At 36.6% G+C, this 57,671-nt stretch carries 63 protein-coding genes and 1 riboswitch (1 of these 64 running past the window's edge); of the genes, 60 read left to right on the forward strand and 3 right to left on the reverse strand.

Annotated features, from left to right (window positions below; all coding sequences use genetic code 11):
- The 5 genes from ACFOUV_RS03565 to ACFOUV_RS03585 all read left to right on the forward strand — a co-directional run.
- Positions 1-1,422, forward strand: partial view of a spore germination protein gene (locus ACFOUV_RS03565; protein WP_379495382.1) — the 3' portion only. It extends 54 nt beyond the left edge of the window; only the last 1,422 of its 1,476 coding nucleotides appear in the window; its start codon lies off the left edge, out of view; the stop codon is at positions 1,420-1,422.
- A gap of 89 nt (positions 1,423-1,511) precedes the next feature.
- Positions 1,512-2,819 (forward strand): diaminopimelate decarboxylase, encoded by a 1,308-nt coding sequence (gene lysA, locus ACFOUV_RS03570; protein ID WP_379495383.1) that lies wholly within the window; start codon positions 1,512-1,514, stop codon positions 2,817-2,819.
- Positions 2,820-2,902: 83 nt separating this feature from the next.
- Complete coding sequence (locus tag ACFOUV_RS03575) at positions 2,903-3,340, forward strand: peptidylprolyl isomerase (protein ID WP_379495384.1); 438 nt, start codon at positions 2,903-2,905, stop codon at positions 3,338-3,340.
- A 34-nt stretch (positions 3,341-3,374) separates the two neighbouring features.
- Positions 3,375-3,821, forward strand: coding sequence for a site-2 protease family protein (locus ACFOUV_RS03580; protein ID WP_379495385.1), 447 nt, complete (start codon positions 3,375-3,377; stop codon positions 3,819-3,821).
- A 196-nt stretch (positions 3,822-4,017) separates the two neighbouring features.
- Complete coding sequence (locus tag ACFOUV_RS03585; RefSeq protein WP_379495386.1) at positions 4,018-4,401, forward strand: GNAT family N-acetyltransferase; 384 nt, start codon at positions 4,018-4,020, stop codon at positions 4,399-4,401.
- 83 nt (positions 4,402-4,484) lie between these two features.
- Here the strand turns inward: ACFOUV_RS03585 and ACFOUV_RS03590 are convergent, their stop codons facing one another.
- Complete coding sequence (locus ACFOUV_RS03590) at positions 4,485-4,568, reverse strand: YjcZ family sporulation protein (protein ID WP_044476913.1); 84 nt, start codon at positions 4,566-4,568, stop codon at positions 4,485-4,487.
- Positions 4,569-4,714: 146 nt separating this feature from the next.
- Between ACFOUV_RS03590 and ACFOUV_RS03595 the strand changes: the two genes are divergently transcribed.
- From ACFOUV_RS03595 to ACFOUV_RS03665, 15 genes are all read left to right on the forward strand, one after another.
- Entirely contained in the window at positions 4,715-5,455 is a 741-nt protein-coding gene (locus ACFOUV_RS03595) for a segregation/condensation protein A (RefSeq protein ID WP_379495387.1), read from the forward strand.
- A gap of 2 nt (positions 5,456-5,457) precedes the next feature.
- Positions 5,458-6,051 carry an SMC-Scp complex subunit ScpB gene (scpB, locus tag ACFOUV_RS03600; protein WP_379495388.1) on the forward strand — a complete coding sequence of 198 codons (594 nt, stop codon included), beginning with the start codon at positions 5,458-5,460 and terminating at the stop codon, positions 6,049-6,051.
- A gap of 779 nt (positions 6,052-6,830) precedes the next feature.
- Positions 6,831-7,931, forward strand: coding sequence for a D-alanyl-D-alanine carboxypeptidase family protein (locus ACFOUV_RS03605; protein ID WP_379495389.1), 1,101 nt, complete (start codon positions 6,831-6,833; stop codon positions 7,929-7,931).
- Position 7,932: 1 nt separating this feature from the next.
- On the forward strand, positions 7,933-8,517 hold the full coding sequence (locus ACFOUV_RS03610; protein WP_379495390.1) for a nucleoside recognition domain-containing protein: 585 nt from the start codon (positions 7,933-7,935) through the stop codon (positions 8,515-8,517).
- Between the two features lie 2 nt (positions 8,518-8,519).
- Positions 8,520-9,050: a spore maturation protein gene (locus ACFOUV_RS03615; protein WP_379495391.1), complete on the forward strand. Its 531-nt coding sequence runs from the start codon at positions 8,520-8,522 to the stop codon at positions 9,048-9,050.
- 74 nt (positions 9,051-9,124) lie between these two features.
- A complete protein-coding gene (locus ACFOUV_RS03620; RefSeq protein ID WP_379495392.1) occupies positions 9,125-9,859 on the forward strand; it encodes a pseudouridine synthase in 735 nt (244 codons plus the stop codon).
- Between the two features lie 60 nt (positions 9,860-9,919).
- Complete coding sequence (gene resA, locus ACFOUV_RS03625) at positions 9,920-10,507, forward strand: thiol-disulfide oxidoreductase ResA (RefSeq protein WP_379495393.1); 588 nt, start codon at positions 9,920-9,922, stop codon at positions 10,505-10,507.
- 16 nt (positions 10,508-10,523) lie between these two features.
- Complete coding sequence (gene resB / locus ACFOUV_RS03630; protein ID WP_379495394.1) at positions 10,524-12,161, forward strand: cytochrome c biogenesis protein ResB; 1,638 nt, start codon at positions 10,524-10,526, stop codon at positions 12,159-12,161.
- Positions 12,162-12,212: 51 nt separating this feature from the next.
- Positions 12,213-13,403 carry a c-type cytochrome biogenesis protein CcsB gene (gene ccsB, locus ACFOUV_RS03635; protein ID WP_379495395.1) on the forward strand — a complete coding sequence of 397 codons (1,191 nt, stop codon included), beginning with the start codon at positions 12,213-12,215 and terminating at the stop codon, positions 13,401-13,403.
- Between the two features lie 105 nt (positions 13,404-13,508).
- The gene (locus ACFOUV_RS03640; RefSeq protein WP_379495396.1) at positions 13,509-14,225 is read left to right on the forward strand and encodes a response regulator transcription factor; all 717 of its coding nucleotides are present in this window, start codon (positions 13,509-13,511) and stop codon (positions 14,223-14,225) included.
- Positions 14,225-15,991 (forward strand): ATP-binding protein, encoded by a 1,767-nt coding sequence (locus ACFOUV_RS03645; protein WP_379495397.1) that lies wholly within the window; start codon positions 14,225-14,227, stop codon positions 15,989-15,991. Before ACFOUV_RS03640 ends, ACFOUV_RS03645 begins: the two co-directional genes overlap by 1 nt.
- 65 nt (positions 15,992-16,056) lie before the next feature.
- Positions 16,057-16,234, forward strand: a riboswitch (cobalamin riboswitch).
- Positions 16,235-16,407: 173 nt separating this feature from the next.
- Positions 16,408-16,836 carry a DUF4430 domain-containing protein gene (locus ACFOUV_RS03650; protein ID WP_379495398.1) on the forward strand — a complete coding sequence of 143 codons (429 nt, stop codon included), beginning with the start codon at positions 16,408-16,410 and terminating at the stop codon, positions 16,834-16,836.
- A 3-nt stretch (positions 16,837-16,839) separates the two neighbouring features.
- Positions 16,840-17,355 (forward strand): ECF transporter S component, encoded by a 516-nt coding sequence (locus ACFOUV_RS03655; RefSeq protein ID WP_379495399.1) that lies wholly within the window; start codon positions 16,840-16,842, stop codon positions 17,353-17,355.
- 901 nt (positions 17,356-18,256) lie between these two features.
- A complete protein-coding gene (gene sigX / locus ACFOUV_RS03660; RefSeq protein ID WP_379495400.1) occupies positions 18,257-18,793 on the forward strand; it encodes an RNA polymerase sigma factor SigX in 537 nt (178 codons plus the stop codon).
- Complete coding sequence (locus ACFOUV_RS03665; RefSeq protein WP_379495401.1) at positions 18,790-19,989, forward strand: hypothetical protein; 1,200 nt, start codon at positions 18,790-18,792, stop codon at positions 19,987-19,989. The genes sigX and ACFOUV_RS03665 overlap by 4 nt, the downstream gene beginning before the upstream one ends.
- Before the next feature lie 77 nt (positions 19,990-20,066).
- Here ACFOUV_RS03665 and ACFOUV_RS03670 read toward each other — a convergent pair whose 3' ends face one another.
- Complete coding sequence (locus ACFOUV_RS03670) at positions 20,067-20,318, reverse strand: ferredoxin (RefSeq protein ID WP_379495402.1); 252 nt, start codon at positions 20,316-20,318, stop codon at positions 20,067-20,069.
- A 114-nt stretch (positions 20,319-20,432) separates the two neighbouring features.
- Between ACFOUV_RS03670 and ACFOUV_RS03675 the strand changes: the two genes are divergently transcribed.
- The 9 genes from ACFOUV_RS03675 (at position 20,433) to ACFOUV_RS03715 (ending at position 28,910) form a co-directional block, all read left to right on the forward strand.
- Complete coding sequence (locus tag ACFOUV_RS03675; RefSeq protein ID WP_379495403.1) at positions 20,433-21,500, forward strand: helix-turn-helix domain-containing protein; 1,068 nt, start codon at positions 20,433-20,435, stop codon at positions 21,498-21,500.
- Positions 21,493-23,052, forward strand: coding sequence for a RecQ family ATP-dependent DNA helicase (locus ACFOUV_RS03680; RefSeq protein WP_379495404.1), 1,560 nt, complete (start codon positions 21,493-21,495; stop codon positions 23,050-23,052). The genes ACFOUV_RS03675 and ACFOUV_RS03680 overlap by 8 nt, the downstream gene beginning before the upstream one ends.
- Positions 23,039-23,605, forward strand: a complete 567-nt coding sequence (locus ACFOUV_RS03685; protein WP_379495405.1) for a CPBP family intramembrane glutamic endopeptidase — start codon at positions 23,039-23,041, stop codon at positions 23,603-23,605. The genes ACFOUV_RS03680 and ACFOUV_RS03685 overlap by 14 nt, the downstream gene beginning before the upstream one ends.
- An 11-nt stretch (positions 23,606-23,616) precedes the next feature.
- Positions 23,617-23,928, forward strand: a complete 312-nt coding sequence (locus ACFOUV_RS03690) for a hypothetical protein (protein ID WP_379495406.1) — start codon at positions 23,617-23,619, stop codon at positions 23,926-23,928.
- 39 nt (positions 23,929-23,967) lie between these two features.
- Positions 23,968-24,744 carry a metallophosphoesterase gene (locus tag ACFOUV_RS03695; protein WP_379495407.1) on the forward strand — a complete coding sequence of 259 codons (777 nt, stop codon included), beginning with the start codon at positions 23,968-23,970 and terminating at the stop codon, positions 24,742-24,744.
- A gap of 127 nt (positions 24,745-24,871) precedes the next feature.
- Positions 24,872-25,450 (forward strand): genetic competence negative regulator, encoded by a 579-nt coding sequence (locus ACFOUV_RS03700; protein ID WP_379495408.1) that lies wholly within the window; start codon positions 24,872-24,874, stop codon positions 25,448-25,450.
- Positions 25,451-25,489: 39 nt separating this feature from the next.
- Positions 25,490-26,425, forward strand: coding sequence for a D-alanine--D-alanine ligase (locus ACFOUV_RS03705; RefSeq protein WP_379495409.1), 936 nt, complete (start codon positions 25,490-25,492; stop codon positions 26,423-26,425).
- A 117-nt stretch (positions 26,426-26,542) separates the two neighbouring features.
- The gene (locus ACFOUV_RS03710; RefSeq protein WP_379495410.1) at positions 26,543-27,823 is read left to right on the forward strand and encodes a Glu/Leu/Phe/Val family dehydrogenase; all 1,281 of its coding nucleotides are present in this window, start codon (positions 26,543-26,545) and stop codon (positions 27,821-27,823) included.
- A 118-nt stretch (positions 27,824-27,941) separates the two neighbouring features.
- On the forward strand, positions 27,942-28,910 hold the full coding sequence (locus ACFOUV_RS03715; RefSeq protein WP_379495411.1) for a YpdA family putative bacillithiol disulfide reductase: 969 nt from the start codon (positions 27,942-27,944) through the stop codon (positions 28,908-28,910).
- A 404-nt stretch (positions 28,911-29,314) separates the two neighbouring features.
- Here the strand turns inward: ACFOUV_RS03715 and ACFOUV_RS03720 are convergent, their stop codons facing one another.
- Positions 29,315-30,289 (reverse strand): asparaginase, encoded by a 975-nt coding sequence (locus ACFOUV_RS03720; protein ID WP_379495412.1) that lies wholly within the window; start codon positions 30,287-30,289, stop codon positions 29,315-29,317.
- 88 nt (positions 30,290-30,377) lie between these two features.
- Between ACFOUV_RS03720 and prsW the strand changes: the two genes are divergently transcribed.
- From prsW to ACFOUV_RS03875, 31 genes are all read left to right on the forward strand, one after another.
- Positions 30,378-31,058, forward strand: a complete 681-nt coding sequence (gene prsW / locus ACFOUV_RS03725; protein ID WP_379495413.1) for a glutamic-type intramembrane protease PrsW — start codon at positions 30,378-30,380, stop codon at positions 31,056-31,058.
- 139 nt (positions 31,059-31,197) lie between these two features.
- On the forward strand, positions 31,198-31,989 hold the full coding sequence (sleB, locus tag ACFOUV_RS03730; RefSeq protein WP_379495751.1) for a spore cortex-lytic enzyme: 792 nt from the start codon (positions 31,198-31,200) through the stop codon (positions 31,987-31,989).
- A gap of 17 nt (positions 31,990-32,006) precedes the next feature.
- Positions 32,007-33,350: a germination protein YpeB gene (gene ypeB / locus ACFOUV_RS03735; RefSeq protein ID WP_379495414.1), complete on the forward strand. Its 1,344-nt coding sequence runs from the start codon at positions 32,007-32,009 to the stop codon at positions 33,348-33,350.
- An 89-nt stretch (positions 33,351-33,439) separates the two neighbouring features.
- The gene (locus tag ACFOUV_RS03740; protein ID WP_379495415.1) at positions 33,440-34,099 is read left to right on the forward strand and encodes a flagellar brake protein; all 660 of its coding nucleotides are present in this window, start codon (positions 33,440-33,442) and stop codon (positions 34,097-34,099) included.
- Between the two features lie 109 nt (positions 34,100-34,208).
- Positions 34,209-34,898, forward strand: a complete 690-nt coding sequence (cmk, locus tag ACFOUV_RS03745) for a (d)CMP kinase (protein WP_379495752.1) — start codon at positions 34,209-34,211, stop codon at positions 34,896-34,898.
- 28 nt (positions 34,899-34,926) lie between these two features.
- Entirely contained in the window at positions 34,927-35,511 is a 585-nt protein-coding gene (locus ACFOUV_RS03750; protein WP_379495416.1) for a lysophospholipid acyltransferase family protein, read from the forward strand.
- 118 nt (positions 35,512-35,629) lie between these two features.
- Complete coding sequence (gene rpsA, locus ACFOUV_RS03755) at positions 35,630-36,760, forward strand: 30S ribosomal protein S1 (RefSeq protein ID WP_379495417.1); 1,131 nt, start codon at positions 35,630-35,632, stop codon at positions 36,758-36,760.
- Positions 36,761-36,913: 153 nt separating this feature from the next.
- Entirely contained in the window at positions 36,914-37,807 is an 894-nt protein-coding gene (locus tag ACFOUV_RS03760; protein WP_379495418.1) for a YIEGIA family protein, read from the forward strand.
- The gene (locus tag ACFOUV_RS03765; RefSeq protein WP_379495419.1) at positions 37,808-37,993 is read left to right on the forward strand and encodes a capping complex subunit for YIEGIA; all 186 of its coding nucleotides are present in this window, start codon (positions 37,808-37,810) and stop codon (positions 37,991-37,993) included.
- A gap of 83 nt (positions 37,994-38,076) precedes the next feature.
- Positions 38,077-39,387, forward strand: coding sequence for a ribosome biogenesis GTPase Der (gene der, locus ACFOUV_RS03770; RefSeq protein ID WP_379495420.1), 1,311 nt, complete (start codon positions 38,077-38,079; stop codon positions 39,385-39,387).
- Between the two features lie 104 nt (positions 39,388-39,491).
- A complete protein-coding gene (locus ACFOUV_RS03775) occupies positions 39,492-40,526 on the forward strand; it encodes an NAD(P)H-dependent glycerol-3-phosphate dehydrogenase (protein WP_379495421.1) in 1,035 nt (344 codons plus the stop codon).
- A 62-nt stretch (positions 40,527-40,588) separates the two neighbouring features.
- The gene (locus ACFOUV_RS03780; RefSeq protein WP_379495422.1) at positions 40,589-40,849 is read left to right on the forward strand and encodes a stage VI sporulation protein F; all 261 of its coding nucleotides are present in this window, start codon (positions 40,589-40,591) and stop codon (positions 40,847-40,849) included.
- Between the two features lie 264 nt (positions 40,850-41,113).
- On the forward strand, positions 41,114-41,311 hold the full coding sequence (locus tag ACFOUV_RS03785; protein ID WP_379495423.1) for a DUF2768 domain-containing protein: 198 nt from the start codon (positions 41,114-41,116) through the stop codon (positions 41,309-41,311).
- A gap of 20 nt (positions 41,312-41,331) precedes the next feature.
- A complete protein-coding gene (locus tag ACFOUV_RS03790) occupies positions 41,332-42,060 on the forward strand; it encodes a hypothetical protein (RefSeq protein WP_379495424.1) in 729 nt (242 codons plus the stop codon).
- A 214-nt stretch (positions 42,061-42,274) separates the two neighbouring features.
- Positions 42,275-43,753, forward strand: coding sequence for a stage IV sporulation protein A (spoIVA, locus tag ACFOUV_RS03795; protein ID WP_379495425.1), 1,479 nt, complete (start codon positions 42,275-42,277; stop codon positions 43,751-43,753).
- 369 nt (positions 43,754-44,122) lie between these two features.
- Complete coding sequence (locus ACFOUV_RS03800) at positions 44,123-44,395, forward strand: HU family DNA-binding protein (protein ID WP_235794597.1); 273 nt, start codon at positions 44,123-44,125, stop codon at positions 44,393-44,395.
- 127 nt (positions 44,396-44,522) lie between these two features.
- Positions 44,523-44,747, forward strand: a complete 225-nt coding sequence (gene mtrB, locus ACFOUV_RS03805) for a trp RNA-binding attenuation protein MtrB (protein WP_379495426.1) — start codon at positions 44,523-44,525, stop codon at positions 44,745-44,747.
- 116 nt (positions 44,748-44,863) lie between these two features.
- Positions 44,864-45,664: a heptaprenyl diphosphate synthase component 1 gene (locus ACFOUV_RS03810; RefSeq protein WP_379495427.1), complete on the forward strand. Its 801-nt coding sequence runs from the start codon at positions 44,864-44,866 to the stop codon at positions 45,662-45,664.
- A gap of 3 nt (positions 45,665-45,667) precedes the next feature.
- A complete protein-coding gene (gene menG / locus ACFOUV_RS03815) occupies positions 45,668-46,375 on the forward strand; it encodes a demethylmenaquinone methyltransferase (protein ID WP_379495428.1) in 708 nt (235 codons plus the stop codon).
- 65 nt (positions 46,376-46,440) lie between these two features.
- Positions 46,441-47,418 carry a heptaprenyl diphosphate synthase component II gene (gene hepT / locus ACFOUV_RS03820; protein WP_379495429.1) on the forward strand — a complete coding sequence of 326 codons (978 nt, stop codon included), beginning with the start codon at positions 46,441-46,443 and terminating at the stop codon, positions 47,416-47,418.
- 77 nt (positions 47,419-47,495) lie between these two features.
- Positions 47,496-47,942: a nucleoside-diphosphate kinase gene (gene ndk, locus ACFOUV_RS03825; RefSeq protein ID WP_379495430.1), complete on the forward strand. Its 447-nt coding sequence runs from the start codon at positions 47,496-47,498 to the stop codon at positions 47,940-47,942.
- Between the two features lie 73 nt (positions 47,943-48,015).
- Positions 48,016-48,789 (forward strand): CheR family methyltransferase, encoded by a 774-nt coding sequence (locus ACFOUV_RS03830; protein ID WP_379495431.1) that lies wholly within the window; start codon positions 48,016-48,018, stop codon positions 48,787-48,789.
- A gap of 133 nt (positions 48,790-48,922) precedes the next feature.
- The gene (aroC, locus tag ACFOUV_RS03835; RefSeq protein ID WP_379495432.1) at positions 48,923-50,092 is read left to right on the forward strand and encodes a chorismate synthase; all 1,170 of its coding nucleotides are present in this window, start codon (positions 48,923-48,925) and stop codon (positions 50,090-50,092) included.
- Positions 50,092-51,159, forward strand: a complete 1,068-nt coding sequence (gene aroB / locus ACFOUV_RS03840; protein WP_379495433.1) for a 3-dehydroquinate synthase — start codon at positions 50,092-50,094, stop codon at positions 51,157-51,159. Before aroC ends, aroB begins: the two co-directional genes overlap by 1 nt.
- A 2-nt stretch (positions 51,160-51,161) precedes the next feature.
- Positions 51,162-51,536 carry a chorismate mutase gene (gene aroH, locus ACFOUV_RS03845; protein WP_379495434.1) on the forward strand — a complete coding sequence of 125 codons (375 nt, stop codon included), beginning with the start codon at positions 51,162-51,164 and terminating at the stop codon, positions 51,534-51,536.
- A gap of 6 nt (positions 51,537-51,542) precedes the next feature.
- Positions 51,543-52,646 (forward strand): histidinol-phosphate transaminase, encoded by a 1,104-nt coding sequence (hisC, locus tag ACFOUV_RS03850; protein WP_379495435.1) that lies wholly within the window; start codon positions 51,543-51,545, stop codon positions 52,644-52,646.
- The gene (locus ACFOUV_RS03855) at positions 52,646-53,749 is read left to right on the forward strand and encodes a prephenate dehydrogenase (RefSeq protein WP_379495436.1); all 1,104 of its coding nucleotides are present in this window, start codon (positions 52,646-52,648) and stop codon (positions 53,747-53,749) included. Before hisC ends, ACFOUV_RS03855 begins: the two co-directional genes overlap by 1 nt.
- 20 nt (positions 53,750-53,769) lie before the next feature.
- A complete protein-coding gene (gene aroA / locus ACFOUV_RS03860) occupies positions 53,770-55,056 on the forward strand; it encodes a 3-phosphoshikimate 1-carboxyvinyltransferase (RefSeq protein ID WP_379495437.1) in 1,287 nt (428 codons plus the stop codon).
- Positions 55,057-55,184: 128 nt separating this feature from the next.
- Entirely contained in the window at positions 55,185-56,450 is a 1,266-nt protein-coding gene (locus ACFOUV_RS03865; RefSeq protein ID WP_379495438.1) for a tetratricopeptide repeat protein, read from the forward strand.
- 31 nt (positions 56,451-56,481) lie between these two features.
- Positions 56,482-57,057 carry a ReoY family proteolytic degradation factor gene (locus tag ACFOUV_RS03870; RefSeq protein WP_379495753.1) on the forward strand — a complete coding sequence of 192 codons (576 nt, stop codon included), beginning with the start codon at positions 56,482-56,484 and terminating at the stop codon, positions 57,055-57,057.
- Between the two features lie 88 nt (positions 57,058-57,145).
- Positions 57,146-57,604, forward strand: a complete 459-nt coding sequence (locus ACFOUV_RS03875; protein ID WP_379495439.1) for a YpiF family protein — start codon at positions 57,146-57,148, stop codon at positions 57,602-57,604.
- Positions 57,605-57,671: the final 67 nt, after the last annotated feature.

Below are 57,671 nucleotides of genomic sequence, written 5' to 3' on the forward strand. Positions count from 1 at the left end.
GCATATATGGAAGAAAAACTTGGAATGGGAAGTTCTTTTGATATTGGCTTCCGGGAACTAATTATTCTGAAGCAAAAAGTTCAGATTTACTATGTTACCGGATTATGTGATTCTTCTGTAATACAAGAATTGCTAAAAAAGCTAGTTGAAATTAACGATGTGGAAACCAATACACGAAAACTCCCAGAAATAATCGAAAACCGTTTGGTACATCAGCAAGTAAAGGCCGTAAAAACAATGGATGAAGCAGCAGATGAAATTCTTTCTGGTTTAATCGGAGTTTTTATCGATGGCGAAAAGTATGCACAAATCGTGGATGTCAGAAGCTATCCAGGAAGAAGCCCAGAGGAACCTGATACAGAAAAAGTCATTCGAGGATCAAGAGATGGTTTCACTGAAAATATCATTGAAAACACTGCTTTAACGCGCAGAAGATTACGTGATGAAAGGCTGCGCAATGAAATGATGAAAGTAGGAGAACGTTCAAAGACTGACGTTTGCATCAGTTATTTACAGGATATAGCTGACGATGGTCTGATTGATTTAATTAAAGAACAAATAGAAGCTATCGAAGTCGATGGGATTACGATGGCAGAAAAAACAATCGAAGAATATATCATTAATCGTAAATGGAATGCCTATCCACTTGTTCGTTATACGGAAAGGCCAGATGTAGCTGCTAGTCATTTACTAGAAGGACATGTGCTGATTTTTGTGGATACTTCACCAAGTGCCATTATTCTTCCAACTACTTTCTTCCATCATTTGCAGCATGCTGAAGAATACAGACAGGCGCCATCCATTGGAACATTCATTCGTTTTATTAGATACTTGGCTGTTTTCGCTTCCATGTACTTACTGCCATTATGGCTTTTATTTGCACTTGATCCAACTTTGCTCCCATCAGAGCTCAGTTTTATCGGGCCGAATGAGGAAGGAAATGTACCGATATCCTTTCAGATTATACTTGCAATTTTTGGTATCGAATTCTTAAGAATGGCTGCCATTCACACACCTACCCCTTTATCCACAGCTATGGGATTAATTGCAGCAGTACTAATTGGCCAAATAGCTATTGATGTTGGATTGTTTTCACCTGAGGTCATTCTATATGTTTCAATAAGTGCAATAGGTTCTTATGTAACCCCAAGCTACGAACTGAGTGTTGCAAATAAATTAATGAATATCTTTTTTGTATTATTTGTCGGATTATTTGAATTGACTGGATTCGTTATAGGATTGGTAGTAAGCATCTTATTTTTGGTTAATATAAAATCACTTAAAACACCATACTTATGGCCTTTCTTACCTTTTAATGCGAAAGCAATGCTTCATATTATCTTAAGAATACCGGTTCCATATACAAATAGTAGACCTAGCATTGTTCATCCTCGGAATAATTATAGACAACCGACAAAATGAGCTAACGATAGTTAGCTCTTTCGTTTTTAACTTTAATATGGTAAAGTATTTTTATTATTTCAAACAACATAGTGGGGGAACAAAATATTATGATAATCGATCATCATCCATTTCAAGTTAATCGTAACGGCCATCTTGAAATAGGTGGAATGGATACATTAGAACTTGCTGAAAGATATGGAACACCGCTTTATGTCTATGACGTTTCCATTATCCGCCAGAATGCCAGGGCGTTTGTTAATACATTCAAAGAAATGAATGTGAAAGCAAAAGTGGCATATGCAAGCAAAGCCTTTTCCACCATTGCCATGCTTCAAGTTGCAAAACAGGAAAACCTCTGCCTAGATGTCATTTCCGAGGGCGAATTATATACAGCATTGAAAGCAGATTTTCCAAGAGAACGAATCCATATGCATGGAAATAACAAAAGTCATCAAGAAATAAAGATGGCAATTGAAAATAATATTGGATGTATCGTTATAGATAATCTCCTTGATATTAAATTAATCGAAGAAGAGTTAACAAGGCAAAATAAAACGATTGATGTACTTTTACGCGTTACTCCCGGTATTGAGCTAAAAACACATCAGTATATTATGACTGGAAATGAAGATTCCAAATTTGGCTTTAATCTGCAAAACGGACAAGCTAAAGAAGCATTTAACCTGCTTAACCAACACGATACCATTAACCTAAAAGGACTACACTGCCATATAGGTTCTCAGATTTTTGAAACAGAAGGCTTTCGGGTAGCAGTAGATATTTTGTTTGATGAACTCTCTAACTGGTATTCTGAATATGATTTTGTTCCCGAAGTACTTAATTTGGGTGGAGGTTTTGGGATTCGCTATACAAAAGATGATGACCCATTACCGCACAGTGATTATGTAAGAGTTAGTGTTGAAGCAGTTAAGAAACATTCAGAAGCATTACAAATCCCTATGCCAGAAATCTGGATCGAACCCGGAAGATCTATCGTAGGCAATGCTGGCATTACGCTCTATACAATTGGTGCAATCAAAAACATTCCGGGTGTTAGAGAATATGTATCTGTGGATGGGGGAATGACTGATAATATAAGACCTGCACTGTATCAGGCAAAGTTTGAAGCAGTAATTGCAAATAATCCCAATGCAAAAGTGACCAATGAAGTGTCGATTGCAGGAAAAGCATGTGAATCCGGTGATATGCTCATATGGGATCTACCAGTTCCAAAGCTTAATCACGGTGATATTCTTGCAGTTTTTTCCACTGGCGCATACAGCTATTCGATGGCAAGCCATTATAACCGATTGCCAAATGCTGCGGTGGTCTTTGTGGAAGACGGAGTGGATAAGTTAGTCGTTGAAAGGGAAAAATTTGAAGATGTTGTTAAAAATGACCTATCCTATGAATAGGATTACACTGACTTTCTTTCAAATCTAGACAATTAATGATAAAATGAATGATGCCTTAAATAAATGAACAAGGGGATGTACATATGTCTAAAACAGGATATATTTTAATGGAAAATGGAAATAAGATTGAATTTGAACTTTATCCAAATGAAGCTCCAAATACGGTTGCTAACTTTGAAAAACTGGCAAATGAAAACTTTTATGATGGCCTAACTTTTCACCGAGTTATTCCAGGTTTTGTTAGTCAGGGTGGATGTCCCACAGGTAACGGTACAGGAAATGCAGGCTATACGATTAAATGTGAAACAGAAGGGAACCCTCACAAACATCAAGAAGGGTCTTTATCTATGGCGCATGCAGGCAAAGATACAGGCAGTAGCCAATTTTTCGTTGTTCATGAACCTCAGCCGCATCTAAATGGCGTGCACACTGTTTTTGGGCAGGTTACTTCCGGAATTGAGCATGCCAAATCCATGAACAATGGCGATGTGATGAAAGAAGTTAAAGTAGTTTCAGAATAACCCATTCATCATGGCTGATTCTAAGGTAGCTTAGATGGATATGTATTTAATTGTCTACCTTATATTTGTCATTGCACCACTGACCACCCTGATACATGAACTTGGACATGTATCAGGGTCCTTAATTGTTAAGGCAGATTATATTCGACTTACTATGGGCTATGGAAAGAGACCGTTTACTTTTAACTTTAACCAAATTAAATTTATCTTTTATCCTTTTTATTTTATAGGTGGCTTTACCACGAGTGAGCGGGATAAGCCATACAAAAATTCGGAAATTGTTTGGGTTACCATTCTAGGCCCGGTATTCAATGCAATAACCGCTTGGTTAAGTTACTTTGCATTTGAATTTTACCCAAGTGAATTTCTACAGTTACTCTTTTGGTTTAACATTTGGATGGCTATTGTAAATATCATTCCTTTTAAAATCAATGAAAAACAAACCGATGGATTTACCATTCTTAAATTGATGATAAAATAAGCGGTATTTCAAAAGTAGTATGATTACTTAAAAAATTGTCAACAATTGTAAAATGTGGTGTAATTAAAGATGTATATTTGACAAAAGACCTCAATAGTGCAATAAATAGATATATACTTTTTTTACAGGTTAATGACATTTTTGAGTTATACAGATTATTTAACCAATCAAATGTGTTTAGTAATGAGGGGTAATTATGTTAATTCGTTATAAGAAAAATTTAGAAAAGATTGCAATGGGTTTATTGTCTTTTATGCCGGAAGAAAAAAAGGACGTTAAGAAATTGCAACAAACCATTAAAGAGTACGAAACCAATGAAAATTGGCATCTTCATCTATGGAAAGAAGAAGATGTACTCGGAGCTGTTGGCGTGCGGATAGAAGATGGTCTAAACGCTGTTATTCAGCACGTGTCCGTAAACCCTTCCCACCGGAATACTGGTATCGGCAAAAAAATGGTTAATGAAGTTAAACGTCATTATCAGAATAAATATGCAGTCAGTACTACAGATGAAATAGAGGATTTTTATAACAAGTGCACAGAAGTGGCAGATAAAACCACAACTAGTGAGAACCAATAAAAAACCAGCCCTTATCCTGTTAGGGCTGGTTTTCATGTTTATTGGTGCTCTACTTCAATCTATATAAGTTTACGGGTTCAACTTTAGAACCAAGCAGCACCGACGATGATCAAAAGAATGAACAAAACAACAATTAACGCAAAGCCTCCGCCATAACTATTACTCATTATAAACTTCCTCCTTTTTCTTCATTACATAAATGTTTTGTGGTAACATTTATCTTACGTTATAGCTTATGTCATCATCTACTTCCTTGTATGGGCGCTTAACTAAACTTTAATTACTTTAAAACATAAGAAAGGATGAAACATCAATGAATCAAGCATATCAGGTGAAATTGGATGCATTTGAAGGGCCGCTTGATTTATTGCTCCATTTAATCAATCATTATGAAATTGATATTTATGATATCCCAGTTGCTCAAATAACGAAACAATACATGGAATACATACACGCGATGCAAAGCCTGGAACTTAATATTGCCAGTGAGTACTTAGTCATGGCGTCGACGTTGGTAGCTATTAAAAGCCAAATGCTGCTGCCTAAACAGGAAATAGACATAGACCAGGACGAGGATTATATGGAGGACCCCAGAGAAGAATTGATGCAACGACTCATAGAGTACAGAAGATTTAAAGAAGCAGCGGAGAGACTAAAAGAAATGGAAAATGAGTCGAAAAGCATATTTACGAGGCCACCGGTTGTTTTCAAAGATTTAGCTCTGGAAAAATCCCCTGTCGTTCAAGGTGATATTTCCATTTATGATTTGATTGGAGCCCTCGGAAAAATGTATGAACGAAAAAAATGGAATAAACCACATGATACAACAGTCCAACGTATGGATATTCCCATAGGAGAAAGGATGCAGGATGTATTAAGTAAAGTACGGAAAGCAACAAATGGAATTGAGTTTGATCAATTATTTCCTTACCCTACACGCACACATATAGTAGTGACTTTTATTGCCATATTGGAGCTTATGAAATCCAAGGAAATATACTGTAAACAAGCGAAGCATTTTGATGCATTGTATATATATTGTATGGAGGAATAAATGTGGAAATTGATGATTTAAAAGCCATTGCTGAGGGTCTTCTTTTTGCCAGCGGTGATGAGGGCATTACCATGAAACAACTATGTAGAATAATGGATATTCCAGATTCTGCTGTTCAACATATTATTGAAGAATTGAAATATGATTATGAGCGAAAAGATCGCGGTTTAATGATTATGCAATCTCAGGAAGTCCTTCATTTAACCACGAAGCCAGAACACAGTGATTATTTTAAAAGATTACTGGAGCTTCCACAAGCAAGCAGAATGTCACAGGCCGCACTTGAATCTTTGGCTATTATAGCTTATCAGCAACCAATAACGAGAACAGAAATAGAAGAAATCAGGGGAGTAAAGAGTGATAGACCAGTCCAAACCCTTCTATCCAGATCACTGATCGAAGAGATTGGTCGAAAAGATAGTGTTGGAAGACCTATTCTTTTTGGGACAAGCAAAGATTTTCTTACATATTTCGGTCTAACTTCACTTGAAGAACTGCCACCATTGCCTGAATCTACGGAAGAAGATGATGAAGCAAATGAGGCAGATTTATTTTTTGAAAGAGTTAATGATGAAATGAGTAGCAACCATGAATAAAATCAATCCTTACATTTTTTGTAAGGATTTTTTAGTTGAGAAACTTAGAATGTTTCTACTAATCACCTTGCTAAACGTGGTAACAATAAGACTATTTACGTAATGTTTGTTGTTTTATAACCCTACGCAGTTGAGATAAAATGCGAACAGAATAAGTAACTTCGGCGACCGCTCTGGAGAAATATACTTCGCTTTCCGCGGGCGGCTGGTGAGCCCCCTCGTGCTAACGCACTCCGGGTCTCACCGATGCCTTTCCTCCCGCTGGAGTCTTCGTATATTTCCCCAGAGCTGATTTTAAGCTTACAAAATATTAACTGCATTAGTGATTTATAAAATTCATATCACCGAGCTTCACCAGTCCGGCATCGCTGTGGGCGGTGACTCCTGCGGGAATAGCACGTGTCCGAAGACCAGAAGAGCGGTTTTCTCTTCGGGGCTGAGGCCGTGCCTAAGGATGCGCATCCGCCTAGAGCGATCCCGGACGGCGGGAAAAGCAGTTACTTTAAGAAACTAAACAACCAGCAGTTACTTCGGAGTTTATAGAAACTACGATGATAAAAATTAAGTTAATGAAAAGAGTCTTGGAGTCCAGATGTAATCGGAATGCTAAGTACAAACAGTTCATCCAAAGTCAACTTGAGCAGTATATCAGAGTCCCTAATTCTACTAAGGCTAATTTCTCATTTCATTCTTCGTAAGTTTGTTCGTAAATAAATTTATTCATAACAACAAGTCCCGTGCATAATATATAAAGACATCTTTTCCGGGAGGCTTACAAAATGCGTTTTTTAATCTTATTCGTACTATTGTTGTTAATCAACCTCGGTTTTCCCTTGGTGGGACAAGCTATGCCTGGAGTCTCAGCAAACAATGCCATTTTAATTGAACAATCTACTGGTAGGGTACTATTTGAAAAAAATTCAAATGAGCAAGCGAATATAGCTAGCATTACAAAAATAATGACGGCAATTATTGCTATTGAATCCGGAAAAATGGATGACATGGCAAAAACTTCTAGAAAGGCGATTTATACGGAAGGTTCTTCCATTTACCTGGAACAAGGGGAAAAGATGAAATTAGAGGATCTTGTATACGGTTTAATGCTCAGGTCTGGAAACGATGCAGCTATTGCAATTGCTGAACATGTTGGAGGAAGTGAAGAAGGATTTGTTTTCTTAATGAATGAAAAAGCACAATGGCTTGGAATGACAAATTCCCATTTTGATAACCCACATGGCCTTGACTCGGATACACATTTTTCCAGCGCATATGATATGGCTATACTTATGCGTTACGCGATGGAAAACAATATGTTTAAAAAAATTACTGCTACCGAAAGCTTCAAATCTGATAATAGGTCTTACGCTTGGCAAAATAAGAATAAATTACTCACTCAATTCTATGAATATTGTACAGGAGGCAAAACCGGTTATACCAAGATGACTGGACGAACATTGGTAAGTTCAGCTGAGAAAGATGGTATGGAATTGATAGCCGTGACACTTGATGCACCTGATGATTGGAGGGATCATACTTCAATGTTTGAATGGGGATTTGACAATTACAACATGGAATCAATTTCTGAGGAAGGGTCCGTTAAATACCGAATAGATGAAAATAACCAAACGGTAAATGGTTATTTACGGAACCACATTCTATATCCTTTAACCACTAAAGAAAGTACATTGCTGTCTGTTAAAAATTATCTATTGACGGATCAAAACATAGAAGATCACGAGAAAATTGGAAAAACCGTTTTCTTCTTGGACAATAAGCAAATTTTAGAGACAACTATTTTCAAAGAACCGCCCATAAAAAAAGAAGGTCACTTTGGTAAGCAACTAAAATCTGTTTTCCTAAAAACACTAGGATTAAGATAGAATGATTAATATTATTTGGGCTTGTATGGCAATCGTAGGAATTGTATTCGCCATGTTCAACGGAAAAATGGAAGAAGTGAATCAGGCAGTATTTGATAGTGCTGGTGAAGCTGTTACACTTTCCATTGGTTTAATCAGTATTTTAGTATTCTGGCTCGGAATCATGAAAATTGCAGAGAGCGCAGGTATTTTACTGGCTCTCACAAAATTATTCAGACCACTTATCGTACGACTGTTTCCAGAAATCCCAAAAGACCATCCAGCAATTGGCTACATATTATCCAATATTACTGCTAATTTATTTGGATTAGGTAATGCAGCGACACCCATTGGAATTAAAGCAATGGAACAAATGAAGCAATTAAGTGGAACAGATACTGCTTCTAGGTCAATGATTACATTTTTGGCATTAAACACTTCTGGTCTCACATTAGTACCAACGACTGTAATCGCAATTCGAATGCAATATCATTCCGTTTCGCCAACAGAGATAGTAGGAACTACCATATTGACAACCTGTATTTCTACAGTAAGTGCTATTTTAATTGATCGTTTTTACTATTACAAAAGTACTTGGGGGAAATAATTATGGGAATGGTTACATCAATTAGTACGTGGATTATCCCTTGTTTTCTATTAATCGTATTATCTGTCGCTCTTGTTAAAAAGGTACCTGCATATGAATTATTCGTAGAAGGAGGAAAGGAAGGTGTCAAACTGGCATTTTCTTTGCTTCCTTTTTTAGTTGGCATGATTGTAGCAATATCGATCCTTCGCAGTTCTGGCGCAATGGAAGCGTTTATTAATTTAATATCACCATTTCTCCATTTCATTGGAATACCACCGGATATTATTCCACTTGCACTTATCAGACCAATATCAGGAACTGCAGCTTTGGGAATGACTACTGAATTAATAGCTACATTCGGACCGGATTCATTTATCGGTAGGCTGGCATCCACAATGCAGGGAAGTACTGACACCACCTTGTATGTTTTAACGGTCTATTTCGGAGCAGTTGGGATTAAAAAAATGAGATATGCATTGAAAGTCGGCCTTTTAGCAGACCTAATTGCTATACTTTCATCCATCATTATTGTTAAAATGGTATTCGGATAGGGAATAAAACTAGCGTTAATATAAAGTTAACGCTATTATTATGTAGAAAATAATAAGTAAAGTATGGTGATATAATGACAACAAGTGGAGAAAGACTTCAGAAGGTAATTGCTCAAAGTGGAATAACTTCCAGAAGAAAAGCAGAACAACTGATTATAGATGGAAACGTTAAAGTAAATGGTAAAGTTGTAACTGAGTTAGGAACAAAGGTTACAGGAGATGACAATGTTGAAGTTAACGGATTTCCATTGGAAAAAGAAGCATCTGTATATTATATGTTGTATAAGCCCAGGGGAGTAATCTCAAGCGTTAAGGATGACAAGGGTAGGAAAGTTGTTATTGACTTAATGGAGGGTGTAAGCGAAAGAGTATTTCCTGTAGGCAGGCTGGATTATGATACGTCGGGAATTATACTTTTGACAAATGACGGAGATTTCGCGAATCTGTTAATGCATCCCAAACACGGCGTAGAAAAAGTATATGTAGCTAAAATTAAAGGTATACCTGATAAGAGAGAACTTGGACGACTTAAGCGTGGCGTTAAAGATGAAAAAGATTTGCTTAAGGCTGCAAACTATAATGTTCTTTCAACAGACAAAAAGAAAAATACAATGATTATTGAATTGACTTTACAGGAAGGTAAGAACAGACATGTTAGAAGAATGATGGAACAATTAGGCTACCCTGTAATGAAATTGAAAAGGGAAAGATACGGCACACTAACATTAGATGGACTTAAGCCAGGTAAATATCGTCCTCTTTCGCCGAAAGAAATCAAACAAATTCGTAACTCTGCACTAAAATTGTAAAAAATTAGTCAAAATTTACCCTTTACTCAGATGGTATAATGGCGAGGGGAGTGATTAATTTTGAGTCTGGAACAGAAAAAAATGGCCAAGCAGAAGAAAAAAAGAAATCGGCTAATATTTAGAACCGCAATCCTAGCGGTCTTAGTGGCTGCAGTTGTTTTTGCGCTTGTTTCCAATTTGCAAAAGGATAACACGATATATCAAGTTGGTGATAAAGCACCTGATTTTCAACTTAAACAAATCAGTAATAATTACGATGCAGAAACCGTTCAACTGAGTGATCTAGAAGGAAAAGGTGTAATGTTGAATTTCTGGGCAACCTGGTGCAAACCATGCGAGGCAGAGATGCCTTACATGCAGGAATTATATCCAGAGTACAAAGAAAAAGGAGTCGAAATTGTTGCTGTAAGTCTCGACGGTACAGAGCTAGTCGTTGACCGCTTTATTGATAAATATAATCTGACGTTTGCTATCCCTCATGATAAATTGGGAGAAATCAGAGATTTATATAAAGTTGGTCCGATACCAAGCACTTTTTTTATTAATCCTGAAGGAGAAATAGAGGATGTTGTTAATGGTGCGCTAACATTGGAACGACTCGAGGGATATTTGCAAGCAATACAGCCAAGTGTGGAAGAAGCATCATAAATGGTGGGGGATTTAAATGAATAAAATAAAATGTGAATGTGGACATATTAATCCCGAAGGCACCGTTTTATGTGAAGCATGCGGAAAGCCTATAGAAGGGAATCAGCATATTGATGGAAACGAAGGTAACAAACTGCTCAACATGCGATATGATGGCACTGCACGCCGTTCACAAACCTACAATAAATCGATCATCGACAGAACTTGGAGTTTCTTCTCTTCGGTTAAAGTTGGTGTCTGGTTAATTGTTATTGCGTTAATTGCTTCCATGGTTGGAACCATTTTTCCGCAACAAATATACATACCTTCAGATGCAGTATCACGAGATCCTGCAATTTTTTATGAAGATCGTTACGGCATAACAGGGCTTATCTATTATCAACTGGGATTTCATAATTTATACAGTTCTTGGTGGTACATCCTCTTAATTGCTTTAATCGGTATTTCGCTTGTTATCTGTAGTTTAGATAGATTTGTTCCATTATATAAAGCGTTAAAAAGGCAAAAAGCACAACGTCATGAAACGTTTCTAAACAGACAGCGCTTATACAGCGAAACGGAAAACGTATCCAAACAGGATATCGAAACAGTTCAAGATAACCTAAAAAAGGCAGGATATAAAGTCAGAAATGAAAATGGCCATATTCTTGCTGAAAAAGGAAGATTTTCCAGATGGGGTCCATATGTGAACCATATTGGTTTAATCATTATCCTAATTGCGGCTATTTTACGCTCTACCCCTCTGATGTATACAGATGAGTACGTCTGGGTCAGGGAAGGAGAACAAATTGTTATTCCTGGTACCAATAGTAAATACTACATCGAGAATAAAGACTTTATTATGGAAACACATGATGAAGATGATGAACGGTTTACGCAGGCGATTCAAGAAGAAGGAGTAGTACCAAGTAACTTTCAGACTGATGTCATTATCTATCAAGCTGGTGAAACTGCAGTTGCAGGAGCTGAACCTGAACTCCAACCAATACTTGAAGATTCCATTCAAATGAATAAACCAGCAAAATTCGATAGATATACACTATACCAATCCGGATATCAAGTGAATGAATTTCATAATATGACCTTTAAAATTCATGAGACAGATGATACAGATGAAACATCATTGGGCTCATTTACGATTGATTTAACGAATCCAGAGTCTGTCTATGAACTCGATAATGGATTTCGTGTCATGATAGATCAATATTATCCGGATTATTTTATGGATGACAATGGAATTCCAGCATCAGAAACTAATTATCCAAGGAATCCAGCATTTGTATTAATGGTTTATCCTCCAGATAGTGATAATCCTGAAGTTAGCTTTCTTGGTATTGGAAAAAATATAGATGCAACTGGAGAGAATGAATTTAAACTCGCAATTGAAGATTTTGAAATGCGTGATGTCAGTGGTCTTACACTAAGAGTAGATAATACATTATGGTTCTTTAGTATTGGTGCAGCCATATTTATGATTGGTGTTATCCAAGGAATGTATTGGCAGCATCGCCGAATCTGGATCCATCCGAAAGATAATTGGCTCTTAATCGCAGCCCATGCCAATAAAAATTGGTTTGGCCTCAGTAAAGATATTGAAAAATCAATAGAGAATACATCAATTAACATGGTTGAAGATCAGCAGGAATTGGAATAAATCTGCAAATATCATCTACAGCAGATTTATTCCAGATAAGGAGGAGATTATATGGATTTGCTTAATATAAGCAGTACAATGCTTTATTCGGCATTTATTCTCTATCTGGTTGCAACATTTTTCTTTGGGGCAACAATCAGACAGAATAAATCTGAAAGAAGAAAGAAAACCAAAGCAGGTACAATTGGGATAACAATAACCATAATCGGTTTTATCGCACAACTTGTATACCTTATTACAAGATGGATTGCTAGCGGACATGCACCAGTAAGTAATATGTTCGAATTTGTGACATTCCTCGGAATGTGTATGGTCCTTGGATTCATAATTCTTTATTTCTATTACAAGTTAACTTTTCTTGGTCTATTTGCACTTCCTATTGCAATGATTATCATCGCTTATGGAAGTATGTTCCCAACCGAAATTTCACCATTGGTACCTTCATTGCAAAGTCACTGGTTGTATATTCATGTAACAACCGTAGCCTTGGGCCAAGGGATCCTTTTCATCAGTTTTGCGGCAGGGATTATGTATTTAATCAGACAAATCGATCAAACATCTAGAAATAAAAAAAATGTTTGGCTTGAAATTGTAATCTATACAATGTTCTTGTTCATCGGTTATATCGTCATTACTTCCGCTTTTAATATCATGAATTACAATGCCACTTTTGAGTATCAACAAGGAAATAGCATGGTTACAACAGATTATCGTTTACCTGCCATTGCAGGTCCAATTAATGGGACACTTATGACAGAAGGAGTCATGGAACCTTGGTTTGATACACCATCCTGGATGCAGGGAGCAGACGCTGGAAGCAAGTTTAATACCGTAATCTGGTCCATTCTTTCTGGTTCTATTCTATATGGTCTTGTAAGATTATTTACGCGTAAACGGATTGCGGCAAAAATCCAACCATTGCTTAAAAATATAAAACCGGATCTTTTGGACGAAATAATGTACCGTTCGGTTACGATTGGTTTCCCAATATTTACATTAGGTGGTTTAATTTTTGCTTCCATCTGGGCCCAAATTGCTTGGGGTCGTTTCTGGGGTTGGGATCCGAAAGAGGTTTGGGCACTGGTTACTTGGCTCTTTTACGCTGCTTTCCTACACTTGCGCTTATCAAGGGGATGGCACGGTGAAAGATCAGCTTGGCTAGCGGTAGCAGGATTCGGCATTATCATGTTCAACCTGATTGTTGTTAACCTAGTGCTTGCGGGTCTTCATTCATATGCTTAGACTTTTCATTACAGAACGGGGTATCCTAATGATGCCTCGTTTTTTATACATTTAACACAATATGGTTTATAATTTACTTTAGAGATTATTATAGGGGGAGCTAACATGGATTCGAATGCTAAGATTTTGGTTGTAGATGATGAAGAAAGAATTCGTAGACTTATTCGCATGTATCTTGAACGTGAGGATTATATCGTAGAAGAAGCAGAAAATGGAAAGGATGCCTTGGAAAAGGCTTTAAATACTGATTATAGTGTGATTATGTTGGATATTATGATGCCTGAAATGGACGGGATAGAAACTTGTCAGGAACTAAGGAAGGTAAAAGACACTCCTGTGATTATGCTGACTGCAAAAGGCGAAGAAGGAAACCGCGTGCAGGGTTTTGAAGTTGGGGCAGATGATTATATCGTAAAACCATTCAGTCCAAGGGAAGCAGTATTACGGGTGAAGGCCTTATTAAGAAGAGTATCTGCATCCTCTTTTAACGAAGTGGACACTTCTTCAAAAAACATCTTGGTCTTCCCACATATTACGATTGATGATGATGCGCATCGAGTTACTGCAGATGGAGAAGAAGTTAGTCTAACTCCTAAAGAGTATGAATTGCTTTGTTTTCTTGCCAAATCTCCCGATAAAGTATTTAACAGGGAGCACTTATTAAAGGAAGTTTGGCAATATGAATTTTTTGGTGATCTTCGCACAGTGGACACACATGTTAAACGACTGCGGGAAAAATTGAGTACCGTTTCCAAATCGGCAGCTAAAATGATTGTTACTGTTTGGGGAGTTGGTTATAAATTCGAAGTTGATGATGCATAATGTTTTGGAAAAGTGTAGTAGGTAAACTTTCATTAACTATTTTATTGCTGGTTGCTTTTGTATTATCTATTTTGTCTATATTTCTAATGCAATTCTTTGAAAATTTCCACATACAAGAAGCAGAAAATGAAATGATGCAAACGGCTACAAAAATTTCTTCATTGGTCGAAAGGGGGCAGGATAGAAATTTCATTGAGGAAATGACAGAGATGCTAAAAGATCCGACTAGCCGCATCGCAATTATTTATAGTGAAGAGGATACTTGGCTTTCTACCAGCAGCGATAATGATTTAGTTTCCGAGGGTGATGAATGGCTTGAATCCAGGGAAGAAGTAAATGAAGTAATCGAAAATCAAAGCAAACTTCAAAAGCAAATTAATCTTCCTGAACAAGATAAAGAGATTATTATCGTTGGATCTCCTACCGAAAATGGTGGGGCAATTTTTGTATTTCAATCGCTTGATATCATTAATCAAACCAAAGCAGAAACGACGAAACTAATTTTACTCAGTGCAGGTATTGCTATTATGCTTACTGCTTTTTTTGCAGTATTTCTATCCACTAGAATAACATCACCATTAATTAAGATGCGAGAAGCAGCCTACGATCTTACAAGAGGTGAATTTAATACAAAGGTTCCAGTATTGACGCATGATGAAATCGGAGAACTTGCTGTAGAGTTCAATCGAATGGGAAGACAGCTAAAGTTTCATATTAATGCTTTACGTCAGGAGAAGGAACAATTATCAAGTATCGTTAGTTCAATGGCAGATGGAGTAGTTACTCTCAATCGGAATGGAGACATTCTGGTCATAAATCCACCTGCCCAGAAATATATTGATGGATGGTATTTTGAGAATGATGTTGTAATGAATGAGAGTCGAAAACTTCCAACAGAACTACAAGAAGCTTTAAAAGAAGTAATCGATGGGGAACAAGCAGTTTTAAGAGAGATCAGTCTTCAAGGTAGAAATTTCGTAATGCTGATGACACCTTTATACGACCAGTCCTATGTAAGGGGTGCTGTAGCTGTCATTCGTGATATGACAGAAGAAAGACGGTTGGATAAATTACGAAAAGATTTTATAGCCAATGTTTCACATGAATTACGCACTCCAATATCCATGCTTCAAGGTTACAGTGAAGCGATTGTCGATGATATTGCCGATACAAAAGAGGAAAAAAATGAGCTGGCCAAAATTATACATGAAGAATCGTTACGAATGGGTCGACTCGTTAATGAACTACTTGACCTTGCACGTATGGAATCAGGCCAAATTCACTTAAACGTGGAAACGTTTGGTATTGAATCCTATATCAAACGAATTGTAAATAAATTTAAAGGTCTCGCTTCTGATAACGAGATTGATCTTACACTAACAATGAACACTGACTTTTCAAATACCAGTTTTGACCCTGACAGAATTGAACAAGTGTTTACAAATCTAATTGACAATGCGATTAGGCACACTTCGAAAGGCGGAACTGTCCGTGTTGCAGTCACAAACAAACCTAAGGAATTTTATGTGGAAGTGAACGATAGCGGGAGTGGTATCCCTGAAGAAGATTTACCGTTTATTTTTGAGCGATTCTATAAGGCTGATAAATCCAGAGTACGGAGTAAAGAGAAAAAAGGCACTGGACTTGGACTTGCCATTGCTAAGAATATAATTGATGCACATAAAGGGACTATTCAAGTAAAAAGTAAACTAAATCAAGGGACTACTTTCAGTTTCAAATTACCACAGAATCATGAAAATAGTTAAAGTTTTAAAGCTTTTCTATTTAATTTTCTTATGCTATGATAACTTTGTATTGGAATTGTATCGTATAATTGAATATTGTAATTGGTGTTTTATTAAAAGGGAATCCAGTGGAAGTCTGGAACTGTCCTCGCAACTGTAAATGATTACGAAATAAGCGATCCACTGTATGGTAATCCATATGGGAAGGGCTTAAAGTAGGTTTGAATCATAAGTCAGTAGACCTGCCAATTGACAATTTGTTTCAATGCTTCGAGGGTATAAGCGATTGAGACTTACAAATACATATGCATGCATGCTAGCAGCTATTATTTGTTTGTCTTTAATCCGCCTGAACTACTAAAGGCGGACTTTTTTTATACTTTTATAGAATACAGATTAATTTCCAGTAACATTAATGCAAAAAGGATGGGGAAACAATGAAAAAATGGATTTTGCAAGTAGCAGTAATCTTGATGACAGTAGGTTTATTGATTGGATGTTCATCTGAAGATAACACCGAACAAAATACTTCAGTAAGTACAAATGAAACTTCTGATTCCGAAGAGGTGGCTGAAGATTCTGTTCGAGTTACAATTTCTATAAATGAAGGGGAGGAATTCGTAAATGAGCAGGAGATCCCGATTGAAGAAGGCGATATACTGATGGATGTTATGGAAGAAAATTTCTACATTGAAACAGACTTTGATGGTGCATTTATTACATCAATTGAAAGAGTCGAAGCAAGTGATGAGGAACAAACCGCTTGGATGTTCTTCGTTAACGATGAGATGCCAACTGTAGGGGCTAACGAATACGAACTTTCTCCTGGTGATATAGTTGTATTTGATTTACAATCCTGGGAATAGACGATGAACACATATAAGATTACAATCATAGCCTTATTGGCTGCTATGGCAATTGCAGGAAGATATGTGTTCCAGTTTATTCCAAATGTTCAACCAGTAACTGCACTGATTATTATATGCGGCATTATACTCGGCCCTCTATCAGCAATACTCTTAGCGATTGTGACAACCTTTCTTTCCAACATGCTTATGGGGATGGGAATATGGACATTATGGCAAATTATTTCATGGTGTATCATTGGTGTTTTGAGCGGTTTATTGAGTAAAATATTTAAACGTGTACCTCTATTTATCACGGTGCTTTTTGCGGTATTCAGTGGATATCTGTATGGTTTTGTCATATCACTGACAAATTATCAAATAACTGGACAATTTTGGCCGTATTACATAGCAGGTCTTCCATTTGATACAAGTCATGCTATTGGCAATGCGGTGTTTATTATTCTCTTGTACCCGATTATGTCTCATTTATTTAGTAACTATGCTGTTAAGAGATTTACAATCAAGAATACCAACTGATTTGCAGTTGGTATTTTTTTTCTTTAGTTATCTACTAACTTTCACGCCAATAAAATAATTTCAAACAATAAACTTATAATATCTCTAATAATCTCCTTGATAACCTTGGTAAAATAAGGCTGTTTTCTAAAGGCTATTTTTTAATGTAAATTGCTTTATAAGCATCGCAGAGTAGAGATAAAATGCGAACTAACTTCTGGTTGGTATTCTAACATATGTGCTATTGCTGCCGTCCGGGATCGCTCTGGGCGGATGCGCATCCTTAGGGCACGGCCTCAGCCTCCTCGAGAAACCCACTCTGCGGGGTCTTCGGACACGTGCTTTTCCCGCAGGAGTCACCGCTCACCCGGACTGGTGAAGCTGTGTGATAAGATTTTTATAACAATCACTAATGCAGTTAATTGTTTGTAAGCTTAAAACCAGCTCTGGGAAATATACGAAGACTCCAGTGGGAGGAAAGGCATCGGTGAGACCCCGGAGTGCGCAGCACGAGGAGGGCTCACCAGCCGCCCACGGAAAGCGAAGTATAATTCCCAGAGCGGTCGCCGAAGCTTCTGCATACTGTTAGAATCAACTAGCAGTTACTTCGTAGTCTATATAAAATGCGGTGTTAAAAACAACAAGATGAACGAAAAGATCCTTGGAATCTCGATGTATCCAGACTGCTCAGTGCAAACAGTTAATCCAACGTCAACTTGAGCAGTGTATCTCCAGGCCACCTAATTCTACCAAGCATCTTTTCAATTTTACTCTGCAAAAGTTGAGTTACCCTTTATAATATAGATCAATGTATCATGGCTTACATACACTTACAGTAGGTTGCGCTTTTATTTTAAACGATATAGTATGATTGTAACCTTTTTGTATTAATAACGACTATATAGTTGAACGGAGGGTCTCTATGAAGGCCATTTTCGATAAGTTATATGATAACTATCATCAGGATCTGTTCCAGTACATTTTTTACATGGTGAAAAATAAAGAAACGACTGAAGATCTGATTCAGGAGGTATATATTAAAGTATTAAAGGCTTATCCAAACTTTAAAGGGGAGAGCAGTGAAAAAACATGGCTCTTTTCTATTGCAAGACATGTTACATATGACTATTTCCGTTCTTTGAAGAGAAAAAGAAACAGAATTATCGACCTTTTTGACTGGGCCGAAAAAGGTGAATCCATTCCCGATGAAGATGATTTACCTGAGGAAATAGCTATTAAAAATGAGCAGATGAAGCAAATCTATAAATATCTTGACAAATGCACAATCGATCAAAAAAGTGTGTTAATTCTAAGATACCTGCAATCCTTCTCTATTCAGGAAACAGCTGAAGTACTTAATTTTAGTGTGAGCAAAGTTAAAACAACACAGCATAGAGGTCTAAAAACATTAAAAAAGCTCTTGCTTGAACAAATCGAGAAAGAAGGAGATGCTCAATGAGGCAAATAGATAAAGAACAACAGGAAATCATTGATCGGTTACAGGAAATGCCTGAAATAAAAGATGATACAGAAAAAAATGTATTATACCACCGCATCTCCTCAAGCCTTACTGACCCCTCACCAACAAAAAAGAGACAAAAGAGGCAAAAACTGATTCCCGTTCTGGCAACCATGATGGCCGTTACCTTCATTCTTATTATTCCAGTTATGTTGAATAACGACAATCAGGTGTATCAAAATTCTGAGCAGTTTTCTGATGTCGAAATAGCGACAAATATTGAAAAATCTGAGGACTCCAGACGAATGGAATCCTCAGATGAGGACCAGGTGGAAATGGGAAGTGAAGAATCTGTTGTACAAAACTCTGAACTAATGGATGAATTAAAAGTTCCTAATGATGATTCATTGGAGAGCTATGTCATTCAGGAGTCCAATGAACCAATGAAAATTGTCTATGGTGCATTATCAGACCTTCAACAGCAATATATCATACCTATTTCGTTTATCGTAAGTGGCAACGCCAATCTGGATGAATATTATAATGAACTAAAATTTTATATAAACAATGAAGAATGGGCTACAAATGAATATATGCTAAAGAATGCCTCTATTGTGCTAAATGAATCCGAAGTGTTGATTGAACTTGGAGATAAATTTTCGATCGGGGAAGGCTCAACAAACGCCTATCTTTTTGAAAAGATGCTTTCCGCTATGTTCACGCCGTATGGTATTAATAAGGCAGTTTTTCAATCGGATACCAATGGCGTGGAGCTTGGTCCATATGGTGTTATTGAGGAACTTTTATTAAATAAAGAAGAGAATTTAATATACAAACGTTATAATAATCAATTTTTAGTTCCCATACCAAATTTAAACCTGTCCATTCAGGATGCACTTACCGAAATGAAAATAGAACAGAAGGAATTTAATATCGATCGGACAATACCAGAAGAGGTCCAGTTTACAGTCGATTCATCTAAGAACCTGCTCAAATTAACACTAGATGATGGGTCCGTTTCCCAAGATGAGCAACAAGTAATGACCATGATTGAAGCTATACTAATGACCGCTAAAAGCTATGGGTATCAATCTGTTCAATTTAATAATTTTCCATTTGATCAAATCGGTAGATACAATATTTCTGCACCGATTCCTGTACCTATTGCTGCAAATCCAATTGATATAAGAAATTGAGACTAGTAAAAAGTGTTTTTGAAAAATATTTTTCAAAAACACTTTTTAAATGTATACTATGTACTAGGAATATTATATTATTCCCCAAATTTTAATGGGTCTCCATTAAAAGCCATTTCAGAAATCTTTATGGAGTTTGTTGGGCAACCTTCATAGGCATCAAGTAAGTCATCTACCAGTTTATCAGGAATAACTGATATTCCAGCATTTTCGTCGATGGAAACATAGGAAAGCCCCTCGTCATCATAAGTAAATATTTGTGGTGCACAAGCACCGCAAGCTCCACAGGCTATACATGTTTCTTTATCAACAATCGTGTATTTCGACATTCATTTTCCTCCTATAATTTAAACCCACTTTATCTATTCTAAATCTGATTACCTATGATTTCAATAACATCTGTTATTCTATACAATTTTCTTTTTAGGGGGAGGGATTTTCATTTGATTTTTAATGGTATCATCCTTACATGCGTAGCTAAAATACAGGGAGAAAGAACCGTATCAAGTATATATCATTTATTAAAAGGTAAAAAATCAATCCAAACAGTTCAGGATGCGCATATCTATCGGTTGGATAAGTTTTATTGTATCTATAGTATCCTAACCAAAGAGAAATTTAACAGGAAAATAAAGAAGCTAACTGAAAGTGGTTTATTAAATCCGGTTGAAAATCAGAACAGTATATTCCAATTATCTAATCGTGGGGTGAATTGGCTTGAGGAACACAAAGACCAGTTAAAAATCGAATATTTTAACGGATTGAAATATAATGAAACAGCAGACATTTTCTACCTCAGACTTTTATTACTCGTACAAACTTTAACAAATATAAAGATGCGTTCCTTCAACTTCATCCCAGTCACTGATAACCATGCTGCTGAGAGATGGGTCAAACAAATGTATAGAACAATGAAGAACTCAGAAAAGAATGTTACCGTAGCGCTTTATGATGAACTCCTAACGATCTTAAAGTATTTACCGGACCAAGATGCTACTCTATTTGTTGATCGATTGACAGGGTATAAAAACATTGGATTGAGCACAAACCAGTTATCTCAAAAATTTAACCTGACTGAAGAAGATGTTCACCTACTACTAAAAGGCATTGTCCACAGAATGATAACTCTGATTTATAAAGAAAAAGAACATTTCCCGCTACATGTTTATATGTTAAAAGATTTATACAAATCGAATCAAATTACACAATCAGCAAATAAGACAAATCAATTATTAGAAAAAGGTTATTCGATTGATCAGATTGCTGCAATGAGGAATCTAAAAACAAATACGATTCATGATCATATTGTGGAAATTGCCCTGTACAATTCAGAGTTCCCATTAAATAATTACATATCTATAAATGATCAGAATGAAGTAATCAACGTACTGAATAAAGAAAAATCATTTAAATTAAAGGATATTAAAAATTCAGTGAACGTAAATATCAGTTATTTTCAAATACGGCTTGTTCTGGCAGTAAATAAGAAATTATTAAGAATAGGTGATTAACTTGCAGAATACAACTACACTGGAAAATACGTTAAAAAAACAATTTCACTATACTTCGTTTCGAACAGGTCAAAAAGAAATTATCCAGGACGTACTTGCAGGAAAGGATGTGCTTGGGATTCTACCAACGGGGTCAGGTAAGTCAATCTGTTATCAACTTCCTGCTAGAATACAAGTTGGCATGACGATCGTTGTATCTCCATTAATATCCTTAATGATAGATCAAGTAAAAGAATTAAAGGCAAATAACTTTAAGGAAGTTATTGCCATTAACAGTTTCATGAATCCTTCTGAAAGAAGATCCGTTTATAATAATCTTAGCAGTTACAAATTAATCTATCTTTCTCCAGAGTTGCTTCAGCAGAAAGAAGTAATGGACCGGTTAAAACATCTCGATGTACAATTATTTGTTATAGATGAAGCCCACTGTATATCACAATGGGGTCATGAATTCAGGCCTGACTATTTGAAATTAAGTGAGGCCATTGAAACATTAAACAACCCAACGGTAATGGCACTGAGTGCAACTGCTACTCCGGAAGTCCAGTCAGATATCATTTCTTCATTGAAACGACCGGATATGAACAAACGCGTTTATCCTATGGATCGGGAGAATATAGCATTTTGTATAGAGCAAGTCGCTGATGATGCTGAAAAAACGGAATTAATCACGCGGTTATTCCGCAAGTACCATATTCCTTCGTTAATTTATTTCACAAGCAGGGCAGCAGCAGAGAATACAGCGAGTATTCTCTCTAATCAGTTGAAAGATAAAAATATAGCTTTCTACCATGGTGGAATGGAACAATTGGATCGCGTCAGCATTCAGCAACAATTTATGAATGACCAACTGGATATCATATGCTGCACAAGCGCTTTTGGCATGGGAATTAATAAAAGCAATATCAGACTAATTATACATTTTCATTTGCCACTACAGTTAGAATCCTATATACAGGAAGTAGGTAGAGCTGGCAGGGATGGTAAATCAAGTGTGGGTTTATTACTGTTTTCACCAAAGGATGCTTTCATACCAAATAATATAATTAAAAAAGAGCTTCCTGACGAAGCTCATTTAACGAATTTGTTCTATCAGTTATATGTAATGGCTCAACAAAAGTTAGAAATACCAACATCCAATGAGCAAATGGAAAATCGTTTACAGATAAACGAAACACAATGGAGGTTTTTTCGTTATCAGTTAGAAAATCATGGTATTATAAAAAATAATCGAATTTATTATGAGGAAGGAAATTGGCAGGATGCTCAATTTACCATCCAATCTTTAATAAAACAAAGAACTCAGTATAAAGAAGAGAAATTACATGATGTATTAAACTGGATTCACGAAAAAAATTGTTTGCGTAAAAACTTGTACAGGTCCTTTCAAGCAACATACAATAGAGCTAACTATCAGTGTTGCAGTAATTGCGGGTTTTCATGGAACGAATGGAAACCCGACGAGACGCAACCGGAAAAATTGCGTTCAGAAAGTTGGCAAGCTAAACTCAAAGACTTATTATTAGTTGGTAATACAGATGAAGCAAAGTGAATTAATAAAACAGCTTTCCGATGAAGAGATAAGAAAGCAACTTTTTCTGTCTCAATCATTATTAATCCTAATTAGTATTATATTAAGCGTTATTCTATTTGAAAAAATGACGGACTGGCTTCTTTTTTTCGATTGGAATATGGGGGAAATTTTACTTTATGGTCTTATACCCGGTTTGATTATTGTTTTCATCGACTTAGGAATGATGTACTTCCTTCCAGAAAAGTATTACGATGATAATGGTATTAATAAAAGAATCTTTGGTGACCAACCTCTATTCTATATTTTCACTATTTCTTTATTCGTTGCTGTATCTGAAGAATTATTATTCAGAGGAGTTATTCAAAACGAATTCGGGTATTTATTTGCAAGTTTACTATTTGCTTTTGTACATATTCGTTATTTAAGAAAACCGGTTTTATTAATTTCTATTATCCTGGTCAGTTTTTTTATCGGCTATATGTATGAACTAACCAATAACTTGCTCGTTACCATAACCGCTCATTTTTGTGTAGATTTCCTATTAGGGTTAGTGATCCGCTTTAAGAAGTGAGGTGCTTTGAAGTGAAGATAAATTCGGATGAATCAAAAGATCAAGCTAATGATTTACGAAGTCTGATTCAAGAGGTGGAGAATGAACATGAAAAGAAGCCTGATGAATCCTTAGTAAGCAATAAACATACCGTGGAAAAACGCGAGGTGGATATTTTAAATCTTCCCCCCAGAAAAGAAATACATTCTGTGAATCAAAGAACTCGTTTTAAGATCAGCAAACCATTATTCAGACTCCTGCTTGTAATCTTATTACTAATTATAATTTTCATTGTTGCATCCTATTTTTTTGGGGACGAATTAATGACTTTGATCGAAATATGATAATATTACGGGTTACAAATTTAATTGGAGACGATATAATTGTTTAAACAGCTGTTGAAACCACTTTTAATTGCTCCACTTCCTTTCATTTTCATGATTTACAAAGCGCATCATGATGTGCTGCAAGAACAGACTATTGTGGATGAAAGATTACCTGAAGGATTAGATGGCTTTCGAATATTTTTCATTTCTGATATACATCGAAGAAATATAAGAAAATCGACACTTAGCTCCATATCACTAAAAGTGGATGCTGTAATAATCGGTGGGGATTTAACAGAAAAATGGGTACCTCTTGAGAGATCAAGAAAAAATATAAGAGCTTTAAAAAAATGGAATGTGCCAATATATTTTGTTTGGGGTAACAATGATTATGATGCTGGTAAGGAAAAAATCGCAAAATTGTTACAGGAAGAAAATGTAACAATTTTGCAGGAATCCATACAAAACATCTATAAAAATAATCAAATTCTCAGCCTTATCGGCTTTGATTATTATGAAGATAAAAGGGACCAAGTAGGAACAGCACTGAGTGATGCAAGAGGAGATTATAAGATCTTAATTGCGCATTCTCCAACTGCAATTGAGGAACTATCGGAAGAAGAGCAATATAAGATACATACTTTTTTGGCAGGACATACCCATGGTGGACAAATACGCTTCCTCGGCTATGGGCCATATAAAAAAGGTGGGTATGAATTGTTCCATACTACACATAAGCTGGTGAGTGAAGGATATGGTTATCGTTTGCTCCCTTTCAGACTAGTAACAAATGCTGAATGCCACGTAGTAACTTTTCAAAATAAACAAATATAAATACTTGGCACTGTTCAACATATTGATGATATGCATATAGTGTATAAAGTGCTTACTATTATCATTACTTGGTATTATGAGAATAGAAATTTTTTACCAAAAGGCACCTATATAAGGGGGATGCAGTATGCGTATTGAACGTTTGTCTAATGACCAATTTAAAATATTTTTAACGTTTGATGATTTAATTGAACGTGGGTTTACGAAAGACGATTTATGGCATGATGCATCAAGTGTCCGGAATCTTTTTAGTGATATGATGTATGAAGCCAGCAGTGAATTGGGCATCGAACTTGATGGAATGCTACTTGTTCAAGTTCATCTTATGCAGGCACAGGGGATGCATATATTTGTGACACAACAGTATGAAGATCTAAATTGGGATGACGATTATATAGAAATGAAAGTAACACTTGATGAAAGCAATGAATTAATATTTTCCTTTGATGAATTTGAGTACGTTATTCAGGTAGCATCCTATTTATCTTCCTTAGCTATTGTGGGTGGCAAAGTATTCTATATGGATGAACGCTATTATATGATCCTGGATGAAGTTGACCATACAGAAATAAATAAAGAGGATATAATAGGAATTATGTCCGAGTATTCTAACCCAAGCATTGTAACATCACATCGTTTGCAGGAGTATGGGAAAGCAATTTTCCAAACCAATGCAGTCAAAAAAATAATAGAGATATTTTATTGATCGTTTATTATATATAAGTTGTTAAAAGGAGTGCGTAAGATGAAAATAGCAGTATTATATGGGGGAGTTTCAGGGGAACGTGAGGTTTCTCTCTCATCAGGCAAAGGAATAATAAATGCACTAACAGATAAAGGACATGAAGTTATTGGTATTGATTTTAATCCCGATCATCTAGAAGAAATTATTAATTTAAATGCTGATCTTGTTTTTATAGGGCTTCATGGTAAATATGGTGAGGATGGCAGAATTCAAGGTTTATTGGATATGCTCCATATACCATATGTTGGCTCTGGTGTTCTTGCTTCTGCACTTGCTATGGATAAAGCAAAAGCCAAGCAGGTTTTTAGGATGAATAACATCCCTCTGGCAAAGAGTGAAGTATTTGGAATCTCTTCTGCAACTAGTACAGAGGACATAGTAAATGAAATAAACAATGAATTTAAACCTCCATTTGTTATCAAGCCGAATAAAGAAGGATCTACATTGGGCCTAACCATAGTAACAGACACCGATCAAGTGGGAGAGGCACTAAATAATGCAGCTGCAAGTGATGACACAATATTGGTCGAGGATTTTATTAAAGGCAGAGAATTAACTGTTGCGGTAATGGGAGGAAAAGGGGAAGAAGAGGCTTTACCAATCATTGAAATTATACCGAAAAATGGTTTTTATGACTATGAATCCAAATATGCACCTGGTGGCAGTGAACATATTGTTCCTGCAGTAATTGACGAGGAAACGACAAGAAAGATACAATCTTACGCAATCCTTGCACATCAGTCACTCGGGTGTGAAACTTATTCAAGAGTAGATTTTATTCTCAGCGAAGACAATCTTCCAGTAATATTAGAGGTCAACACATTGCCTGGTATGACACCTACAAGCCTGTTTCCAGATGCAGCAAATTCAATCGGAATTAAGTACGATGATATGATAGAAAAATTCGTTTCATTAACAATGCAACAAATAAAGTAGACATTTTCATAAACGAAGAAAGCGAACCTTTTTTCATTGCATAATTATTATGAGCGTGTATACTAATCTCTGAGTGGGCTATATAAAACTTTTATGTATATTGTAGGAGGTAAGTGCATGGTAGCCGAAAAAGCAGCAGATTCTACCAAAGAAAGTCAAGAAAATACGGATGTATTAAGTTCAACACGAACTGTTGTTAAGACCGCATTGGAAAAACTTGGTTACCCGGATGAGGTATTTGAATTATTAAAAGAACCTTTACGAATGATGACAGTTCGTATTCCGGTACGTATGGATGACGGGGTCGTAAAAGTATTTACTGGGTATCGCGCACAACATAACGATTCGGTAGGACCGACAAAGGGCGGGATCCGCTTCCATCCAGATGTGACAGAAACAGAAGTTAAGGCGTTATCTATTTGGATGAGCTTAAAAGCTGGTATTGTTGACCTCCCGTATGGAGGCGCTAAGGGCGGAATTGTCTGTGATCCTCGCGAAATGTCTTTTCGTGAATTAGAAGCATTGAGTCGTGGTTATGTTCGGTCCGTAAGTCAAATCGTAGGGCCAACGAAGGATATTCCTGCTCCTGATGTCTTTACGAACTCACAAATTATGGCTTGGATGATGGATGAATATAGTAAAATAGATGAATTCAACAGTCCTGGATTTATTACTGGTAAACCAATTGTACTCGGAGGATCTCATGGTAGAGAATCCGCGACAGCAAAAGGTGTTACGATTGTTTTAAACGAAGCTGCCAAAAAGAAGGGTCTTCAATTAAAAGGTGCTAGAGTAGTTATCCAAGGTTTCGGTAATGCTGGTAGTTTCCTGTCAAAGTTCCTTCATGACGCAGGTGCAAAAGTTGTCGGAATATCAGATGCATATGGAGCATTACATGACCCAAATGGTTTGGACATCGATTACCTCCTGGATCGGAGAGATAGTTTTGGCACCGTGACTAAACTTTTCAATAATACAATATCAAACAAAGAGTTATTTGAACTGGACTGTGATATCCTTGTTCCTGCTGCAGTAGAGAACCAAATAACCCGACAAAATGCACACAATATTAAAGCGAGCATCGTCGTTGAAGCTGCCAATGGCCCAACAACAATGGAAGCAACCAAAATTCTTACTGATCGTGACATACTGCTTGTTCCAGATGTTTTGGCATCCGCTGGTGGTGTTACCGTATCTTATTTCGAATGGGTTCAAAACAACCAAGGATTCTATTGGTCTGAAGAAGAAATTGATACAAAGTTACATGAAATTATGATAAAATCATTTAATAATATTTATAATACAGCAAAAACAAGACGAGTTGATATGCGATTGGCCGCCTATATGGTCGGTGTTAGAAAGATGGCTGAAGCCTCCAGATTCCGTGGATGGGTTTAATCAATTCCTGTTGCATTAGATTAAAAAAGTTTAATCTATAAGGAAATTAAAAAACTCTTATCTTATAAGAGTTTTTTAATTTCCATTGAAACGTTATCACATAAAGGAAGTGCATGAATTGCAAAATGAAAAAGTTATTATCATCGGTGGTGGTCCATGCGGTATGTCTTGCGCACTGGAACTGAAGGAACTAGGGATTGACCCATTAATCATTGAAAAGGGAAATGTGGTAAATACCATTTATAATTACCCCACCCACCAGACATTTTTTAGTTCTAGCAATAAGCTTGAAATAGGTGGAATTCCCTTTATCACTGAAAAACAAAAACCTGTCCGCAACCAGGCACTTGCATATTACCGTGAAGTTTCAGAGCGAAATAACCTTCGTATGAATACATATGAGTCGGTGATAAAAATAACCAAATCAATGGAACAAATATTAGTTTCAACTAAGCTATATAATGGCGATAAAAGAACATATACTGCAGATAAGCTCGTTATTGCAACTGGTTATTATGATCAACCTAATTATTTAGGAATACCTGGAGAAAATAAAAGTAAAGTAACACATTATTTTAAGGAAGCGCATCCGTATTATGATAAAGAGGTTGCTGTAATTGGGGGGAAAAACTCTGCCGTTGATGCTACACTGGAGCTACATAAAGCCGGTGCACACGTTACGGTATTTTATCGTGGAAACGAATATTCTAAAAGCATAAAACCTTGGGTTCTACCGGAATTTGACTCATTAGTTAAAAAAGGTATGGTTAAAATGCTTTTTAATTCTCATGTTACAGAGATAACGGATGATGAAATTCGATATACAGTAGATGGGGAAAAGGGTTTTATAAAGAATGACTTCGTATTCGCCATGACGGGATACAAACCTGATTATTCCCTTCTTGAAATGATTGGCATTGAGATTAATCGGCAAAACGGCAAACCATCTTTCAGTCCTGAGAGTTACGAAACCAACGTCGACGGTGTATATATAGCTGGAGTGATTGCCGCTGGTTATAATAATAATGAAATTTTTATCGAAAACGGCCGCTTTCATGGCGAGTTAATCGCAAAATCAATGACGTAATGTTGATTGCTTTTTAAGCATGGCAGAGTTGAGATAAATTACGACGTAAGATCAACTTCGGCGACCGGTCTGGGTAGAAGGTTGCTAATAATTACTATACTTGCATAGCTAAAACAGCGTATACAGCATCACCAGTCCGGGTGAGCGGAGGGCGGTGACTCCTGCGGGAAAAGCACGTGTCCGAAGACACCAAAGAGTGGGTTTCTCTTTGGAGGCTGAGGCCGTGCCCGCGGAAAGCATCCGCCCGCAGCGATCCCGGACGGCGGAAAAAGCAGTTACTTCGCAGCAGTTTATAGAAATGTTGATTCAAAGCAACGATAGTAACAAAAAGAGGCTTGGTATTTCGATGTATCCAGACAGCTATAAAGGATAGCAGAGATTTTTGCTATCCTTTTAAACATGCACTATCCATCAAACTTTTCAAATGTATCTCTGAGCAAATTCATATTTTGTGTTATTTCAAGAGCAATTAATAATCTGATTCTTGCTTTTGGACCGGATATCCCCCTAGCAAATATTACCCCCATCTCTTTCAATTGTTTTCCTCCCCCATCATAGCTGTAGGTCGGTTGTACAACACCCTGATAGCATCTAGAAACAAGAATAACGGGTATGTTTTCCTTAATTAATTTCCTTATTGGTTCAAGCGTATTCTTTGGTAGATTACCTTGACCCAATCCTTCGATAACAAGTCCATCTGGCCTAGCTGCAGATAGTGAATTTAAAATTTGTTCGTCCATTCCTGCGTAAGCCTTTAGCAAAAAGACATTTTTGGATATCTTATCAATCGTTTGTACATGTCGAAAAAGTGTGGTTCGATGAAATATCACAGAATCCTTCGTAATCAAACCGAGTGGACCAAACTGTGGACTTTGAAATGTTGCTACATTACTTGTGGATGTCTTTGTAACATTTTCAGCAGTATGAATTTCATCGTTCATTACAACGAGGACACCTTTGTTTTTCGATTTATCTTCAATGGCAACTCGAAGCGAACTTATCAGATTATACAGTGCATCTGAACCGATTTCATTACTGGATCTCATCGCACCTGTCAAAATGACCGGTTTATCGGTCCCCAGTACTAGATCAAGAAAATATGCTGTTTCTTCAAGTGTATCTGTTCCATGTGTGACAATGATTCCATCATAATCAGCTATCACTTTTTTTATTTCCTTCGAAAGTTCAAGCATATGATTTGGAGTTATCTGAGGGGATGGAAGATCAAACATGATTTGTTCATTTATTTTAGCAAAAGACTTCAACTGATCGGATAACGCAGTCAACGGATGCGTTCCCGTTGAATTTACTTCACCGGTTTCCTTATTTTCAAGCATGGAAATCGTGCCCCCGGTATGTATGATTAAAATATTTTTCATAGGTTCACCCGCTCTCTTTTTTTATATTTCCAATATCCCTACTTAATGATACGATAAAAGTAATGGAATTGGAAAGAGGTATGAAATTATGATTGCTGTTCTATCGGCTGGTATAGCCCCTATAGTTGCTTTAATGTCTTTTATCTATCTTAAAGACCGAATTACAGAACCGATTCCACTGATTGTAAGGACATTTCTTGCAGGGGCTTTATTGGTATTTCCAATTATGTTTATACAGTATGCTATAACTACGGAGAACTTAAGTGATAACAGTTTTATTGAGTCTTTTTTGCATATTGCTTTTATTGAGGAATTCTTCAAATGGTTTATTTTTATGTTTTTAATCTACCAGCATTCAGAATTTGACAATCATTACGATGGAATAGTCTATGCTGTTTCAATCAGTTTAGGTTTTGCATCTGTTGAAAATATTCTCTATTTATTAATTAATGGTATTGAATATGCTTTTTGGAGAGCGTTCTTTCCTGTATCTTCCCACGCATTATTCGGTATTATTATGGGGTTCTATTTCGGTAAAGCAAAGATAAACAAGCACAATCGGAAACTTAATATCATGTTAGCATTTCTATTGCCGTTTATATTACACGGTATCTATAATTATATTCTTAAAAGTTTTACAAATTTGTGGCTTTATTTGCTCATTCCCTTTATGATTCTGCTTTGGATAAGAGCTTTACATCAATTGAAGTCTGCGAATGAATCCTATTTTAATACCTATGAAAATAAAGACAAAAGGAAACTCCTGTAATTGCCAAAATTACAGGAGTTTTTCATTTATATCAGTAAGTATGAATAAAAAGGGTAATTACTCAGAAAATAGAACTGCAATCCATTACTAAAGAACGGGAGGAAAAAGAATGGCCTATCGAAGAGTTGCCTTTCTACTCATGATTATTAGTTTATCAATTATTGGTCTGCAAGGAGAGTCATCTACTAAAACCGCAAGTGCATTTAGTGCTCAGGTAGTTCAACAAGGAGCAGTTGGTGACGATGTCATCGAGCTGCAGTCAAGATTACAATATTTAGGATTTTACAATGGGAAAATTGACGGCGTTTTTGGCTGGGGAACTTATTGGGCATTGCGTAACTTCCAATATGAATTTGGCATGGAGATTGACGGCCTGGCTGGACAAACTACGAAAGATAAGCTCGTAAAAGCAAGTAATTATGATGAAGGTTATGTAAAAGAACAGATTAATCAAGGAAAAGACTTTACACATTACGGCGGTGATGAACGAAAATCGACACCATCAGGAGATAGTGCGAATAAGACAACTGAAACTGGCGGGGGAGACGTACCTGCAGCAAATGTGCCTCAAGGTTACTCTCAAAATGATATCCAATTAATGGCAAATGCAGTATATGGTGAAGCCCGGGGGGAACCGTATGAAGGTCAAGTTGCAGTTGCTGCTGTTATATTAAACAGAATTGAAAGTCCTACATTTCCGAATACAGCTTCTGGTGTCATATTTGAACCGAGGGCTTTTACAGCAGTCGCGGACGGACAGATTTGGCTAGAACCAAATGATAAGGCAACAGAAGCAGTGATTGATGCAATAAATGGGTGGGACCCATCAAGTAATGCGCTTTATTATTTTAACCCTGTTACTGCAACTTCCGATTGGATATGGACTAGACCTCAAATCAAGAAAATTGGAAAACATATATTCTGTAATTAGAAAGGTGTGGATCATCTATGATTCGATGGATATTAATTGGTGTACTGTCTTTAGGAATAGTTGGTACAGGTGTTTGGGGCTACATGGAACATCAGGAAAAAAATGCAATATTAATACAGGCGGAAAATACGTATCAACGGTCTTTTCACGAACTTACCTATCACATGGACCTTTTAAATGATCAAATCGGTACGACATTAGCAATGAATTCAACAGAAAGATTATCACCACAGTTTGTTGAGATTTGGAGATTAACATCTGAAGCTTTAGCAAATGTCGGGCAACTACCTTTAGGGCTCCTGCCGTTTAATAAAACAGAGGAATTTCTCTCTGATATTGGAGACTTTACGTATCGGACAGCTGTAAGAAATCTTGAAAATTCACCTCTTACGGCAGAAGAGTCCGAGACATTAAAAAAATTATATACCCAGTCAGGGGATATTAAAGATGAATTAAGACAAGTTCAACATATTGCTCTTGAAAACAATCTCAGGTGGATGGATGTACAAATGGCGCTGTCCAATCAGGATGAGCAAATGGATAACACAATCATAGATGGTTTTAAAACCGTGGAGAAATCTGTAGAAGAATTTGCAGAGGGAAACGCACAATCTTCAATAATTGGAACCTCCAACAAGAAACATAAGTATAAGTCTCTATCCGGCGATGAAATTAGTGAGCAGGAAGCAATAAATAAAAGTAAAGAAATATTTAACGTGGAAAACGGAGAAAACGTAACAATCGCTGAAAGTGGGGAAGGGTCAGATATTCCTTTATATAGTATCTCTTATCACAATGACGTAAAAAGAGCATACATGGATATGTCAAAACAAGGAGGTCACCCGCTTTCTCTCCTGATAACAAGAGACATAGGCAATAATAAAATCAGTTTAAATGAGGGTGCGGATAAGGCGCTTGATTATCTGGATTCCTTTAAATTGGAAAATATGTCACTCTTTGAAAGCAGTGAATATAATAATGTCGGTGTTTATTCCTTTCTATATAACGAGAATGATGTCCGGGTTTACTCTGATGCTGTAGAAGTTAAAGTAGCCCTGGATAATGGTGATATTATTGGGTTGACAACCAATAATTATTATATGAATCATTCTGACCGGGAAATACCGAAACCAGAAATTTCTGAAGATGAAGCAAAAGAAATGGTAAATCCAAGTGTGGAAATACAGGAGGAATTTCTTGCAGTCATCGATAATGATCTTGGCGAAGAAGTATTAACCTATGAATTTCTTGGCACATTAGACAATGATACGTATAGAATCTTTATAAATGCGATGAATGGAATGGAAGAAAAAGTGGAAAAGCTTGATGGAACTGAAATTAATTATGCAACAAATTTTTAGGGAGAGGAGAAAAATCCTTTCCCTTTTTCTGAATTTCTGCAATAATAGGCATAAAGGATCATACGTGTATTGTGTAAGGGGGGATTTTAGTGAAAATAGGCAAAGTGCTCAACTTGGAAGTCAGGGACTCTAGAACTGGTATTGTACATGAATATTATTGTAAAATTATAGAAAAAAATAAAAATTATCTAATGATTGATTATCCTATTCATGCACAAACCAAGAAGACCGCATTTTTCCCAATTGGAACGTTACTATCTGCTTCTTTTATTGGAAATGATCAAGCCGTATATCAATTTTCATCTGAAATTGCCGCAAGAATAAAAATGAATATACCGGCTTTGGCTATCCATATACCGGATCAAACGGACATCAAACGTATTCAAAGGCGGGAATACGTTAGGATTGAAACCACTGTCGATGTAGCTGTTCACAGTACGGATAACCAATTCCCTCCTTTTGTGACCGTAACTTCTGATATCAGTGGTGGTGGGCTGGCGCTAATAACTGATAAGAATATCGAGCTTGGAATCGGGTTAAAAGCAGATTTATGGCTATCTTTACAAATGCAAAATGCAGAATATTATTATATATATGGACAAGCAGAAGTTGTATATATAAGAGATGTGAACAGTCGAGTAAATCTTCTATCACTAAAGTTTATATCTATCAGTAAACAGGATAGACAAAGAATTGTAAGATTCTGTTTTGAAAAACAACGTGAGGCACGTCAAAAAGAGCTTATTTAAATAGACCTATGATTTTAGGATATGTTATTATAGATTATAAGTCAGCATATAAAAAACTTGGCATTTAGCCAAGTTTTTTAATGGTTAATAGGAGGAAGGACTTTTGATTATGAAAGAGAATAACATTGCAATTGCGATCGATGGGCCGGCAGCTGCTGGAAAGAGTACAGTAGCAAAAATAATAGCTGAAAAGTTGTCTTATATTTATATAGACACCGGTGCCATGTATCGTGCCTTAACATTGAAAGCTTTAAATGAAGGTATTAACATGGAAGACAAAGATGCAATCGTGGGCTTATTAATGAATACAGAAATCAATTTAAAACAATCTTTTGATGGACAGATGGTTTTACTGGATGGTTTGGATGTTACAAAAGAGATACGATACCAAGATGTAACTACAAGGGTTTCATATGTTGCAAAACATGCACCCGTTAGAACCGAAATGGTTAAGAGGCAACAGGAAATGGCAAAAAACCGTGGAGTCGTTATGGATGGTAGAGATATCGGTACACATGTTCTTCCAAATGCAGAAGTAAAGATTTTCCTCGTCGCCACTGTAGTAGAAAGGGCCAAGCGCAGGTATGAAGAGAATGTAAAAAAAGGAATTGCATCAAATATAGAAATCCTTAAAAATGAAATTGAGGAGAGAGATAGAATCGACTCCAATCGTGAAGCTTCTCCCTTAATTAAAGCAAGTGATGCAATTGAGGTGGATACGACTTCGCTAAGTATTATTCAAGTTGCAGAACGGATTTTGGATGAAGTTGCTAAAGTGAAAGGACCTAAATTAAAATAAATACAAAGCTTTTTAAGGGGGTTAAGAAATGAGTTTATATAGATTTGCAAGGTCTATTGTTGCCTTGATTCTTTTTCCGTTATACCGTATTCAAATTATAGGAAAGGAAAATATTCCAAAAACAGGACCTGTTATTATTTGTTCCAATCATATCTCCAATTTCGATCCACCTGTTGTTGGAATAACATCTCCCCGGGACATTTACTTTATGGCTAAAGGGGAATTGTTTGAAAAACCATTTTTAGGGAAATTATTATTAGGGATTCGAGCTTTTCCTGTAAAAAGAGGTCTCTCGGATAGAAATGCTCTAAGAAAAGGTTTAGGTATTCTCAAGGATGGGAATACATTAGGACTCTTTCCGGAAGGTACAAGAAGTAAATCCGGTAAATTAGGAAAACCGCTGGCAGGTGTAGGTTTCTTTGCCTTACGTTCTGAAGCAACTATTATTCCTTGTGCTATTATTGGTCCATACAAGGCATTTAAGAGATTAAAAGTGGTCTATGGTAAGCCAATGGATATACAGCAATTTAGAACAGCGAAATCATCTCCCCAGGAAATGGCAGATGCGATTATGCAGGAGATTAAAGTTTTACAAGAAAAATATCAAAATTAGTTGACTTTACTTGACAAATAATTGTAATTATTAGAAGTTATAGAAAGAATAAGTTTTAATCATTCTTACTATTTCCATTTTAATTGGATATTGGAGTGTACTTAGGAGGGCTATGGATATGAGTGAAGAAAGCAAAGAATTACAGGATTTGAATGTAGGTGATACCGTAGCAGGAACGATTGTGAAATTGGAAGATAAGCAGGTTCTTGTTGATATTGGCTATAAAACGGAAGGAATTTTACCAATTGGTGAACTGTCAAGTATGCACGTGGAAGCAACAGGAGATGTAGTAAAAGAAGGCGATACAGTAACACTTAAAGTTAAAAAGATAGAAGACGATGAAATAATTCTTTCCAAAAAAGCAGTAGATGCTGAAGCGGCATGGGAAGATCTCGAGAAAAAATACAGAAATGGGGAAGTTTTCGAAACTGTTGTTAAGGAAGTTGTGAAAGGCGGCCTTGTCGTTGATGTAGGTCTTCGAGGGTTTATCCCCGCATCCTTAGTGGAAACTCATTTTGTAGAAGACTTTTCAGAATATAAGGATCAGCCATTAACAGTAAAAATTGCCGATCTTGACAAAGAGCAAAACCGCATCATTCTTTCACATCGAGCAGTAGCGGAAGAAGAAGCGAACGCCAAGAAGAATGATATTCTACAATCGCTTGATGTAGGTCAAGTATTGGAAGGTACCGTTCAGCGCATTACCGCCTTCGGTGCGTTTGTTGATCTTGGTGGTGTTGATGGTTTAGTACACATTTCACAATTGGCTCATGAGCATGTTGCAAAAGCTTCTGATGTTGTCTCTGAAGGCGACAAAATTAAAGTAGAAATTTTATCTGTTGATCGCGATAATGAACGTATCTCATTATCACACAAAAATACACTTCCCGGACCTTGGACCGATATCCAAAGCCGTGTATCTGCCGGGTCTACAGTGGAAGGTACCGTAAAACGCCTAGTTAATTTCGGAGCATTTGTTGAAATTTTACCAGGTGTCGAAGGTTTGGTTCATATTTCACAAATTGCCAATCGACATATCGGTACACCACAGGAAGTTCTTGAAATTGGACAGAAAGTAAATGTAAAAGTTCTTGATGTCAATGAGACAGATGAGCGCATTTCATTAAGCATCAAAGAACTTGAACAGGAACAAGCAGAAAAAGAATATAAACAATATGAGAAAAATGAAGACCAGTCAGGATTCCAGCTTGGTGACTTCATTGGAGATAAATTAGATAAATATAAATAATATTGAACAACAGAGATCCCTTTAGTAAAAGGGATCTCTTTTTATTGGTAAATATATACATCCCTTCTAATTTTAAAATAGTATTATAAAGATTTTAAGCCATACTACAAAAGGAAATATTATTTTAAAATGAAAATAAGAGGTGGATTAAAGATGACTGAATATACACTTCCTATTGTCTTCGGTGTTGTTATTGGAACAATAGCAAGAATCTTATTGCTTAAAACGGACTATAGACAGTACCCAACCTATCTACACGGAAAGATCATACACCTTTCATTGGGGTTTATTGCTGCATCATTAGGTGCTCTAGCAGTACCAGCCATTATGGAAAAGGAATTTACTGCTGTCACCCTTTTAACAGTAGCAGCGACTCAATTTAGAGATGTACGAAACATGGAGAGAAATACATTAACGGAAGTTGATAGTTATGAACTTGTTTCCAGAGGGAAAACATATATAGAAGGTATCGCTATTTCCTTTGAAAGCAGAAATTATTTAGTAATGTTTACTGGATTTTTAGGTACCCTTTCTCTTATTTTATGGAATATTTATATTGCAATCATCGTCGCAGTAATTAGTTTGATTCTTGGACACAAACTAATGAGTGGTTCAAAAATCGCTGATATTGTAGATGTAGAACATTCCAAAATTAGTTTTGATGGAGCAGGCCTTTATGTAGATAATATTTACATCATGAATATTGGATTACCTGAACGTCAGGAAGAAATACTAAAGTATGGGATGGGCTTTATTCTAAAACCAAAGGATATAAATACTATTACTACGATTGGTAATCTCGGACAACGACAGGCCATACTTCATGATGTCTCGGTTTCTTTAGGGGTTTTCAGGGATTCCGGCACACCTGCACTTACGCCAATAATTAAACGTGATCTAGACGACGGGCGCTTGGGCGTTTTTATCCTACCGCAGATTCGGGATGTGAATAAAGCAGCAGCAGTAATTGGGTCTGTTCCTGTACTGGAAAGTGCTGTTAGAATGCCTTCCGAATCCAAATCTTTAAAAAAAGGGGATAAGGTATAAATGATGATTGAAAAAGCTATATTGGCGGTAATTACGACGAACAGACAAAAAATTGCTGGTGGAGCACCGATCTTTTTTTGTGACAGTAAAAAGGAATTGGAATATGTAGCAGCAAACCTAGAAGCAATCACCGATGGAATCTCACATGCCTTAAGTGAAGAACTATTTATTATTGTGAAACACTAATAACGATTGTTTATATTACCTTATTTTGCTAGAATGTATTAAAGTTAAGGCAAATAGACATAAAGAGAGAGGATGTCCTTACTATGAGGAAATCTGTAGTTGCAATTGTAGGAAGACCTAACGTTGGTAAATCTACCATATTCAATAGATTAGTTGGAGAAAGAATTTCAATTGTTGAAGATATACCAGGTGTTACGCGTGATCGAATATATGCATCAGCTGATTGGCTAAATCAAGAATTTAATTTAATCGACACGGGCGGTATTGAAATAGGGGACGAACCTTTACTTGTTCAAATGCGTCAGCAAGCTGAGGTCGCAATCGATGAAGCTGATGTGATCATTTTCATTTTAAATGGAAAAGAAGGAATAACCGGTGCTGATGAAGAAGTAGCGAAATTATTGTTTAAATCAAATAAACCCATCGTACTTGCAATCAATAAAATGGATAATCCCGAAATGCGTGAAATGATTTATGAGTACTATTCACTCGGCTTTGGCGAACCTTTTCCCATCTCTGGCTCACACGGATTAGGCCTTGGTGATCTTCTGGATGAAGTCGTCAATCATTTTCCTGAAATATCAGAGGAAGAAGTTAATGAAGATACGATATATTTCAGTCTGATTGGGAGACCAAATGTCGGAAAGTCCTCCCTTGTTAATGCCCTTCTGAATGAGGAAAGGGTTATAGTAAGTGAGATTGAGGGTACGACAAGAGACGCTATTGACACGCATCTTCACAAAGACGACCAGGATTTCATTATTATAGATACTGCTGGTATGCGTAAAAGAGGAAAAGTATATGAAACAACTGAGAAATATAGTGTTTTAAGAGCTCTTAAAGCTATTGAGCGCTCTGATGTTGTTCTCGTATTAATTGATGCTGAAACTGGGATCAGAGAACAGGATAAAAAGATTGCCGGCTATGCGCATGATGCTGGTAGAGCCATCGTTATCGTGGTTAATAAATGGGATACAATAGAATCGGACGAGAAGGCAATAAAGGAATTCGAAGCCAAAATTAGAGCTCATTTCTTATATTTGGACTATGCACCAATCGTCTTCCTATCTGCAAAAACGAAAAAAAGAATGCATACATTAATTCCGGCCATTAAACTGGCCAGCGATAGTCATGCGAAACGAATTTCCACCAATGTATTAAATGATGTCATTATGGACGCATTGGCAATGAATCCAACTCCTACAGTTAAGGGGAAGCGTCTTAAAGTATTGTATGCGACACAGGTTGCTGTTAAGCCGCCAAGTTTTGTTGTATTTGTAAACGATCCAGAACTTATGCATTTCTCCTATGAACGGTTCCTGGAAAATAAAATCAGAGATGCATTTGGATTTGTTGGTACGCCAATTAAATTATTTGCAAGAAGAAGACAGTAGGATAAAGTGAAACATCCGTGGCGAATTTCTTACTTACCCACGGATCTTTTGCACCTCAAGGGTACGATTTAAAGGCCCTTCGAGATAAAGAGGGAGTGAATAAAATGAATAAAATCGCAGTGTTGGGAGCAGGTAGTTGGGGGACTGCATTAAGCATCGTTCTTGCAGATAATGGACATGATGTCCGCCTATGGTCACATCGAAAAGAACAGGCTGAGGATATAAACCGTACTCACAAAAATGAGAAATATTTGGATGTAGCCATTCCTGAACAAATAACAGCATTTTATGAGCTCGAACAGGCACTCAACGATGTAAATGCAGTTATTGTAGTTGTTCCAACCAAAGCAATACGCGAAGTATGTCAGCAATTAAACCAGATACTAACCAACAAGGTTACCGTTATTCATGCTACAAAAGGAATTGAGCCTGATTCACTGAAAAGAGTTTCCGAAATGATTGACGAGGAAATGCCTGGCTATGACTACGAAGATATTGTCGTGTTATCAGGGCCAAGCCATGCGGAAGAGGTAGCTCTGAGACATCCCACAACCGTGACTGTAGCCTCTGTGAATTTAGAAAAAGCTAAAATTGCTCAGAATTTATTTAATAGTGATACATTTCGAGTTTATACTAGTTCGGACTTACTTGGTATCGAATTAGGTGGAGCATTAAAAAATATTATTGCACTAGGCGCTGGTATTTCAGATGGCCTTGGCTATGGCGATAACGCAAAAGCTGCTCTAATCACTAGAGGACTTGCTGAAATTGCCAGATTAGGCACGTCACTCGGTGCTAATCCACTTAGCTTTTTAGGCTTATCTGGAGTCGGGGATCTCATTGTAACCTGTACAAGCGTCCATAGCCGAAACTGGAGAGCTGGTAATTTGCTCGGTAAAGGAAATAAACTGGATGATGTATTGGACGAAATGGGAATGGTTGTAGAAGGTGTCAGAACCGTTCAGGCTGCATATCAGTTTGCCAAAGAACAGGTAGTGGAGATGCCTATCACTACCGGCATTTACCAAATATTATTTGAAGATAAAGACCCGAGAAAAGTCGTAGAGCAACTGATGACACGCGATAAGCGGGAGGAAATGGATGACATCGCAAGCTTGCTGAATGAAAGGTATTCTTAATAACACGTAATTACGCTCCTTGCATATAATACGTTGAAAGAACACAGCAAGGAGGAGAATGTGTGAACAATTTTCAAAAAGGAATGTTCGACAAAATACAGAAAAACTCAAATATCAATCCTGACGAGATAATGAAAGTTGCGGATTCCGTAAAAAATGCGGATTTTTCTGACGAAAAGACAGTCCGAAATTTAGTTCGCCATTTATCAAGAATGGCAGACAAACCATTATCAAAAGAAAAAGAAGAAAAAATCGTTCAATCCATTGTTAACAACAAAATGCCTGGGGACTTGCAATCTCTGAATCATTTATTTAAAAAATAGCCATTCATAGGCAACCTGCGGATACGTAATAGCAAATCCCTGCATAAGATAAATCGCACAAGCATTCATGGATAGAGTTGCAAAGGATTTTATTTAGTCAACCTGGAATGAAGAAGCCCCCTTCATTTCGGGTTTTTATTTGTAACTTGTTTTGAAATCATTATACTTACTATTTCGACAACATCATTTTAATACTTGCATAATCTACCATATGTTATAATACTTTGTGCAAAGAAAAACTGTGAATAAACAGGGGTGAATTCGTTGTCAGTATCAATGCTTATGATGTATATTTCTTTTGTTGGGATGATTTTATTAATTCTGGCAATTGGTTTAATAGTGTTAAGCAGAAGTAAATTAAAAGGTTGGTTAGCAGGAATGGTATCATTTCTTGCTTACATATGCTTAATAACTGGTGGTTTAATTATTCTTTATGTAGTATTGAGTGGGCCAACACGGTAGCTGACAAGGAGGCTATTAAAGTGAAGCATACATATTTGCGTATATTTGGGGTGTTACTTTTATCATTACTATTAAGTGGATGTTTATACCCTCAGAGCGAAATGGAGCAAAATCAAGTACCTAACGAAGAACAATTACAAACGGTTCAGCAGGCAGTGGATAATTACAAAGAAGAGCAACAGGGCCTGGTACCAATCAAAACAAAAGCTAATGAAACACCTATTTTTCAAAAATACTTAATTGACTTCAGCATACTAAAAGAGAAGAACTACATATCTGAAATTCCAGCAAATGCCTATGAAAAGGGCGGGGTTTATCAGTATACTTTAATAACACCGGATGATGATCCAAGGGTGAAATTAATTGATTTACGTATTACAGAAGCGATTAGAAGTGTCAATGTGCAATTAGACTTTTATCGCAATGAAAATATTTATCCAGCATATGGAGACAAAATTGCCGAAGGTGTCTATACAGTGGATCATGAAAAATTAGGCTTGGAAAAATCTCCAACTGTAGTTAGTCCTTATTCCCATGAAAACCTGCCTATTATCATGGATGTAGATGGAAACCTGTATGTTGATTACAGAATTGATTTAAATCATGCTTTAAATGAATATGACCATGAATTTGCCGAAGGAGAGGATATTCGTTATCTGCTTGCCGATAATACCCCTTTTGTACCGGCATATTCTCTACCGTATACCATCAAGAACGATGAACCAGTTTTTTTAATGGAAAGTAAGTAAGAAAATAAATATAACATATTCGTTCCCTTGTAACATATATTGTTGCAAGGGATTTTTTTATTTCCGGCATTTATTACATCCTGAAGGGACTTATAGTTTATTTTATTAAAAGGACTTAAACAAGTCATATTTTAATAGGACAACATCATAGACTCATAATGTCAATAAATTGCGGGTGGTCCATATTAAAGTACGGAGATCGGGAGGGGATCTTTTGGAAAAAATCGATATCTTTAAAGATATTTCGAAACGGACGAATGGAGATATTTATCTAGGAATAGTTGGTGCAGTCCGTACAGGAAAATCGACGTTTATTAAGAAATTCATGGAACTCGTTGTATTGCCTAACATTGAAGACGAAAGTGAAAGAGCTAGAGCCCATGATGAATTGCCTCAAAGTGCAGCTGGAAGAACGATAATGACAACAGAACCAAAGTTTATCCCGAACCAGGCTGTGAAACTTACTGTGGATGAAGGTTTAGATGTAAATGTCAGACTTGTTGACTGTGTAGGATATGCTGTTGAGGGTGCTAAAGGTTTCGAAGACGAAAATGGGCCACGGATGATAAATACGCCGTGGTATGAAGATCCAATACCTTTTCATGATGCTGCTGAGATCGGTACTAGAAAAGTAATTCAGGAGCATTCTACTATTGGAGTTGTCGTTACAACAGACGGCAGTATAGGAGAAATACCACGTAACGATTACGAAGATGCAGAAATGAGAGTTGTTGAAGAACTCAAAGAAGTAGGCAAACCATTTATCATTGTTATTAACTCAACGAAGCCAACGAGTCAGGAAACCGAGTTATTGCGTCAGGATTTAACCGAAAAATACGATATTCCAGTCCTTTCAATGAGCATTGAATCAATGACTGAACATGATGTGTATAATGTTCTAAGAGAAGCGCTTTATGAATTTCCTGTTCTTGAAGTTAATGTAAATCTTCCAAGTTGGGTAATGGTGCTAAAAGAAAATCATTGGCTAAGAGAAAACTATCAAGAAGCAATTCAAACAACTGTCAAAGACATAAAAAGACTGAGAGATGTTGACCAAATCGTTGGTAACTTTACCGAATATGAATATATTGATAAAGCAAACCTCGCTGGCATGGAAATGGGAGATGGTGTAGCAGAAATTGATTTGCATGCACCTGATTACTTATACGACCAAATTTTGAAAGAAATTGTTGGTGAAGAAATACGCGGCAAGGACCACTTACTGGAGTTAATGCAGGATTTTGCATTTGCTAAAAGGGAATATGATCAAGTTTCCGGTGCATTGCAAATGGTGAAGCAGACCGGCTATGGTATTGCAGCTCCAACATTGGAAGATATGCAACTGGATGAACCCGAAATCATTCGCCAAGGGTCCAGATTTGGTGTTCGTTTGAAAGCGGTAGCGCCATCCATTCATATGATAAGAGTAGAAGTAGAATCTGAGTTTGCTCCAATTATTGGGACAGAAAAACAAAGTGAAGAACTTGTTCGTTATCTAATGCAAGATTTTGAAGAAGATCCATTGTCAATCTGGGAATCTGATATCTTTGGCAGATCTTTAAGTTCTATCGTTAGAGAGGGAATTCAGGCAAAAATATCCTTAATGCCTGAAAACGCAAGATATAAACTCAGGGATACACTCGAGAGAATTATCAACGAGGGTTCCGGGGGACTAATAGCGATCATATTATAGCAGCTTTTTATAAGCTGCTTTTTTGTTTTTCAAAAATAACTGTTTCAACAGCTAGAAATATGGGAATTATGACGTATATGTGTAATAAACCGACTTTAGACTTTACTACTGGCGGTTTGATTCACATTACCAGGATTTGGTATTTATTCTGTGTTTATGAAGGCATTCTGGGCTTTTCAGCAAATAAATATTGATTAAATCAATACTTATTGTTGAATTTTATTGGAAACTCAGTTAATATAAGCCTTGTCATCACTTGAAGCGGATGACATTTGCGTTTAAAACAGACAAAACAAGTGAACAAATTTTCACTTCGATGATTTATTTGTTCCCATGTCGAATTAAACACTTTGGGAGGAGGTGAATGTCATGAACAAAACAGACTTAGTGAATGCAGTAGCTGAGAAGAGCGAGCTTTCTAAAAAGGACGCAACAAAAGCTGTAGATGCAGTATTCGAATCTGTCATGGATTCACTTAAAGATGGTGAAAAAGTACAGTTGATCGGTTTTGGTAACTTCGAAGTACGTGAGCGTTCAGCACGTAAAGGTCGTAATCCACAAACTGGTGAAGAAATCGAAATTCCAGCAAGTAAAGTTCCTGCTTTTAAACCAGGAAAAGCCCTTAAAGATAGTGTAAAATAATTTACATAAGGGCGCCTAAAGGGTACGTACATATGCGTGCCCTTTTTCTATGCCATAAATAAGGTGAATTGATTGACTTTAAAACGTTATTAGGACATATTAGTTATAAAAAGGGTAGGTAATTTACATGAGTGATTCAACTGTTAATACTGATTTCTTTGTTATTAAAGCGATGGAGGATGGTGTAAATGTTATTGGTTTGACTCGAGGTAATGACACCAAATTTCACCATTCCGAAAAACTGGACAAGGGAGAAGTAATGATTGCCCAATTTACCGAACACACTTCAGCGGTTAAAGTTAGAGGAAAAGCATTCATTCAAACCAGTCATGGCGAATTGGTGAACGATTAAATAAACAAACAAATTATTACCCTTTCATCTGTTTGCATTCAATCATTTTTATCACAGATGAAATATGCTATAATAACTAGAGCACGCGAAAGGATGAAAGGGCCCAGGTGATATCTTTGAACACTTCTATCATAGAAATCCAGAATTTAAGGGAACTTCTTGAAGATAAACTGCAACACGAATATCTGGAAAAATACATACAAAAGCCCGTAATTGATGATGAAAAGCTGAGCATATTAATTTCTTTAGTAAATAATAGGTTATCGCTAAGTCCAACACAAAAAGATCAATATATTATCACGGCAATGATGGTACAAGTTGCCCTGGATACACATGAACTCGTACCCGTACAAAATGACAGCAACGAAACAAACGAAGAAAAACTCACAAAACAACTTAGAGTTCTTGCTGGTGATTATTACAGTGGTTTATATTACTTACTATTATCTGAAATAGAAGATTTTGATTTTATACATACACTAGCAAGCGCGATTAAGAAAATTAATGAATATAAGATAAAGCTATACTATAAAGAAGTAGAATCATTCGATGATTTTATTGAATTAACGAAGAAGATCGACTCTGCAGTTATTTTGCAAGTTGCTCAATTTCTTTATGGTAGCTCACTCGATCAAGTGATTGCGGATTGGCTATTCACAGAGAGAATGTCTCGTGAGATTAGAGAAGCTCACATAAGTGGCCAATTCCCTTTATATGAGGCATGGCAGGCAATTGATCAATACAGCAATCATTTTTCTTTTACTAATAAAATTAATGGAATCATTCATAAGAATAGATTAAAAATTGCTGATCAGACTTCGAATCTCCCTGATCAATACTTATTCATTAAGAATCACTTACTAAGCCGAATCAATGAAACGAAACATCATGATTCTCCAACTGCGGAAGAAGGTTAAATTATGCAGGAAGAAACGAAAGAAGAGCGTGTACACAACGTTTTTGAGAAAATATATCCAAAATACGACACACTGAATTCCATTATTTCTTTTCAGCGACACAAGGCATGGAGAAAAGACATCATGAAACGCATGAGTGTAGAACAAGGCTCTCGTGCACTTGATGTATGCTGTGGTACTGGTGATTGGTCTGTTGCACTTGCTAGTGTTGTTGGCATAGAAGGCTCGGTAACTGGACTTGACTTCAGCAAGAATATGCTCTCCGTTGCAGAAAAGAAAAAAGAGGAACTCAAACTAGATCAGCTTGAACTGATCCATGGGAATGCAATGGAACTTCCCTTCGAAGACGATTCCTTTGATTATGTTACCATTGGATTTGGGTTGAGAAATGTACCAGATTATATGACGGTATTAAAAGAAATGCACAGAGTTGTTAAACCAGGTGGTAAAGTCGTTTGTCTCGAAACATCGCAACCTACACTAATCGGTTTCAGACAAGCTTATTATCTTTATTTTCGGTTTATCATGCCCGTTCTTGGCAGGTTATTCGCGAAAAGCTATAAAGAATATTCGTGGCTTCAGGAATCTGCAAAAGACTTCCCTGGCAAAAAAGAATTAAAACAAATGTTTTTGGATGCCGGTTTTTCCAGCGTCGATGTAAAAAGCTATACTGGCGGAGTTGCCGCAATGCATATGGGCTTTAAAAATTAATTTCACATAATAGTCGTAAATCAAAACACGACTCATATTTTTCAAGGTAAAATAAGGTGACATAAATGAGACTACCAAAAATCTATGGATTCTTAAAAAAGGATCTAGATATAATTGAATCCGCGTTACACGAAAGTATTCAAGCAACACATCCTGTATTGCGCAAAGCATCCATGGAATTATTGGAAGCAGGGGGAAAACGTATTCGCCCTGTTTTTGTTTTGTTGGCAGGACAATTGCGCGATTATGACATAAACAATATAAAAAAGGTGGCCGTTTCTCTTGAATTGATCCATATGGCGACGCTCGTCCATGATGATGTAATTGACGAAGCTGAACTGCGTAGGGGTAAACCGACCACAAAATCTTTATACGGAAATCGTGTTGCAATGTATACCGGTGACTACATATTGGCCCGGGCACTGGAAGAAGCCACAACGATTCGTGATGCAAACGTTCACCGCTTACTATCCAAGACACTTGTAGAAGTCTCTATTGGGGAAATTGAGCAGATCAAAGACAAATTTGTATGGGATCAAACATTACGGGATTATTTGAGAAGGATTAAGCGGAAAACTGCTCTCCTGATTGCCAGCAGTTGTAAACTAGGAGCTATTGTAAGTGGTCTGGATGAAAGAGATACGGATAGACTATATCAATACGGATATAATATCGGAATGTCTTACCAAATTATAGACGATATTCTGGATTTCACTTCATCTGCAAAGGAACTTGGGAAACCTGCTGGAAATGATTTGCTGCAAGGAAATATTACACTGCCGGTGCTCTATGCGATGGAGAACAAGGAATTTAAACAAATGATAGAAGAGACCTTCATTCATCCAGATCATACAGATATCGATGAAAACACCATGAAGATGATTCTATCAAAGCTTAAAAGTACCGATGCAATTAACATGTCTTACAAGGTTAGTGATTTGTATCTGGATAAGGCATTGAGGTCCCTTGACCCTTTACCACATTCAAGAGCAAAGCAGACGTTGCAGGATATAGCAAAATATATCGGAAAAAGACGTTCCTAATAAGATTGTTATTTTTGCAAAAATTTGATAGAATTTTAAAGATTGGTATTTTAATACATATTGATGGGGTGGAAAAAATGGAGAAGTCGTTTTTAATGGTCAAACCAGACGGGGTTCAACGAAATTTAGTTGGAGAAATTGTTAATCGCTTTGAAGCAAAAGGTTTTAAACTTGCAGGTGCCAAATTAATGGTAATTCCAAATGATCTTGCCGAGCAACATTATGGCGAACATAAAGAAAGACCATTCTTTGGAGAGTTAGTAGATTTCATTACTTCCGGACCAGTGTTTGCAATGGTTTGGGAAGGGGAAAATGTTATTTCGACAGCGCGTACGATGATGGGTAAAACAAATCCTCTGGAAGCTTCACCAAGTACTATCCGTGGGGACTTCGGTGTATCTGTTGGCAAAAACATTATTCATGGTTCAGATTCTCCAGAAAGCGCTGAAAGAGAAATCTCATTATTCTTTGATGAAAAAGAAATCATATCCTATACAAAACAGGATAGTGAATGGATCTATTAATTTAAATTCAACCTCCGTTTATAATAACGGAGGTTTTTTAACAATTACGTATGAATGGAAGAGGCGCTGCATAGTGAAAGATGATTACATAGAATTTATACAATATGTTAAGCGAAAACTGGGGATTGATCTTTCTTTATATAAAGAGACCCAAATGAAGCGAAGGATAACAACGTTAAGGAATAAACGAGGTTATCCAAGCTTTGTTTCTTACTTTGAAGCATTGGGCAAAGATAAAGAGATGCTGAATGAATTCACCGATAGGTTGACGATTAATGTATCCGAATTCTATAGGAATCCAAAAAGATGGGACGTTTTAAAAGACAGAATCATTCCCAAGTTATTAAAGAAAAATAATCGAATATCCATTTGGAGTGCTGCCTGTTCGACAGGGGAAGAACCATACAGTTTAGCTTTGATGATAAAGGAACATTTTTCAACAGCAACGATTCAATTAATGGCAACTGATATCGATGATACTGTTCTGTCCAAAGCTAAACAAGGGATATATACAGAGCAAGCTTTAAAGGAATTACCAGAAACGCTCAAGAAGAAATACTTTGAAAAAACAGGTAGTCTCTATAAGATAGATGAATCAATACGGAAAAACATAACATTTAAGAAACATAATCTTCTTGCAGATTCCTATCCTAAAAATATGGATTTGATTATTTGCCGGAATGTTTTAATCTATTTTACGGACCAAGCAAAAGAAGAAATCTATCGTAATTTCAGTGGTGCGCTTAAATCGGATGGTATTTTGTTTGTTGGAAGTACAGAACAGATATTTAATCCGAATAAATACGAGTTTAACCTTGCAGAAACATTTTTCTATCAAAAGATATAAGTGTTCTTTGCTTGCATTTACCAAAAATATTTTTTCAAATATATACAACATAATTAAAAGCAGATATGATATAGTAATTAGAAAACTTTATACTTATCCATATTATAATAATTACGGTAAAGGAGAATGTACATTGCGCTACTTAACATCAGGGGAATCTCATGGTAAACAACTTACTACAATTATAGAGGGACTACCTTCTCAAATGCCTTTATTAAAAGAAGACATAAATGAGTCTCTTATAAGAAGACAAGGAGGATACGGTCGAGGAAAAAGGATGCAAATTGAAAAGGATCTTGTTGAAATCACAAGTGGTATCAGACATGGATATACATTAGGCTCTCCAATTTCTCTCGTTATACATAATGATGATTTTAAACATTGGACAGATATTATGGGAGAAGATCCGATGGATGACGATTCCAAAATGAGGCGTGTAGTAACTAAACCACGTCCTGGTCATGCAGATTTGAATGGTGCTCTAAAATATGGCCATCGTGATATGAGAAATATCTTGGAAAGATCATCTGCAAGAGAAACAGCAGCAAGAGTAGCAGCAGGAGCAGTTGCCAAAACGCTCTTAAAACAACTCGATATAGAGGTTTGCGGATATGTTAAAGAAATAGCTGGTATTCGTGCAGAAGAGAAAGAAACATTAAGCATAAAGGAACGGATTAAAATATCACAGGAATCGCCTGTCATGGTATTGGATCAAAACGTGGAACAGGAAATGATGGACGCAATCGATAAAGCCAAAAGTGATGGCGATTCGATTGGTGGAGTTTGTGAAGTTTATGTCGAAGGATTGCCCGCTGGTGTCGGTTCCTATGTACATTACGACCGTAAACTGGACAGCCGAATAGCTGGAAGTGTGATGAGTATTAATGCATTTAAAGGTGTAGAATTCGGTATAGGCTTCAAAGCTGCAGAATTAAATGGCAGTCAGGTTCATGACGAGATTGCTTGGGATAAAGAAAAAGGATATTACAGAACTTCCAATAGACTTGGTGGTCTTGAAGGCGGTATGACATCTGGTATGCCTATCGTTGTAAAAGGAGTAATGAAACCTATCCCAACATTAATGAAAAAGCCACTTCAAAGTGTTGATATTGAAACAAAGGAACCTTTTAAAGCAACTGTTGAACGTTCCGACGCCTGTGCAGTGCCTGCAGCATCCGTAGTCATGGAACATGTTGTAGCTTTTGAAATTGCAAAAGCAATCATGGAGCAATTTCCAAGTGATCAATTTAAGCAGCTTAAGAAGGCAATTGATGACTACCGTGAAGAAATCAGGTGTTTTTAGTGAAAGATATTTTCGTTCAATCAAATACAAATTCGTATCATATAACTGTTGGAGAATCGATACGATTTCAACTGGAAGACTATTTAAAGAAAGATTACTCTTCCATTCTTATTGTTTCTGATGAAAATGTAGCAGCTTTGTATTTGGATGATATCCTGAAAAATTTTTCCGATAAACCCATTTTCCAATCGGTTGTTCCTGCTGGTGAACAATCTAAAAATATGCAAACATTTTACCAATTGCAAACAGATGCCATTAATTACGCTTTAGACCGTGAGTCGCTAATTATTGCACTTGGTGGCGGAGTAGTCGGGGATCTGGCAGGTTTTGCTGCAGCCACCTATATGCGCGGAATAGATTATATACAAATGCCAACAACCATACTTGCTCACGATAGCAGTGTGGGAGGAAAAGTGGCGATCAACCATGAACTGGGTAAAAATCTGATTGGTAATTTCTATCCACCACAGGCCGTCGTTTATGATGTGGAGACGTTGAAATCTCTAAATGAAAGGGAAGTGCGATCTGGATATGCCGAGTTAATAAAAGAGGCACTAATTGCGGATACTGATTTTTACCACACACTGCTTGAAACCGATATTTATAATCTTTCCAACAGCGAATTACAGGATCATCTGCAGCGAGGAATTAAAATAAAAGCTCATATTGTGGAAGTGGATGAAAAAGAATCCGGTATTCGCAAGCACTTAAATTTAGGTCATACATTGGGACATGCTCTCGAATCCGATTTGGGCTATGGTAAGTTAACCCACGGAGAAGCAGTGGCAATTGGCTTACTTTTTTCACTGCATGTTAGTGAACAGGTATTTGCTGTAGAACAGCCTTTTGAGGAACTAGCTCTATGGTTAAAAAATAATCGCTACCCTCTTAGTGACATAGACTACCAAACAGATCGCTTAATAAATAAAATGAAATCCGATAAAAAATCGGTAAAGAGTAAAATACAAATGGTTCTTTTAAAGGAACTTGCCTTTCCTGTTGTAGAAGAACTAAAAGATGATGATATAGAAAAATATTTAAACTCATTTATAGTAAGGATGGTTTGAAAATGACAAGAGGAATACGAGGAGCAACAACTGTATCTGAAAATGAAGAAAAACAAATGATTGAAAATACAAAAATCCTCATCGAAGATATGGTGAAAAAGAATCATATAAAACCAAGCGATATTTCTCACGTATTTATTTCCGTTACGAAGGATCTTAATGCAGGATTTCCTGCCAAGGGACTACGAGAATTGGAAGGATGGACTTTTGTACCAGTTATGTGTATGGCTGAAATAGAGGTACCGGGAAGCCTCCCAAAATGTATCCGGGTGATGATGGTAGTTAATACAGATGAATCACAACTAAATATTCAACATGTTTTTCATAATGAAGCGGTAAAATTACGTCCAGATCTAATAAAAAAGAAAGGAGAGTAGCTAATAATGGAAGGGAAACCGGTTTTAAACCAACTTAGCCCATACAAACAGGGGAAACAAACGAAGGAAATACAGGAAGAGTTTGGATTGACACATATCGTCAAATTGGCTTCAAACGAGAATCCAAATGGTTATTCAGAACAAGTAAAGAATAAACTATCGAACAATTTGCCTGAATTTAATATTTATCCAGATGGTTATACGAGTGAGTTGCGATTAGCCTTAACAAATAGATGGAACATTGATCAAGATCAAATCGTATTCGGCAGTGGGTCCGAGGAAATTATTCAATTACTTTGCCGTTCTTTCCTGCTTCCTGGTTCCAGTGTAGTTATGGCAACACCAACATTTCCGCAATACAAACATTATGCACTTATCGAAGGAGCTTCCGTAAAAGAAATACCAACAGATAATTTTGGTTATCATGATTTAGACGGGATATTGAAAGCAATTGATGAAACTACTAAGATTGTATTTCTATGTTCACCGAATAACCCGACAGGCACAGTTATCTCCAAAGAAGACTTTGAGATTTTTATGAGTAAGTGTCCGACAGATGTAATGGTAGCTTTTGATGAAGCTTATTATGAATACATGGATAAAGATGCAAATGTTCACGCGTTGTCCTATATTGATCGTTATGACAACCTAATTACAATGCGCACATTTTCAAAAGCATACGGATTAGCTGGACTTCGAATCGGTTATGGGATTGCGAATAGCGATATTATAACTACCCTTGATAAAGTTAGAGGACCGTTTAATACAACATCAATTGCTCAAAAAGCAGCGATTACCGCACTTGAAGATCAGACATTTATTGAAAGTACATATGCTTTAAACAAAACGGTTAGAACTTCTTTTGAAAAGTTTTTGGATGATATCAGATGGAAGTATTATGATTCAGAAACAAACTTTTTGCTTATCGAAACTCCTGTAAGTGGTATGGAAGTATTTCAATACCTCATAGAAAACGGTTTTATTATAAGACCTGGAGAATTACTTGGGGTCCCTAATACGATACGAGTGACCATTGGCAAAGAAGATGAGATGAAGGAACTTCAGCAATTGCTATTAAATTTTCATAAAGGACTAACGAAGGTGCAATGATGAATAAGAAAAACATATTAGTTGCCGGCTTAGGTCTAATTGGAGGATCTCTTGCTAAAAGTATGGCAGCATCAGATGAAAATCACATTATCGGATACGATCTAAATGAAGATTCACTGAAATTTGCTCTTTTAAATGGAATTGTCCATGAAACGAGTCATAACTTTACGCAGTCTGCATTACTGGCAGATTTTATTATACTGGCAGCTCCAATTTCTGAAACAATCTCATTAATGAGAGAAATAAACACAATCGCTTTTAAAAAAGAAGTCATTATTTCAGATACCGCTTCCGTAAAAAGCCCAATTATGGCGGCAGCTAAACTTTTAACCAATGAAAAAGTTACGTTTATTGGGGGTCACCCAATGGCTGGCTCTCATAAAAAAGGGATTCAAGCAGCAAAATCGCATTTATTCGAAAATGCTATTTATGTACTTTCACCTACACAGGAAGACAGTGAAAATGAGTTAAAGAAATTACAGACCATTTTAAGTAGTGCAAAAAGTAAATTTGTTATACTGAATCCAGATGAGCATGATGAAATGACAGGAGTAGTTTCTCATTTTCCTCATTTAATAGCATCTTCCTTAGTGCATCAGGCCAAGAAATGGGAAAAGATGCATGAATTTTTGCCTAAACTTGCTGCAGGTGGATTCAGAGATATAACAAGAATCGCCTCTAGCAATCCGAAAATGTGGCAAGATATTTTTTCCCATAATAGCAGCAAAATGTCCGTATTGCTTGAAGATTGGATTCAAGAAATGAAAGAACTAAAAATGCTTCTGGATAAAGACGACAAGGAAAAGATGATTACTTACCTTGATAAGGCCAAGCTATATCGTGACGGTCTTGCCGAATCAGAAAAAGGGGCTATTCCATCTTTTTACGATTTATATGTGGATATCCGTGATCAAACTGGTGCACTTGCCACTGTTGTTCAATTACTTGCAAATGAAAATATTAGTATAAAAAATATCGAAATACTTGAAGTTCGTGAAGATATTACAGGTGTTTTGAGATTAAGCTTTTACACAAAGGACGCACAATTATACAGTTCCAGATTCCTGGAAAATAATGGTTATGAGACAATGATCCAAAAATGACTTGGGAAGGAAGAAAATCTGTGAGCGAAAAAATACTGAAACCTCTTAATACTAATTTATCAGGAGAAATTATTATTCCTGGAGACAAATCTGTTTCACACCGTTCGGTTATATTCGGTTCTCTAGCTCGTGGAATTACGAAAGTTGCTAATTTCCTCGATGGAGAAGACTGTTTTAGAACCGTAAACGTCTTTCGTGAAATGGGTGTCACCATCCAAGTAGATGGAACAAACCTGACTATAGAAAGTAAAGGTTTTAAAAATTTAATGGAACCCTCACAGCCACTTAATTTGGGGAACTCGGGTACAACAACCAGGCTGATGCTTGGCATACTGGCAGGATTGCCATTTTTTACGACTGCATACGGCGATGCCTCATTGTCAAAACGCCCAATGGATCGAGTTGTAAACCCGTTACGCCAAATGGGCGCAAACATTGATGGAAGAAATAATGGGAATTTGCTTCCTTTATCGATACGTGGAAGTAAACTAAATAGCATTGATTACACCCTTCCGGTGAAGAGTGCTCAAGTTAAGTCTGCAATCCTATTAGCAGGTCTTTTGGCAAAAGGAAGAACATCTGTAACGGAGAAAATCCCTACCAGAGATCACACAGAAAATATGCTCAAAGCTTTTGGAGCAGACATTATAACCGACGGACACACTACTTCGATTAGCGGAAGAAATGAACTAACTGCGACAGACGTATATGTACCGGGGGATATCTCTTCAGCCGCTTTCTTTCTCGTTGCTGGAGCGATTGTTCCTGGCAGCAGACTTAAACTGAAAAATGTTGGCTTAAACAAAAGTCGGACCGGTGTTATTGAAGTACTTCAGAGCATGGGTGCCGATTTGATTATTGATAATGAAAATACGATTGGCGGGGAAGTCATTGGCGATATACAAATCTCTTTTGGTACTCTAAAAGGGATAACCATTGAGGGAAATATCATTCCAAGACTTATTGATGAAATTCCCATCATAGCATTATTGGCAACACAAGCAGAAGGGACTACGGTTATTAAAGACGCCGAAGAACTCCGAGTGAAAGAAACAGATAGGATCGATGCTGTTACAGATGTTTTGACGACATTAGGAGCTTCCATTACACCTACCGAAGATGGGATGATTATAAAAGGAAAAACACCATTGAACGGTGGAAAAGTAGCCTCCTATGATGATCATCGTATCGCCATGATGGGTGCGATAGCTTCATTGATAACAAAGGATGAAGTAATTATTGATGACATTTCCTGTATTTCAATCTCGTATCCTGACTTCTTTAAAGATTTGAAATCACTATACTAAACATGAACAAAGAAAAGAATCTGCCAATTGCAGATTCTTTTTAATTCACAAGTTTGAACCTATAAACTATTTTCGGTATGATAAAAGATGGTATAATTTAAGTATGGTATGCAGAGAGGATGTTCGTCATGGACACCATTATGGAAGCGGTACAATTAGTAGAGAATAATCAAACCGAAAAAGCAATTAAGATGCTGAGTAATTATTTACAAAAAGCAACTGATGATGAAAAATATACGATTGCAGAACTGTACCTACAATGGGGTTTTTTACAAGAGGCACGACAACTATTGGAGGAATTACTTCATCAATATCCTGATGAAAATGATATAAAAATTTCACTTGCCGATATTTTTATAGAAATGGAAGAAGATGAACCCGCAATAACACTGCTTAATGAGATAGATGAAGGTGACCCTGCTTATATACAAGCATTGATTCAACTGGCAGATTTATATCAGGCACAAGGGCTATTCGAAGTATCTGAACAGAAATTATTGAACGCCAAACAGTTGGCTCCTAGCGAAATTATTATCGATTTTGCACTAGGAGAACTATACTTCTCGATAGGGGAATACCTTAAGGCAATCAATTATTACGAAAGGGTGAAAACCAAACAAAATGAAGTAGCTCATATTTCAATCGATGACAGACTTGGTGAATCGTTTGCAGCAGCTGGTGAATATGAAAAAGCATTAAGTTACTTTAAGGAAGATGGGAATGAAAATGCAGATAAGCTGTTTAAACATGGTGTAACAGCATTTCAAGCAGAAAGGAATGATATTGCAATCAAGGCCTGGGAGCATGTTCTAGAAGTTGATGATGATTATCACACGGTGTATTACCAACTTGCTAAGGCTTATGAAGGTGAAGGAATGATTGAAGAAGCCTTTAAAACAGCAAAAAAGGGCATTGAAAGAGATGCGTACAATAAAGAACTATACTTTATAGCCGGATCTATTGCCCATCAGCTGGGCCAGAATGAAGAAAGTGAAAATTTCGTTCGCGAGTCTATTGCGCTTGACCCCGATTATAAAGAAGCCGTGCTGTTTTTAATTGAACTTTTCAAACAGAATGATAACTATGAAGAGATAACAGAGCTAGTTGGAGAAATAAAAAATACTGGCGCAGATGATCCCTTATATGATTGGGAACTTGCACGTGCATTTAACGAAATTGAATTGTTTGAGGATGCATTAAAATGCTATCGTGAAGCATATAATAGTTTAAATCAAGATAGTGACTTTCTTAAAGAGTACGGGTACTTTCTAACTGAGGAGGGTAGGATTAAAGACGCTATACCCATCTTTGAATCCTATGTTTCGCTTCAACCACTTGATGAGGATGCTGAAGCGTATCTGAACAGATTAAAACAAACATCTGAATTGGATTAAACGTATATTGTAAATCTAAAGGGGGAAAATGATGATAACTCCTGTTACTGCCCAGGATAAAAAAAGTTTCATTCAATGGTTCCTTAATCATTACCGGCTGAAGAAACGTGAGAGTGTGTGGATTCTTAATTATCTAGTTAATCACAATGACCTTCTTGATAACGTGCACTTTGTCAGAGATGTAAAATATTGTCCTAGAGGAATCATGATGACCAGTCACTGTTCAGAAGAAGTACCTTTCCGATTTTACAAGAACCACCTTGTTACGACAGATGCTGAGAAATCATTTCATGAAATTCGCCTAAACCAAAATGAACCCTTATACTTACAGTTAAATTTCAAAAAATCCAATCAACATTCCTATTACGCATCTGTATTGGAAGAGAACCCTTTTATTCCTGTAGATTATTATATAACCAATGATGATAAGGATTTGACCAATCAGTTACTTAGCCATTCATTATATGAATATAAGAAAAATAAACTCATGGATGAAATTGATCGTGCACTGGACGAAATGAATGTTGAGAAATTCCAGCAGCTATCTGAGGAATTTAAGAAATTAAAAGCAACCTTTTCCCATCAACCTGACTCCAAGGAGGAATAGGTTGATTTTTTTTTTTCCTTATAAGATAAGATTTTAAGTGTTACAATATAAAGGGAAGACTAAAATAAACAGAAAGGAGAAATCAATAATGAGATGGAGGAAAACGGATTTACAACAATATGTACAAGCTAAAGAATACATAGATACGATTCTCTTACCATTAGTTCCAATACAGCTTTCAAACGATGAAGAGGCAGATAAATATTCCTCTCAAGCTGAAGTTATAGCGAGCCTAGCAAATGGTATTGAAAAAGAGCTCACAGGCCGGACAATGCTTGTACCTAACTACCATTATTTAAAATCTGCCGACAAGACGACAGAAGTTCAGCGTCTTAATAACTGGGCAGCAGATATGAAAGAACAGCCATTTTCTCATATTATATACATAACTTTTGATTCTACGTGGAAAAAGCAGGAAAAAGCTTTAACTGAAAATTTATTGTGGATGCCGGCTGTACAATCAGGAGAGATAAATTCCAAAGAAATGCAACGTATAATACGTGATCAAGTTAGTCAGACTGTGGATTTGATACGATCTTTTTGGTAGTAAATTGTCATAATTACTCAAAAAAAGTAAGTCATTTGATTGTGAATATTGTTTTATATTGACCGAA

Origin of the sequence: Oceanobacillus longus (assembly GCF_042650085.1) — a bacterium.
Lineage (GTDB): Bacteria > Bacillota > Bacilli > Bacillales > Amphibacillaceae > Oceanobacillus > Oceanobacillus longus.

Coding starts and splice junctions, on each gene's coding strand:
- lysA (WP_379495383.1), top strand. CDS start 1,512: ATGATAATCGATCATCATCCATTTCAAGTTAATCGTAACGGCCATCTT.
- ACFOUV_RS03575 (WP_379495384.1), top strand. CDS start 2,903: ATGTCTAAAACAGGATATATTTTAATGGAAAATGGAAATAAGATTGAA.
- ACFOUV_RS03580 (WP_379495385.1), top strand. CDS start 3,375: ATGGATATGTATTTAATTGTCTACCTTATATTTGTCATTGCACCACTG.
- ACFOUV_RS03585 (WP_379495386.1), top strand. CDS start 4,018: ATGTTAATTCGTTATAAGAAAAATTTAGAAAAGATTGCAATGGGTTTA.
- ACFOUV_RS03590 (WP_044476913.1), bottom strand. CDS start 4,568: ATGAGTAATAGTTATGGCGGAGGCTTTGCGTTAATTGTTGTTTTGTTC.
- ACFOUV_RS03595 (WP_379495387.1), top strand. CDS start 4,715: ATGAATCAAGCATATCAGGTGAAATTGGATGCATTTGAAGGGCCGCTT.
- ACFOUV_RS03605 (WP_379495389.1), top strand. CDS start 6,831: ATGCGTTTTTTAATCTTATTCGTACTATTGTTGTTAATCAACCTCGGT.
- ACFOUV_RS03610 (WP_379495390.1), top strand. CDS start 7,933: ATGATTAATATTATTTGGGCTTGTATGGCAATCGTAGGAATTGTATTC.
- ACFOUV_RS03615 (WP_379495391.1), top strand. CDS start 8,520: ATGGGAATGGTTACATCAATTAGTACGTGGATTATCCCTTGTTTTCTA.
- ACFOUV_RS03620 (WP_379495392.1), top strand. CDS start 9,125: ATGACAACAAGTGGAGAAAGACTTCAGAAGGTAATTGCTCAAAGTGGA.
- resB (WP_379495394.1), top strand. CDS start 10,524: ATGAATAAAATAAAATGTGAATGTGGACATATTAATCCCGAAGGCACC.
- ccsB (WP_379495395.1), top strand. CDS start 12,213: ATGGATTTGCTTAATATAAGCAGTACAATGCTTTATTCGGCATTTATT.
- ACFOUV_RS03640 (WP_379495396.1), top strand. CDS start 13,509: ATGGATTCGAATGCTAAGATTTTGGTTGTAGATGATGAAGAAAGAATT.
- ACFOUV_RS03645 (WP_379495397.1), top strand. CDS start 14,225: ATGTTTTGGAAAAGTGTAGTAGGTAAACTTTCATTAACTATTTTATTG.
- ACFOUV_RS03650 (WP_379495398.1), top strand. CDS start 16,408: ATGAAAAAATGGATTTTGCAAGTAGCAGTAATCTTGATGACAGTAGGT.
- ACFOUV_RS03655 (WP_379495399.1), top strand. CDS start 16,840: ATGAACACATATAAGATTACAATCATAGCCTTATTGGCTGCTATGGCA.
- sigX (WP_379495400.1), top strand. CDS start 18,257: ATGAAGGCCATTTTCGATAAGTTATATGATAACTATCATCAGGATCTG.
- ACFOUV_RS03665 (WP_379495401.1), top strand. CDS start 18,790: ATGAGGCAAATAGATAAAGAACAACAGGAAATCATTGATCGGTTACAG.
- ACFOUV_RS03670 (WP_379495402.1), bottom strand. CDS start 20,318: ATGTCGAAATACACGATTGTTGATAAAGAAACATGTATAGCCTGTGGA.
- ACFOUV_RS03685 (WP_379495405.1), top strand. CDS start 23,039: ATGAAGCAAAGTGAATTAATAAAACAGCTTTCCGATGAAGAGATAAGA.
- ACFOUV_RS03700 (WP_379495408.1), top strand. CDS start 24,872: ATGCGTATTGAACGTTTGTCTAATGACCAATTTAAAATATTTTTAACG.
- ACFOUV_RS03705 (WP_379495409.1), top strand. CDS start 25,490: ATGAAAATAGCAGTATTATATGGGGGAGTTTCAGGGGAACGTGAGGTT.
- ACFOUV_RS03710 (WP_379495410.1), top strand. CDS start 26,543: ATGGTAGCCGAAAAAGCAGCAGATTCTACCAAAGAAAGTCAAGAAAAT.
- ACFOUV_RS03720 (WP_379495412.1), bottom strand. CDS start 30,289: ATGAAAAATATTTTAATCATACATACCGGGGGCACGATTTCCATGCTT.
- prsW (WP_379495413.1), top strand. CDS start 30,378: ATGATTGCTGTTCTATCGGCTGGTATAGCCCCTATAGTTGCTTTAATG.
- sleB (WP_379495751.1), top strand. CDS start 31,198: ATGATTATTAGTTTATCAATTATTGGTCTGCAAGGAGAGTCATCTACT.
- ypeB (WP_379495414.1), top strand. CDS start 32,007: ATGATTCGATGGATATTAATTGGTGTACTGTCTTTAGGAATAGTTGGT.
- cmk (WP_379495752.1), top strand. CDS start 34,209: ATGAAAGAGAATAACATTGCAATTGCGATCGATGGGCCGGCAGCTGCT.
- ACFOUV_RS03750 (WP_379495416.1), top strand. CDS start 34,927: ATGAGTTTATATAGATTTGCAAGGTCTATTGTTGCCTTGATTCTTTTT.
- rpsA (WP_379495417.1), top strand. CDS start 35,630: ATGAGTGAAGAAAGCAAAGAATTACAGGATTTGAATGTAGGTGATACC.
- ACFOUV_RS03760 (WP_379495418.1), top strand. CDS start 36,914: ATGACTGAATATACACTTCCTATTGTCTTCGGTGTTGTTATTGGAACA.
- ACFOUV_RS03765 (WP_379495419.1), top strand. CDS start 37,808: ATGATGATTGAAAAAGCTATATTGGCGGTAATTACGACGAACAGACAA.
- der (WP_379495420.1), top strand. CDS start 38,077: ATGAGGAAATCTGTAGTTGCAATTGTAGGAAGACCTAACGTTGGTAAA.
- ACFOUV_RS03775 (WP_379495421.1), top strand. CDS start 39,492: ATGAATAAAATCGCAGTGTTGGGAGCAGGTAGTTGGGGGACTGCATTA.
- ACFOUV_RS03800 (WP_235794597.1), top strand. CDS start 44,123: ATGAACAAAACAGACTTAGTGAATGCAGTAGCTGAGAAGAGCGAGCTT.
- mtrB (WP_379495426.1), top strand. CDS start 44,523: ATGAGTGATTCAACTGTTAATACTGATTTCTTTGTTATTAAAGCGATG.
- menG (WP_379495428.1), top strand. CDS start 45,668: ATGCAGGAAGAAACGAAAGAAGAGCGTGTACACAACGTTTTTGAGAAA.
- hepT (WP_379495429.1), top strand. CDS start 46,441: ATGAGACTACCAAAAATCTATGGATTCTTAAAAAAGGATCTAGATATA.
- ndk (WP_379495430.1), top strand. CDS start 47,496: ATGGAGAAGTCGTTTTTAATGGTCAAACCAGACGGGGTTCAACGAAAT.
- aroH (WP_379495434.1), top strand. CDS start 51,162: ATGACAAGAGGAATACGAGGAGCAACAACTGTATCTGAAAATGAAGAA.
- hisC (WP_379495435.1), top strand. CDS start 51,543: ATGGAAGGGAAACCGGTTTTAAACCAACTTAGCCCATACAAACAGGGG.
- ACFOUV_RS03855 (WP_379495436.1), top strand. CDS start 52,646: ATGAATAAGAAAAACATATTAGTTGCCGGCTTAGGTCTAATTGGAGGA.
- ACFOUV_RS03865 (WP_379495438.1), top strand. CDS start 55,185: ATGGACACCATTATGGAAGCGGTACAATTAGTAGAGAATAATCAAACC.
- ACFOUV_RS03870 (WP_379495753.1), top strand. CDS start 56,482: ATGATAACTCCTGTTACTGCCCAGGATAAAAAAAGTTTCATTCAATGG.
- ACFOUV_RS03875 (WP_379495439.1), top strand. CDS start 57,146: ATGAGATGGAGGAAAACGGATTTACAACAATATGTACAAGCTAAAGAA.